46 protein-coding genes and 1 pseudogene (2 of these 47 cut by a window edge) are annotated in these 57,671 nt (G+C 73.5%); 24 read left to right on the top strand and 23 right to left on the bottom strand.

Annotated features, from left to right (window positions below; all coding sequences use genetic code 11):
- From AB0F77_RS13305 to AB0F77_RS13290, 4 genes are all read left to right on the top strand, one after another.
- A protein-coding gene (locus AB0F77_RS13305; RefSeq protein WP_361946259.1) for a right-handed parallel beta-helix repeat-containing protein crosses the window boundary here: on the top strand, window positions 1-3,047 show its 3' portion. The gene continues 538 nt to the left of window position 1, outside the view; the window shows 3,047 of its 3,585 coding nt (coding positions 539-3,585); its start codon lies beyond the left edge, outside the window; the stop codon is at window positions 3,045-3,047.
- 210 nt (window positions 3,048-3,257) lie between these two features.
- The gene (locus tag AB0F77_RS13300; RefSeq protein ID WP_361946256.1) at window positions 3,258-4,388 is read left to right on the top strand and encodes an ABC transporter ATP-binding protein; all 1,131 of its coding nucleotides are present in this window, start codon (window positions 3,258-3,260) and stop codon (window positions 4,386-4,388) included.
- Window positions 4,385-5,047, top strand: coding sequence for an ABC transporter permease subunit (locus tag AB0F77_RS13295; protein WP_361946253.1), 663 nt, complete (start codon window positions 4,385-4,387; stop codon window positions 5,045-5,047). The genes AB0F77_RS13300 and AB0F77_RS13295 overlap by 4 nt, the downstream gene beginning before the upstream one ends.
- Window positions 5,044-5,715, top strand: coding sequence for an ABC transporter permease (locus tag AB0F77_RS13290; RefSeq protein WP_361946250.1), 672 nt, complete (start codon window positions 5,044-5,046; stop codon window positions 5,713-5,715). The genes AB0F77_RS13295 and AB0F77_RS13290 overlap by 4 nt, the downstream gene beginning before the upstream one ends.
- 3 nt (window positions 5,716-5,718) lie before the next feature.
- Here AB0F77_RS13290 and AB0F77_RS13285 read toward each other — a convergent pair whose 3' ends face one another.
- The 4 genes from AB0F77_RS13285 to AB0F77_RS13270 are packed head-to-tail and all read right to left on the bottom strand — an operon-like array spanning window position 5,719 to window position 9,807.
- The gene (locus AB0F77_RS13285) at window positions 5,719-6,318 is read right to left on the bottom strand and encodes an ATP/GTP-binding protein (RefSeq protein ID WP_361946247.1); all 600 of its coding nucleotides are present in this window, start codon (window positions 6,316-6,318) and stop codon (window positions 5,719-5,721) included.
- Window positions 6,315-6,728 (bottom strand): DUF742 domain-containing protein, encoded by a 414-nt coding sequence (locus AB0F77_RS13280; RefSeq protein WP_361946244.1) that lies wholly within the window; start codon window positions 6,726-6,728, stop codon window positions 6,315-6,317. Before AB0F77_RS13280 ends, AB0F77_RS13285 begins: the two co-directional genes overlap by 4 nt.
- A 38-nt stretch (window positions 6,729-6,766) precedes the next feature.
- On the bottom strand, window positions 6,767-7,243 hold the full coding sequence (locus AB0F77_RS13275; RefSeq protein ID WP_361946241.1) for a roadblock/LC7 domain-containing protein: 477 nt from the start codon (window positions 7,241-7,243) through the stop codon (window positions 6,767-6,769).
- Window positions 7,240-9,807: an ATP-binding protein gene (locus AB0F77_RS13270; protein WP_361946238.1), complete on the bottom strand. Its 2,568-nt coding sequence runs from the start codon at window positions 9,805-9,807 to the stop codon at window positions 7,240-7,242. The genes AB0F77_RS13275 and AB0F77_RS13270 overlap by 4 nt, the downstream gene beginning before the upstream one ends.
- Window positions 9,808-10,121: 314 nt before the next feature.
- Between AB0F77_RS13270 and AB0F77_RS13265 the strand changes: the two genes are divergently transcribed.
- Window positions 10,122-11,084 carry an ABC transporter substrate-binding protein gene (locus tag AB0F77_RS13265; RefSeq protein WP_361946235.1) on the top strand — a complete coding sequence of 321 codons (963 nt, stop codon included), beginning with the start codon at window positions 10,122-10,124 and terminating at the stop codon, window positions 11,082-11,084.
- 89 nt (window positions 11,085-11,173) lie between these two features.
- Here the strand turns inward: AB0F77_RS13265 and AB0F77_RS13260 are convergent, their stop codons facing one another.
- Genes AB0F77_RS13260 through AB0F77_RS13250 form a run of 3 tightly spaced genes read right to left on the bottom strand, consistent with a single transcriptional unit; the run spans window position 11,174 to window position 12,784 of the window.
- Window positions 11,174-11,629 (bottom strand): TerB family tellurite resistance protein, encoded by a 456-nt coding sequence (locus AB0F77_RS13260; protein WP_361946232.1) that lies wholly within the window; start codon window positions 11,627-11,629, stop codon window positions 11,174-11,176.
- A gap of 49 nt (window positions 11,630-11,678) precedes the next feature.
- Window positions 11,679-12,122: a DUF6114 domain-containing protein gene (locus AB0F77_RS13255; RefSeq protein ID WP_361946229.1), complete on the bottom strand. Its 444-nt coding sequence runs from the start codon at window positions 12,120-12,122 to the stop codon at window positions 11,679-11,681.
- Entirely contained in the window at window positions 12,122-12,784 is a 663-nt protein-coding gene (locus AB0F77_RS13250) for a DUF6230 family protein (protein WP_361946226.1), read from the bottom strand. Before AB0F77_RS13250 ends, AB0F77_RS13255 begins: the two co-directional genes overlap by 1 nt.
- Window positions 12,785-13,134: 350 nt before the next feature.
- Between AB0F77_RS13250 and AB0F77_RS13245 the strand changes: the two genes are divergently transcribed.
- The gene (locus AB0F77_RS13245) at window positions 13,135-13,785 is read left to right on the top strand and encodes a Tat pathway signal sequence domain protein (RefSeq protein WP_361946223.1); all 651 of its coding nucleotides are present in this window, start codon (window positions 13,135-13,137) and stop codon (window positions 13,783-13,785) included.
- A 19-nt stretch (window positions 13,786-13,804) separates the two neighbouring features.
- Here the strand turns inward: AB0F77_RS13245 and AB0F77_RS13240 are convergent, their stop codons facing one another.
- Window positions 13,805-14,731 carry a lytic polysaccharide monooxygenase gene (locus AB0F77_RS13240; protein ID WP_361946220.1) on the bottom strand — a complete coding sequence of 309 codons (927 nt, stop codon included), beginning with the start codon at window positions 14,729-14,731 and terminating at the stop codon, window positions 13,805-13,807.
- Window positions 14,732-15,155: 424 nt separating this feature from the next.
- Here AB0F77_RS13240 and AB0F77_RS13235 point away from each other — a divergent pair, with 424 nt between their 5' ends.
- The gene (locus AB0F77_RS13235; protein WP_361946217.1) at window positions 15,156-15,803 is read left to right on the top strand and encodes a ScbR family autoregulator-binding transcription factor; all 648 of its coding nucleotides are present in this window, start codon (window positions 15,156-15,158) and stop codon (window positions 15,801-15,803) included.
- A gap of 22 nt (window positions 15,804-15,825) precedes the next feature.
- Window positions 15,826-17,016: a damage-control phosphatase ARMT1 family protein gene (locus AB0F77_RS13230; protein WP_361946214.1), complete on the top strand. Its 1,191-nt coding sequence runs from the start codon at window positions 15,826-15,828 to the stop codon at window positions 17,014-17,016.
- On the opposite strand, the gene AB0F77_RS13225 is transcribed toward AB0F77_RS13230, so the two are convergent.
- Complete coding sequence (locus AB0F77_RS13225; RefSeq protein ID WP_361946211.1) at window positions 17,002-18,528, bottom strand: cytochrome P450; 1,527 nt, start codon at window positions 18,526-18,528, stop codon at window positions 17,002-17,004. The two genes, AB0F77_RS13230 and AB0F77_RS13225, sit on opposite strands and share 15 nt — an antisense overlap.
- 149 nt (window positions 18,529-18,677) lie before the next feature.
- On the opposite strand from AB0F77_RS13225, the gene cyc2 reads away from it, so the two are divergent.
- From cyc2 to AB0F77_RS13210, 3 genes are all read left to right on the top strand, one after another.
- Window positions 18,678-20,897, top strand: a complete 2,220-nt coding sequence (gene cyc2, locus AB0F77_RS13220; RefSeq protein WP_361946208.1) for a germacradienol/geosmin synthase Cyc2 — start codon at window positions 18,678-18,680, stop codon at window positions 20,895-20,897.
- 139 nt (window positions 20,898-21,036) lie between these two features.
- Window positions 21,037-22,164, top strand: coding sequence for an aminopeptidase P family protein (locus AB0F77_RS13215; protein WP_361946205.1), 1,128 nt, complete (start codon window positions 21,037-21,039; stop codon window positions 22,162-22,164).
- Window positions 22,165-22,219: 55 nt separating this feature from the next.
- Window positions 22,220-23,146 carry an aminoglycoside phosphotransferase family protein gene (locus AB0F77_RS13210; RefSeq protein WP_361946203.1) on the top strand — a complete coding sequence of 309 codons (927 nt, stop codon included), beginning with the start codon at window positions 22,220-22,222 and terminating at the stop codon, window positions 23,144-23,146.
- Between the two features lie 134 nt (window positions 23,147-23,280).
- On the opposite strand, the gene treZ is transcribed toward AB0F77_RS13210, so the two are convergent.
- Entirely contained in the window at window positions 23,281-25,026 is a 1,746-nt protein-coding gene (gene treZ / locus AB0F77_RS13205) for a malto-oligosyltrehalose trehalohydrolase (RefSeq protein WP_361946200.1), read from the bottom strand.
- Window positions 25,027-25,199: 173 nt separating this feature from the next.
- Between treZ and AB0F77_RS13200 the strand changes: the two genes are divergently transcribed.
- From AB0F77_RS13200 to AB0F77_RS13190, 3 genes are all read left to right on the top strand, one after another.
- Window positions 25,200-25,751 carry a DUF1707 and FHA domain-containing protein gene (locus tag AB0F77_RS13200; RefSeq protein WP_361946197.1) on the top strand — a complete coding sequence of 184 codons (552 nt, stop codon included), beginning with the start codon at window positions 25,200-25,202 and terminating at the stop codon, window positions 25,749-25,751.
- A gap of 112 nt (window positions 25,752-25,863) precedes the next feature.
- Complete coding sequence (locus tag AB0F77_RS13195; protein ID WP_361946194.1) at window positions 25,864-27,228, top strand: M14 family zinc carboxypeptidase; 1,365 nt, start codon at window positions 25,864-25,866, stop codon at window positions 27,226-27,228.
- The gene (locus AB0F77_RS13190; RefSeq protein ID WP_361946191.1) at window positions 27,225-27,641 is read left to right on the top strand and encodes an SSI family serine proteinase inhibitor; all 417 of its coding nucleotides are present in this window, start codon (window positions 27,225-27,227) and stop codon (window positions 27,639-27,641) included. Before AB0F77_RS13195 ends, AB0F77_RS13190 begins: the two co-directional genes overlap by 4 nt.
- Before the next feature lie 21 nt (window positions 27,642-27,662).
- On the opposite strand, the gene AB0F77_RS13185 is transcribed toward AB0F77_RS13190, so the two are convergent.
- The 3 genes from AB0F77_RS13185 to glgX all read right to left on the bottom strand — a co-directional run bounded on the left by AB0F77_RS13185 (window position 27,663) and on the right by glgX (window position 34,076).
- Window positions 27,663-28,913: a M14 family zinc carboxypeptidase gene (locus tag AB0F77_RS13185; RefSeq protein WP_361946188.1), complete on the bottom strand. Its 1,251-nt coding sequence runs from the start codon at window positions 28,911-28,913 to the stop codon at window positions 27,663-27,665.
- A 410-nt stretch (window positions 28,914-29,323) separates the two neighbouring features.
- Window positions 29,324-31,816 (bottom strand): malto-oligosyltrehalose synthase, encoded by a 2,493-nt coding sequence (gene treY / locus AB0F77_RS13180; protein WP_361946186.1) that lies wholly within the window; start codon window positions 31,814-31,816, stop codon window positions 29,324-29,326.
- A gap of 151 nt (window positions 31,817-31,967) precedes the next feature.
- Window positions 31,968-34,076 (bottom strand): glycogen debranching protein GlgX, encoded by a 2,109-nt coding sequence (glgX, locus tag AB0F77_RS13175; protein ID WP_361946184.1) that lies wholly within the window; start codon window positions 34,074-34,076, stop codon window positions 31,968-31,970.
- 362 nt (window positions 34,077-34,438) lie between these two features.
- Between glgX and AB0F77_RS13170 the strand changes: the two genes are divergently transcribed.
- Window positions 34,439-35,677, top strand: a complete 1,239-nt coding sequence (locus AB0F77_RS13170; RefSeq protein WP_361946181.1) for an SAV2148 family HEPN domain-containing protein — start codon at window positions 34,439-34,441, stop codon at window positions 35,675-35,677.
- A gap of 100 nt (window positions 35,678-35,777) precedes the next feature.
- Complete coding sequence (locus AB0F77_RS13165; RefSeq protein WP_361946178.1) at window positions 35,778-36,500, top strand: 3'-5' exonuclease; 723 nt, start codon at window positions 35,778-35,780, stop codon at window positions 36,498-36,500.
- Window positions 36,501-36,528: 28 nt separating this feature from the next.
- On the opposite strand, the gene AB0F77_RS13160 is transcribed toward AB0F77_RS13165, so the two are convergent.
- Complete coding sequence (locus AB0F77_RS13160; protein ID WP_361946175.1) at window positions 36,529-37,383, bottom strand: aminoglycoside phosphotransferase family protein; 855 nt, start codon at window positions 37,381-37,383, stop codon at window positions 36,529-36,531.
- A 219-nt stretch (window positions 37,384-37,602) separates the two neighbouring features.
- On the opposite strand from AB0F77_RS13160, the gene AB0F77_RS13155 reads away from it, so the two are divergent.
- From AB0F77_RS13155 to AB0F77_RS13140, 4 genes and pseudogenes are all read left to right on the top strand, one after another.
- Window positions 37,603-38,469 carry a sugar ABC transporter permease gene (locus tag AB0F77_RS13155; RefSeq protein WP_361946501.1) on the top strand — a complete coding sequence of 289 codons (867 nt, stop codon included), beginning with the start codon at window positions 37,603-37,605 and terminating at the stop codon, window positions 38,467-38,469.
- Window positions 38,466-39,299, top strand: a complete 834-nt coding sequence (locus AB0F77_RS13150) for a carbohydrate ABC transporter permease (RefSeq protein WP_361946172.1) — start codon at window positions 38,466-38,468, stop codon at window positions 39,297-39,299. Before AB0F77_RS13155 ends, AB0F77_RS13150 begins: the two co-directional genes overlap by 4 nt.
- Complete coding sequence (locus AB0F77_RS13145) at window positions 39,299-40,645, top strand: extracellular solute-binding protein (protein WP_361946169.1); 1,347 nt, start codon at window positions 39,299-39,301, stop codon at window positions 40,643-40,645. Before AB0F77_RS13150 ends, AB0F77_RS13145 begins: the two co-directional genes overlap by 1 nt.
- 22 nt (window positions 40,646-40,667) lie before the next feature.
- Window positions 40,668-41,982: pseudogene (locus AB0F77_RS13140) on the top strand (macrolide family glycosyltransferase).
- 149 nt (window positions 41,983-42,131) lie between these two features.
- Here AB0F77_RS13140 and AB0F77_RS13135 read toward each other — a convergent pair.
- A complete protein-coding gene (locus tag AB0F77_RS13135) occupies window positions 42,132-44,378 on the bottom strand; it encodes an MMPL family transporter (RefSeq protein ID WP_361946166.1) in 2,247 nt (748 codons plus the stop codon).
- 449 nt (window positions 44,379-44,827) lie between these two features.
- Here AB0F77_RS13135 and AB0F77_RS13130 point away from each other — a divergent pair, with 449 nt between their 5' ends.
- Together AB0F77_RS13130 and AB0F77_RS13125 are read left to right on the top strand one after the other, a co-directional pair.
- A complete protein-coding gene (locus AB0F77_RS13130) occupies window positions 44,828-45,376 on the top strand; it encodes a DUF1697 domain-containing protein (RefSeq protein WP_361946163.1) in 549 nt (182 codons plus the stop codon).
- Window positions 45,377-45,419: 43 nt separating this feature from the next.
- Complete coding sequence (locus tag AB0F77_RS13125; protein ID WP_361946160.1) at window positions 45,420-46,439, top strand: 2-dehydropantoate 2-reductase N-terminal domain-containing protein; 1,020 nt, start codon at window positions 45,420-45,422, stop codon at window positions 46,437-46,439.
- Window positions 46,440-46,821: 382 nt separating this feature from the next.
- Here the strand turns inward: AB0F77_RS13125 and AB0F77_RS13120 are convergent, their stop codons facing one another.
- A complete protein-coding gene (locus AB0F77_RS13120; protein WP_361946157.1) occupies window positions 46,822-47,187 on the bottom strand; it encodes a DUF6415 family natural product biosynthesis protein in 366 nt (121 codons plus the stop codon).
- Window positions 47,188-47,311: 124 nt separating this feature from the next.
- Window positions 47,312-48,526 (bottom strand): helix-turn-helix domain-containing protein, encoded by a 1,215-nt coding sequence (locus tag AB0F77_RS13115; protein ID WP_361946154.1) that lies wholly within the window; start codon window positions 48,524-48,526, stop codon window positions 47,312-47,314.
- A gap of 187 nt (window positions 48,527-48,713) precedes the next feature.
- On the opposite strand from AB0F77_RS13115, the gene AB0F77_RS13110 reads away from it, so the two are divergent.
- Together AB0F77_RS13110 and AB0F77_RS13105 are read left to right on the top strand one after the other, a co-directional pair.
- Window positions 48,714-49,664, top strand: coding sequence for a sigma-70 family RNA polymerase sigma factor (locus AB0F77_RS13110; protein ID WP_361946151.1), 951 nt, complete (start codon window positions 48,714-48,716; stop codon window positions 49,662-49,664).
- A gap of 377 nt (window positions 49,665-50,041) precedes the next feature.
- A complete protein-coding gene (locus AB0F77_RS13105; protein WP_361946148.1) occupies window positions 50,042-50,356 on the top strand; it encodes a hypothetical protein in 315 nt (104 codons plus the stop codon).
- 290 nt (window positions 50,357-50,646) lie between these two features.
- Here AB0F77_RS13105 and AB0F77_RS13100 read toward each other — a convergent pair whose 3' ends face one another.
- From AB0F77_RS13100 to AB0F77_RS13075, 6 genes are all read right to left on the bottom strand, one after another.
- On the bottom strand, window positions 50,647-53,133 hold the full coding sequence (locus AB0F77_RS13100; RefSeq protein WP_361946145.1) for a GTPase-associated protein 1-related protein: 2,487 nt from the start codon (window positions 53,131-53,133) through the stop codon (window positions 50,647-50,649).
- A 132-nt stretch (window positions 53,134-53,265) separates the two neighbouring features.
- The gene (locus tag AB0F77_RS13095) at window positions 53,266-54,003 is read right to left on the bottom strand and encodes a sirohydrochlorin chelatase (RefSeq protein WP_361946142.1); all 738 of its coding nucleotides are present in this window, start codon (window positions 54,001-54,003) and stop codon (window positions 53,266-53,268) included.
- A gap of 5 nt (window positions 54,004-54,008) precedes the next feature.
- A complete protein-coding gene (locus AB0F77_RS13090) occupies window positions 54,009-54,926 on the bottom strand; it encodes an ABC transporter permease (RefSeq protein ID WP_361946139.1) in 918 nt (305 codons plus the stop codon).
- Complete coding sequence (locus AB0F77_RS13085) at window positions 54,913-55,692, bottom strand: ABC transporter ATP-binding protein (RefSeq protein WP_361946136.1); 780 nt, start codon at window positions 55,690-55,692, stop codon at window positions 54,913-54,915. Before AB0F77_RS13085 ends, AB0F77_RS13090 begins: the two co-directional genes overlap by 14 nt.
- Before the next feature lie 36 nt (window positions 55,693-55,728).
- A complete protein-coding gene (locus AB0F77_RS13080) occupies window positions 55,729-56,841 on the bottom strand; it encodes an aliphatic sulfonate ABC transporter substrate-binding protein (RefSeq protein ID WP_361946133.1) in 1,113 nt (370 codons plus the stop codon).
- A gap of 235 nt (window positions 56,842-57,076) precedes the next feature.
- Window positions 57,077-57,671, bottom strand: partial view of a GTP-binding protein gene (locus tag AB0F77_RS13075; RefSeq protein ID WP_361946130.1) — the 3' portion only. Its footprint extends 734 nt past the window's final position; 595 of the gene's 1,329 nt are visible here — the last part of the coding sequence; its start codon lies off the right edge, out of view — the gene reads right to left on this strand; it ends in the stop codon at window positions 57,077-57,079.

The following is a 57,671-nucleotide window of genomic DNA, read 5'->3' as shown; positions in this document are numbered from 1 at the left end:
ACACCGCGGCCGACGGCGCCCACCGCATACCCGGCCGGTTGCGCTCCCCGCTGGCGCTGCGGCTGTCGCGCCACGGACGCAAACTGTCCGTCCTGCTCTGGCTGCTGTGCTGCTACGGCTACCTCCGCCTCGGCGACACCCACCCGGGCCCCGGCCCGCACTGGGCCTACGTCGGCGCGGGCATCGCCGCCCCCGCCGTCGTCCTGCCCCTGCTGGCCGCCCTCGACCGGCTGTCGGGCCGGCGCTGCGAACTGCGCGTCGACGCGGGCGCCCTGCGGCTGCGCGTCGGGGCGGACGAACGCGTCCTGCCCCGGGCCGTGACGGGCGACCTGGAGATCGAGTCCGGGGCGCAGGCCCCCGGCGACCGGCAGCCCCGCTGGACACTGCGCGCCCGCCCGAGCGCCGACGGCGCCCCCGCCCCGGCCCCGCTGCACGGCGGTCTGCGCACCGCCGACGACGGACGGCTCGACATCGTGCCCGTGCTCGCCGGAACCCCCGGCGAACCCCACGGCCTCTCCCTCCACCCCGCACAACTCGCCTACGCGCTCGGCTCCTCGGGCTACTCCGTCACGGGACCGGCCGGCGGCGAGGAGGCCGTACGCCGCTGGAGCGCGCCCGCCCTGGCCGGCGCAGCACCGCCCGCCGATCCGCCCGTACCCGCGGCGTCCGCCGGTGAACTGCGCGTCCTGCGGGTCTCGCGCACCGCGACCCGCGGCCACCGCAGCATCGCCGCCGCCCTCGGCGCCCACGGCGGCGACCGGCCGCTGCGCGTCCTGGTCGAGCCCGGCCGCTACCCCGAACCCCTGTCCCTCAAGGGCGACGTGGAGATCCGCGCCGTCCAGGGCCCCGGCAGCGTGCTCGTCGAACCACCCGGCGCGACCAAGGTGAGCACCACCGGCAGCGCCGTGCTCACCGGGCTGATCGTCGTCGGCCGGGGCCCGGCGGCCCTCGACGTCACCGGCGGCTCGCTCACCCTGCGCGACTGCCGGGTGGAGGGACGCGGCACCGCGAGCGCGCTGACCGCCGCGCCCGGCACGGAGATCACCGTCGAGGGAGGCGAACTCGCGGGCGGCGCCCTCGTGCTGCGCGGCGCCCGCGCCGTCGTACGCGGCACCCGCCTCACCGACGCCACCGAGGACGCCCTGCTCGTGACCGACGGCGCGCACGCCGAGGTCACCGGCTGTCTCTTCACCGGCACCCGCGGCGCCGCCGTCCACGTCACCGGCGGCGGCAGCCGCGCCGCCGTGACCGACTGCGCCTTCACCGGCGCGACGGGACACGGCGTCCTCACCGAACGGCACGCCGAGACCGAGATCCGCGACTGCCGCTTCCACGACCTCTCCGGCACCGCCCTCGGCTTCGCCGAACAGGGCCGCGGCACCGTGGAGCGGGCCCGGGTCGACGGCGCCGACGCGGGCGCCCTCGTCACCACCGGCGCCGAACCCGCCTTCAGCGACTGCGCGTTCGACAACTGCCGGGCCGTCGGCCTGCGGGTGGTCGACCAGGCGGGCGCCCGGCTGACCGACTGCACCTTCCGGCGGGCCTCCAACGCCGCCCTGCACGTCGACCGGAAGGGCCGCCTGCGCGCCGACGGCTGCCGCGTCGACGGCGCCCGCCAGGGCGTCGTGGTCGAGAACGGCCACGCCGTCCTCACCCGGGTCGAGGCCCGCGCGCTGTCCGGCGCGGTGGTGCGGCTGTGCCAGGACGGCACCGTCGAGGTGACCGGACTGCGCGCCGAGGACTGCAAGTACGGGCTGCACGGCTCCGGCACCGGCTCCTCCGGCGAACTCGCCGACGCCGACCTGAGCCGCGTCTCCGACTGCGGGATCGCCCTCATCGGCTCCGCCCGCGTCACCGCGCACGACGTCCGGGTCGCCGACTGTGTCTCCGACGGCCTGTTCGTCCGGGACACCGCCTGTCTGACCGCCCTCCGCTGCACCGTCGAGCGCGCCGGCCGGCACGGCGCGCACGTCCTGGACAGCGGCGTCCTGACCGCCGAGGGGCTGACCGTGACCGACTCCGGATCGGACGGCGTACGCGCCGCGAACAGCAGCCAGTTCGAGCTGCGCGACACCTCCTGCACCGGCAGCGGCGGCGACGGCGTGCGCACCGACGAGGGCGCGAGCGGCCGGATCGTCGACAGCCGCATCACCGGCAGCCGGGGCGAGGGCGTCGCCGGGGACGGCACCGTACGGCAGACCGGCGTCACCACCCGGGACACGCCGGGCCCCGACCCCGCCGGGGAGGGGGACCCGCAGGCCGAACTCGACGCGCTCATCGGCCTGACCGGGGCCAAGCACCAGGTGCGCGTCCAGTCCGACCTGCTGCGCCTGGCCGGGCTGCGCCGCGCCGCCGGGCTGCCCGAACCGCCCGTCGGCCGCCACCTCGTGTTCTCCGGGCCGCCCGGCACCGGCAAGACCACCGTGGCCCGGCTCTACGGCCGTATCCTCGCCCGGCTCGGCGTGCTCGGCGACGGCCGCGTCGTCGAGGTGCACCGCAGCGACCTCGTCGGCCAGTACCTCGGCTCCACCGCGCTCAAGACCCGCGCCGCCTTCGACAGCGCCCGCGGCGGAGTCCTGTTCATCGACGAGGCGTACAGCCTGTCCCGGCGGTTCGGCGTGGGCCACGACTTCGGGCAGGAGGCCATCGACGAGCTGACCAAGCTGATGGAGGACCACCGCGACGACGTCGTGGTGATCGCCGCCGGCTACCCCGCCGAGATGGAGGAGTTCCTCACCGCCAACCCCGGCCTCGCGTCACGGTTCTCGCGGACGGTGACCTTCGCGCCGTACGGGCCGGAGGAACTGGTGCGGATCGTGTCCTACCTCGCCGGCCGGCACGGCTTCGAACTCGACCCGGGCGTCGAGCCGCTGCTGCTCGCCCGCTTCCAGGACGCGGACCGCTCCGGGACGCCCGCCAACGGGCGGGACGCGCGCACCGTGTTCGAGACGATGATCGAGCGGATGGCGGTCCGGCTGTCCGAGGTCCCGGAACCCACCCACCAGGAACTCCTGATGCTCCGCACCACCGACCTCCCACCGACCTGAGCGCCCGGCGCCGGCGCCCGTTACCCCCGAGTACGCGGTGGCTGCTTCCCGGCCCTCGTGCCGGGCGGCCGTCGTGACCAGGTCGGCGTCGGCGGCCCGCCAAAGTACTGCAACACTTGAGGTCTAGACTCTCCCCGCAACGGCCTGCGCAACGACGACCGTGGCCGAAACCAGGCAGTCACCTGCCGCACCCGAAGGGTATTCGGCGTTTTGATACGGATAGATTCAGTCACCAAGCGGTACCCGGACGGCACGGTGGCGGTCGACCGGCTGTCGCTGGAGATACCGGACCGCTCCATCACCGTCCTCGTCGGCCCCTCCGGCTGTGGCAAGACGACCACCCTCCGGATGATCAACCGCATGGTGGAGCCCAGCGAGGGCGCCATCCTGCTGGACGGCGTGGACGTCCAGGCGCAGCCCGTCAACACCCTGCGCCGCTCCATGGGGTACGTCATCCAGAACGCCGGTCTCTTCCAGCACCGCACGATCGTCGACAACATCGCGACGGTGCCCCGGCTGCTCGGCTGGAGCAAGGAGCGCGCCCGCGCCCGCGCCGCCGAGCTGATGCAGCGCGTGGGCCTCGACTCCTCGCTCGCCAAGCGCTACCCGTACCAGCTCTCCGGCGGCCAGCAGCAGCGCGTCGGTGTCGCACGGGCACTCGCCGCCGACCCGCCGGTGCTGCTCATGGACGAGCCGTTCTCCGCGGTCGACCCGGTCGTCCGCAAGGGCCTCCAGGACGAACTCCTGCGCATCCAGGAGGAGCTGGGCAAGACCATCGTCTTCGTCACGCACGACATCGACGAGGCCATCAAGCTCGGCACGATGGTCGCCGTGATGCGCACCGGCGGCAGGCTCGCCCAGTTCGCGCCGCCCGCCGAACTGCTCACCGCCCCCGCCGACGAGTTCGTCGAGGACTTCCTCGGCGCCGACCGCGGCATCCGCAGGCTGTCCTTCTTCCCGTCCGCCGGACTGGAACTCCAGACCGCGCCGGTCGTGGCCGTCGACGCCTCCGCCGACCAGCTCAAGGCGCGCGCCTCCGCCGACGTACCGCATCTGCTGGTCACCGACCTCGACGGCAGGCCGCTCGGCTGGAGCGCGCCCGGCGACCTCACCGCGGGCGCGATCGACACCACGCGACTCCTGCCGTTCGGGCGGCCGTTCGTGCACGGCACGGACTCGCTGCGGGCCGCGCTCGACGGCGCCGTGCTGTCGCCGACCGGCTGGGCCGTCGGGGTGGACGGCACCGGGCGGGTCGTCGGCGTCGTGTCGCAGGCGGTCGTCGCCGAGGCGATCCGGCACGCGCACGCCGGGAGCGCCGACGGCACGAAGGCCGCGCGATGATGCAGGCGAGCGGCTTCTTCGACATCCCGAGCGACCTCCAGCACAGCTATCCCGGCCTGATCGGGCTGCACCTGAGGGAGGCGCTGATCCCGGTCCTCGTCGGCCTGGTCGTCTCGCTGCCCGTGGCCCAGATGTGCGTGCGGTTCCGCTGGCTGTACCCGCCGGTGCTCGGCGTGACCACCATCCTGTACGCGATCCCCTCGCTGGCCTTCTTCGTGGTCCTCATCGACTACACCGGCCAGAGCGAGACCACCGTGATGATCCCGCTGGCCGTCTACAGCCTGGTGGTGCTCGTCCCGGCCATCGTGGACGGTGTGCGGTCGGTGCCGCCGGAGACCCTGGCCGCCGCCACCGCCATGGGCCTCGGACCCGTACGCCGCTACTTCCAGGTGCAGTTGCCGATCGCCGTACCCGCGATCATCGCCGGTCTGCGGGTCGCCACCGTGTCGAGCATCTCACTTGTGAGCGTCGGCATGCTGATCGGCAACCAGGGCGCGCTGGGCAACCTGCTCAACGACGCGAACATCTACCACCGGCCCGAGCTGGCCGTGAACTCCGTGGTGACGACCGCGCTGCTCGCGATCCTCGCCGACGTGGCCCTGGTCCTGCTGCGCCTCGCCCTGACCCCGTGGATGCCGAGGAAGGCCGCCGCCCGGTGAACGTACTGAACTTCGTCCACGCCTTCTTCAGCGACGGCGCCCACTGGCACGGCTACGACGGCATCCCCACCCGCTTCCTGGAGCACATCGGCTACTCGCTGGAGGCGCTCGCCCTCGCCGCCGCCATCGGGCTGCCCATCGGCGTGCTCACCGGCCACTACGGGCGCGGCGGCAACGTCCTCGCCCTGATCGCCACCGCCGGCCGGGCCCTGCCCACCTTCGGCCTGCTGGTGCTGATGGTCATCCTGATCGGCTTCGGCATGGTGACCGTGATGGTCCCGCTGGTCGTGCTCGCCGTCCCGCCGATCCTCGTCACCACCTACGAGGCGATCCGCTCCGTCGACCCGTCCCCGGTGGACGCGGCGCGCGGCATGGGGCTGCCCGAGTCGCGGGTGCTGTTCCAGGTCGAACTGCCCGTCGCGCTCCCGCTGATCCTCAGCGGGCTGCGCTCGGCGGCCATCCAGATCGTCTCCACGGCCACCATCGCCGCGTACATCGGCCTCGGCGGGCTCGGCCGGTACATCATCGACGGCCTCTACCAGCACAACTACGAGAAAGTGGTCGGCGGGGCCACGCTGGTCGCGGGGCTCGCGCTGACCACTCTCGCGCTGTTCTGGGCGGTGGGCCGCTGGACGGTGTCGCCGGGAGTGCGACGCGGCAACGGCTGACGTTCAGCCCTCGGTGCGGGCCAGCGCCAGCTCCAGTACGACGAGCAGCGCGTCCCGCACCGAGCCCCGCTCCCGGGCGTCGAACACCACCAGCGGCACGCCCTCGGTCACGTCGAGCGCCCAGCGGACCTCGTCCACGGAGTGCTCGACCTGTCCGTCGAAGGCGTTGATGGCCACCGCGAACGGGATGCCCTTGTGCTCGAAGTAGTCGACGGCCGCGTAGCAGTCGTCGAGCCGGCGGGTGTCGACGATGACGAGCCCGCCGACCGCGCCCTCCACGATGTCGTCCCACATGAACCCGAACCGCTCCTGTCCGGGCGTGCCGAACAGATAGAGCTTCAGCGTCGGGTCGATGGTGATGCAGCCGAAGTCCATGGCCACCGTGGTGGTGGTCTTGCGCGGCGTGTGCGTGAGGTCGTCCACCCCCGCGGCGACCTCGGTGATGGCGGCCTCGGTGGTCAGCGGCTCGATCTCGGAGATCGAGCCGACGGCGGTGGTCTTGCCCACGCCGAAGCCGCCCGCGACCACCATCTTCACCGGCAGCGGCGGCCGTACGGCGGTGTGCTCGGCCGCGCCGCGGAGCAGAGGCTGGGTCGGTGTCACGGAAGTACCCCTCGGGAGTCGGGGATGGCCCTCAGGCCATCGATAACCCTGCGCAGGACGGATGCGTCATGAGTGGCCTCGAAGTCCGGTACGTACACCGTCAGGTGCCCGGCGGCTCGCAGGTCCTCGGCCAGGACGCGGACCACGTTGAGATGCAGCCGCAGCCGGGCCGCGAGCTCCGCGAGCGACTGCGGGAGCCGGCAGCCGGCGACGATGTCGTGCTGCTCGAAGGAGAGCCCGTCGAGCGCGTCGAGCCCGGTGGCGGTGGCCACCACCTGGGTCTCGACGGGCATCGTCCGGCCCGACGCGGTGTCCGCCACCCGGCCGGCGGTGACCAGGAAGGGCCGCACGGCGGGGGCGGGGCCGACCGGGTCCGGATCGGGGCCCGGGGGCGGTGTGCCGTCCGCCATGGGTTCCTTCGTCTCCTCTCTCGGCCGGGTGGCGAAGGTCAGCGCGGCGCCGGGACGCCGACGTTGTTCTTCAGTTCGAGGACGAGCTGGGGGCTGAGGGCGGCGCCCGCACGGTTGGCGAACACCGTCATCTCGTAGGCGATGTTGCCCAGCTTGGCCTCCTTGTCGGCGACGACGCCGAGGACGGCGCCGCTGCCGATGGCGGAGACGATGACATGACCGCCCTCCAGGTCGATGATGACCTTGTTGAGGCTGCCCAGACCGTAGTTGCCGGAGGCTCCCGCGGCCAGGCTGGTGATGCCGGAGACGATGGCGGCCAGCCGCTCGGAGTGGGCGCGTTCGCGCAGCTCCGACACGGCGATGAGCAGCCCGTCGGACGACACGGCGATGGCGTCGACGACGCCCGCGGTCTCGGTGGCGAAGCGGTTCAGCAGCCAGGTGAAGTCGGCCGCGGCGGCCTGCAGGTCGGTCGGCGCGGTGCCGCCCGTCGGGGTGTCACCTGTCGACGTGCTCACTGCTCGGCTCCTTCCGGATGGTGGTTCTCGTCGTGCGGTCGGTGCGTGGGCGCCGAACCGGTCTCGGGGCGCGCGTAGCTTCCGGTGTCGCCTTCGCTGTCGCGGCGCGCGCGCTCCACGGCCGCCTCGAACTCGTCCAGCGCGTCCCGTTCGGCCTCGGCGTCCTTCGGCCGTACCGCCTGGGGTACGACCTGCTGGGCGCCGGAGGTCGTCCGGAGCGTGGCCCCGCGGACCCGGCGACGAAGCGGGCGGGAGGTGCCGTCGGCGTCACTGGCGACGGGCGGGGGAGTCCCGGTGCGGGCCCGGGGGATGAACGCGACATCCTCCCCGGCCTTCACCGAGGCATCGCCGGTCATGGTAAGCGCCGTCGGATCGGCGGGGGAGACCGGGCCACCCTTGGGCGCCGGTGCGTCCTCCGACGGCCGGCCCGCGGCCGCCGCCCGTTCGTCGTCGGCGTCGTGGCGCGGCCTCCTGCGGGGGAGCGGGCCGGTGTCCGTCCCGGGGTCGCTCGCCCAACTCGGGGCGGACGCCGGCCTCGGGCCCGAGTCGCCCTCCGGGACGCGGGCCGCGGTGGCCGCGACCGGGGCGGAGGCGCCCACCGGGCTCATCTCCAGCAGCAGGGTGCTCGGCAGGGACACCTCGGCCGTCACACCGCCGCCGGGCGTCCGGGTCAGCTCGACCCCGATGTCCCAGCGGCGGGCCAGGGTGCCCACCACGAACAGGCCCAGCACCTTGGTCGGCATCAGGTCGAGGCGCTCACGGCGGATCAGCCGGGCGTTCTCCTCGGCCAGGCGCTCCGCGCTCATCCCGAGGCCGTGGTCGGTGATCACCACATGGGCACCGTCGGCGCTGGTGCGCACGGTCACCTCGACGGGGCTGCCCTCCGGCGAGAACGACACCGCGTTCTCCAGGAGTTCGGCCACCATCAGGGTCAGGTCGCCGATGATGTCCGGCTCGACCATCGTCTCGGACGCGGCGTACAGCCGTACCCGCTGATAGCCCTCGATCTGGCCGAGCCCGGCCCGTACGACGTTGGTGAGCGCCGTCGGACCCGAGTCGAGCACCGTCTCGCGGATGCCGGCCAGCAGCATCAGGCTGTCGGCGTTGCGGCGCAGGCGCACGGCGATGTGGTCGATGGAGTACAGACGCTCCAGCAGCGCCGGGTCCGTCTCGCCGCGCTCCACCGCGTCGATCAGCGCGAGCTGACGGGTCGTCAGGTTGCTGACGCGGCGTCCGACGTTGCCGAACATCTCCGCGGTGTTGCGCCGGCTGAGCACCTGGCGTTCCAGGAGCGCCGCCGCGGTCGTCTGCACCTGGTTGAAGGCGTCGGCCAGGTCGCCGATCTCGTCGCGGGCGGTGACCGGCACGTCCCGCAGCCGGGGCGGGCCGTCGTCCTCGGCGTCGTCGTCGGCCACCCGGGCGAGCTCCCGGCCCGCGACGTCGGCGACCTCGTACGCGACGCCCGTGAGCGCCTGCACGGGGCGGATCACCGAGCGGCGGACCAGCACCACGAACGCCATCCACAGGGCGAAGCCGAGCAGCGCGCCGCTCAGCAGCAGCGCCGCGCGCCAGGTCGCCGAGGTGGAGGCGCTGTCGGCCCGGTCGGCGATCTGCCCGATCAGCGAGGTCGTGATCTTCAGGCGGGCGGCGGCCTGTTCGGGGTAGGCCGGGTACTGGGTCAGGGCGTTCCTGACCGCCGTGCGGATCTCCGACTGGCTGCCCGCCTCCAGGCTGCCGGTGTCGATCTGCATCTCGGCGTACGACTCGGCGATGGTGCGCTGCGCCGGCGTGTGCTCGATCCCGGCCAGCTGCTCCGCCTGCTGCTCCGAGGCGAACCGGCCGAAGCGGTTGGACTGGTGGGTGAACAGGTCGTACGAGCCGACCGCGTTGGTGAACTCGATCAGCGCGTTGGTGTCCCCGGTGGTCGCCGAGAAGACGCTGGTCTCGAAGGCGCCGTGGGCGGCGTCCGCGCGCAGCAGCGAGTCGAGCAGGTTACCGGTGAAGGTGGACGCGAGCGTCGAGTTGCGGTCGAGCCCGAGCCCGTCGATCAGCTCGTTGGCGGTGTTCGCGTACGCCGGGTCGATGTTGTCGGCCGGGAGGTACGCCTGCTCGACCGAGTCGCGCAGGCTGGACAGGCCCTCGACCTCGCGCAGCGCCTGCCCGGCGGTCTCCGGCAGCCGGTCCCCGAAGGTGTCGCGCACCGTGCGGACCTGGGCGTCGACCGCCTCCTGCGCCTTGCGGTAGTCGGTCGGGGAGGGCGTGCTGTCGCCCGCCTCGTAGCGCGCGGAGAGCAGGATGGCCTGCTGGTGCTCGGCCTCCACCCGGTCCACGAGCCGGGCGACCTGGGCGCTGTCACGCACGAGCTGGGCGGCGTCGCGCGCGCTGTTCGCCTGCCCGAGCAGATCGGTGATGAGATAGGCCAGCAGTACGGCGACCACGGTGAGCGGGACGCCGACGAGCAGGTTGAGTTTGCGCCGGAAGGGCCAGCGGTCGGCGAACCCCCGTATGCCGTCCCCCGTCGGCGGGACGGTCCGGGTGGGCGCGTCCACCTGGTTCGTGGACACCAGTGCCTCCTTCATGGGGGTGTCTCCACCCGAAGCTGCTGATGCGTGGCGACACCGAAGCGGGCCCCGTGCACCGCTGTGACGGATGTCAACGTCGGTGAGAGTACAGCCTCTTCGAACCCGTGCTCGGCTCCGCTTTCATCAAGAATCCGTTACAAACGCTCCGCGCCGGGTACACAACTCGGCTCCGATCGAAGCCAATCGGTGACCGGATTCCACTTGACTGGCCTGTAACCGGCTGGATTGGATCAGTGAAGAACTGTTCGCAACGTTGCGCAAAGTCCTCACTCAACCCTGAGCCCGGAACGGGAACCGTGACTTCCAACACCCACACCAGCAGGTCAATCCGGAGAACCCGAGGCGCGACGGCCGTTGCGCTCGCTGCGGCGACGGCGCTGCTGGCGGGCTGTTCCTCCGCCTCCGACAACAACAAGTCCGACCCGCTCGCCGGTGACAAGGCGAGCGGCGACACGGTCGTCGTCGGCTCCAACAACTTCGCCGAGAGCATCCTCGTCGCCGACATCTACGGCGAGGCCCTCAAGGCCAAGGGGATCAAGGTCTCCTACAAGCCGAACATCGGCAGCCGCGAGACGACCTACGGTCTGCTCAAGAACGGCACCATCTCGGTGCTGCCCGAGTACAACGGCGCGCTGCTCGCCTACCTCGACCCGAAGGCCACCCCGAAGACCGCCGAGGCGACCACGGCGGCCATCGAGGCCAAGCTCGACTCCAAGCTGACGCTGCTGGACCCGGCGCCCGCCCAGGACAAGGACTCGGTCACCCTCAACGCGGCCACCGCGAAGAAGTACAACCTGACCGACAAGTCCTCCATCGCGGACCTCAAGGACATCGCCAAGGACCTCGTCATCGGCGGCTCGCCGGAGTTCCAGACGCGTCAGCAGGGCCTGGTCGGCCTCAAGGACGTGTACGGCGTGGAGTTCAAGTCCTTCAAGGCGCTCGACGCGGGCGGCCCGCTCACCCAGGCGGCGCTGAAGAAGAACACCGTGCAGGCCGCGGACATCTTCACCACGGACCCGACCATCTCCCAGGAGAAGTTCGTCGTCCTCCAGGACACGGAGAACCTCTTCGGCTTCGCGAACGTGCAGCCGCTCGTCTACAAGAGCGGGCTCTCCAAGGAGGGTGTCGACGCGCTCAACGCGGTGTCGGCCAAGCTCGACACGCCGGCCCTGCTCGACCTGGACACCCAGGTGCAGTCGCAGAACAAGGACCCGCTGGACGTCGCCAAGGCGTGGCTGAAGACCGCCGGCCTCGGCTGAGCCGGGCGCCCGCCGCGGGGCGGGAACGACGAGGGTGCCCCCGGGAGGTCTCCGGGGGCACCCTCGTGTGTCGGCGGGGTGGGCCGGGATCAGAGGTCGAACTCGTGCGGCGGCAGGTCCAGCGTGAAGCACGCCTCGCGCACCACGGCCTGCTCCGTCTTGTCGAAGTCGCCGTCGGCGCCGCCGATGACGATGCCGATCTGGATCACCGCACGCGCCTCGGCCGGCTTCTTCTTCGCCTTGGCGATCTCCTGGAGCACGCTCACCTTGCCGAAGTCGAAGTCGGTGGTCAGCTTGTTCAGGTTCTCCTCGAAACGCCGGCGCAGATCGTCCGCCGGGAAGTTCTGGAGCACCTCGTTGGTGGCGATGAGCTGCGCCACGCGCTGCCGCTCGGCCGGGTCGATGGTCCCGTCGGCGGCGGCGACGAGCGCGCACATCGCCATGCTCGCGTCGCGGAAGGCACCGCTCTTGAGGTCGTTCTTCTTCGCCACGAGCTGGGTCTGCATCGTCGACGCGGACTCCTTGATGCGGTCCCACAGGGCCATGCGAACTCCTTGTGTGCACAGAGGATTGCTTCTACAACAACGTAGAAACTCATGGCGGGGCCGATAAGTTCCGCTGTTCCGCACCGTCCGGGACCGGGGCGCGCCGGGCGCGGCGGCCGGTCCGGGGTTCCTGGTCCGGCAGCCAGCCGAAGGCGAGGCAGCCGCCGGTCAGGCCGAGGAGCAGCCCGAGGAAGAAGCCGCCGAGGTTGGAGGTCACCCAGGTGCCCAGGGTCACCAGGACGCCGAGCACGGAGTAGAAGAGGCGCTGGGCCGGGTTGACGAGGATGAGCACACCGCACAGGACCATCACCGCGGGCAGCAGATAGCCCGCGAGACCCTGCATGCCGATGTGCATGACGACCTCGAGCGACGCCTTCTCGGTGAGCAGGATCTCCGCCCCGCCCAGGGTGAGCAGCAGTCCGCCCCAGAACGGACGGCGGCCCCGCCAGCGCCGGAAGCCGGCCCGGAGGCCGGCCGGGGAGGGGCCGGGCATCAGCAGCCCGAACCGCTGAAGCGGAGTCCCAGGCCGGGCAGCTTGAACACGCCTGCCGTGGTCGCGTAGTTGGTCTGCCGCAGGTCGGCGATGTGCACGGTGTCGGCCTGCTGGCTGAACACGCCGATCGGGCCCTTCACCCCGGCCTTGGTCAGGGTGCTGGCGTCGTTGCCGATCTCGATGCCGTCGAAGGTGGCGTCGCCCGTCAGCTCCGTGGAGTCGGTGGTGAGATCGGTGGCCTCCACTTTCTTGCCGCCGCCCCCGGCGGTGATGAGCAGGTTCGTCCCGCCGAGGTCGACGCTCTGGCACAGCTTCGTCAGGGTGGCGTTCCTGATCGCGGAGGTCACCACCAGTACCTGTCCGCCGGTGTCCCCGGCGTTGGGGCTGCCCTCCGCCATGGTGTCGAGGCCGCCGAACTGCTCGAACCCGGTGCCGTCGAGCTCGGTCGCGGTGACCGTGAACGGCATGCCGGAGATGGCGAACTGGACGCCCAGCGCGCCCTGGGCGGTGAGGACCGCGAGCGCGGCGACGGCGAGCACGGCCGGGACGGCCAGCACGGCCGCGCGGCGTGCTCGGACCCGGCCGAGGCGTCCGGCGTCCGGCGGTGTGTCCCCGGAAGCGCTTTCCGGTGTCGCGGTGTGATGCTCGGCGGAGGAGGCCATGTGTGCTCCCAGGGGGCAGGATTCACTGCGGGGCTGGTGCCGGCGGCGCGCCGTCCTGGCGGGGACCGCGACCGCCGTGTGCGGCGACCGCCGCGCACGTCCTCTCGCGCTCCCGGCGGGCGCAAGGGCTTTCGCGCGGATGGCGCGGCAGTGGCCACTTCGGAAGTTACCGGGGGTTACACCAAGGGGTCAAGAGACATGTGAAAAAGAGGTGAGACATGTGTGCCGGATGTGCTCTGACCTCCAACTCCCTTGATCTGCCTTGACCTTGACGACGATTCAGGTCTACAACACTCCTCGCACCGCTCCCGGCTGCCCCACCTCACCCCACTGAGAAAGAAGGCACCCGCATGCGTACGCGCTCCCCGCTCGCCCTCGCCGTCCTGGCCGCCGCCCTCTCGCTCACGGCGGCCCTGCCCGCCGCCGCGGCCGACATCCCCGTGCTCACCACCGGCGACGCCGGCACCCCGGTGGCGGCCGGCGACGCCCTCACCGCCCAGCTGGCCCCCGGAACCAACGCCACCTTCTTCTCCAGCGCGACCGGCACCAGCGGCGTGACGTGCACGACCTCGGCGTTCGGCACCACCGTCACGGACAACCCCACCGCGCCCGGCTCGGCCACCGAGACGCTCGACCGCCAGACGTTCGGCGGCTGCACCAGCAACGTCACGGGTGTCCTCGGCGTCAACTCCATCGCGCTCGACAACCTGCCGTACACCACGACCGTGAGCTCCGACGGCACGGTCGCCATCACCCCGGGCGGCGGGGCCACGACCGTGCAGAGCACCGTCCGACTCCGCACCCTCCTCGGCACCGTGACCTGTGTCTACCGGGCCCCGGGGCTGACCGGCCGGGTCGACGGCGCCGACAGCGGCATCGTCTTCACCGGCCAGCAGTTCACCAAGAGCTCGGGCTCCTCGCTGTGCTTCTCCAGCGCCTGGTTCTCGGCCAGGTACGCCCCCGTCACCGGCGCGGACGGCGCTCCGGTGCACGTCAACTGAGGTTTGCACGCCCCCGCGTTCAGCGTCCGCGCAGCCGCAGGGCGAGGGCGGCGCCCCCGGTGAGCACCAGCACCGCGGCGGCGCCGCCCGCGAGCAGCGGCGCGGACGGGCCCGACCCGGCGTTCGTGTCGGCGGCCACCGGCGCCGGATCGGCGCCGGTGGCCGCGGCGCGCGGCGCGGCGGACGAGGGCGCGGTGACGGCCGCCGCCGCGCCCTTCGACGCGGTCGCGGTCGGGGCGGTCGGGCTCGGTGTGCGGGACGGTGTGGTGGACGGCTTCGCCGGCTCCTCGCGCGGGGCGGAGGACTTCGTGGCCGGGAAGACCACGTCGGAGCACGAGTAGTAGGTGTCGGGCGTGCTGGTGTTCTGCCAGATCGTGTAGAGGACGTGGTGCCCGGTCCGGTCCGCCGGCAGCGTCGCGCCGATGTGGTACGCCCCGCCGGTGAGCGCCGGGTCGGTGGCCGTGGCGAACGGCCGCTCGGGCAGGTCGGACCAGGTGAGCGGCTTGGTGGGGTCGTAACCCTGCTTGGTCATGTACAGCTTGAAGGTGCCGGTGTGCGCGATCGTCGAGGCGTAGGTCAGCGTCATCCGGCCGCCCGGGGTCAGCCGGGTCGTGGGCCAGTCCGTGCGGGCGAGATCGATCCCCTTGTACGCGGGCAGGCCCCCGCTGCACAGCCGGCCGTCCGGGATCGTCTGCCGGTCCCGGCCGCCGACGCCCGCCACCCGCAGGTTGTCCCAGGCCGTGAAGGGCCCGCCGTTCGCCGCGATCGCCGCCCGGCAGGCGGCGGTCGCCGCGCTGCCGCCGTCGGGGGAGCAGGCGTAGACCCGGCTCACCGGATCGGTGGGGGCGCCGTGCGCCAGGGCGGGTCCCGCCGTCCAGAGGGACAGCAGGGCGGCGGCCGCGACGGCGGCCCCCAGGGCCCTGGGGCGGGTGGTGATCCGAGTCATCCGGGACGTCTCCTCGGCCGGCGCGGTACGGGTGTGCGCCGTGCAGTACGCGAGGCGGGCCCGTCGTGTTCAACTGCCCGCCGGTGGATGCACGATGCACCGACCGGCCCGTCCGTTTGCCGACCTGCCGAGGTCCCATTGAGAACGGACCGCACGGCTCGTAGGGTGGCGATCACCGGTGCGGCGACGGGGTGGAGCGCCGGTGCCTCCGGATGAGGAAGAGAGCCGAGGGAGAGCCGTGGATCGACATCGTCCGCTTACCGAATTCCGGGAGCGATCACGGCCGTCGGCACGCGAGGGTCACTCGGCGGTCATCAGCTCCGCACACCGCAGCCATGCTGCCGCAGGGTGAGCTATCGTGTGCAGGGGGTAAAAAACAAACGGCACGTCCCGTTCGTTTCCGGCCGCAAGGAGTGTCCAGTCGATGGCGAGGCAGTTACGCGCCGAGCAGACCAGAGCAACGATCATCACCGCCGCCGCCGACCTGATCGACCGGCAGGGCTACGAATCCACCAGCCTGAGCGAGATCGTCGAACACGCCCGGGTCACCAAGGGCGCCCTCTACTTCCACTTCGCGGCCAAGGAGGACCTGGCCCACGCCATCATGGAACTCCAGGCCCACGCCGCACGGCAGTTGGTGAGCGACGTGGACAGCCGCGGCTGCTCCTCCCTGGAAGCGCTGATGCGCACCACGTTCGGGATCGCCCGGCTCGCCGTCGAGGGCCCCATCCCCCGCGCCGGCCTCCGCCTGGCCACCGCCGACGTCGTCGTACGGCCGCCCCTGCGCCACCCGTTCACCGAGTGGCTGGAGCTCGCCACCCGCCGACTCCTGGGCGCCGTCAAGGAGTCGGACGTGCACCCGGACACCGACGTCGAGGCCGCCGCCCACTCCCTGGTCTGCTTCTTCGTCGGCACCCGCATAGCCGGCCGGTCCCTGGAGCCCGCCTCCCGGCTGCCCCGCCGGATCACCGAGATGTGGTACCTGACGATCCGCGGCCTGGTCCCGGTTCCCCGCCGGGCCCGCTATCTGACGCTCGCCACCCAGCTGGAGCGGGAGATCAGAACCGTCTGATCCGCGAGGTACGGTGACGCGCATGCCCGACACGCCCACCGCCCCCGTGATCCACGCCGACGCGCCGGGCTCGTTCCCGCACGGCGTGCTGGCCGAACGGCACCCCGCGATCATCGGACAGGTGCGGGACGCCTTTCCCTACGGCCCCGAACAGCACCGCGCGCTCGACGCGCTGCGCGAGAGCTGTCTGCACGGTGTCCTCGAACCCCTGCCCGCCCACGCGCCCGACCGTGAACGGTGGCGCCACTGGGGCATGGACGAGTACACCGGCCGCTCCTGGTTCGACGTGCCCTGGCTGTGGGCGGAGAGCTACTTCTACCGCCGGCTCCTCGACGCCGTCGGCTGGTTCGGGCCCGGACCCTGGCAGGGCATCGACCCCTTCCGCCCGTCCAAGCTCGCCGAACTCGACGCCGCCGAGACCGACGAGGAACTCGCCGCCCTCGACGCCCTGGAGGACCGCCCGGCCGACGAACGGGCGCGCGCCCTGCTGCACGGCTCGCTCTGGGGCAACCGCGCCGACCTCGGCTTCCGGCTCTCCGACGCGGACGCCGAGACCCGCGCGGCGGTCACCGCGCTGGTCGCCGACGACAGCGCGACCCTGTGGTCCCTGCTCCCGCCGTCCGGCACCGGCACGCTCTGCCTGGTCGCGGACAACGCCGGCCGCGAACTCGTCCCCGACCTGCTGCTGATCGCGCACCTCCTCGCCGAGGGCCGCGTCGGACGGGCGGTGCTGCACGTCAAGACGTACCCGTACTACGTCTCCGACGCGACGAACGCCGACGTGGTCGACGCCGTGCGCCGGCTCGTCCGGGCACCGGGCGCGGCCGCCTCGTCCGGGCGGCTGCTGTGGGCGGCCCTGGCCGACGGCCGGCTCACCGTGCGCGCCCACTCGTTCTCCTGTGCCCCGCTGCCCTACGCCGACATGCCCGACGACCTGCGCGCCGAGTTCGCCGCCGCGACCCTGACCGTCTTCAAGGGCGACCTCAACTACCGGCGTCTGGTGGGCGACCGGACCTGGCCGCCGACCACCCCCTTCCAGGACGCCACCGCGTACTTCCCGGGACCGGTCGCCGCCCTGCGCACCCTGAAGTCCGACGTCGTCACCGGACTCGCCCCGGCCACCGAGGCGGCCCTGACCGCCGCAGAGGGAGAGCGCTGGCGTGTCGCCGGCACCCACGCGCTCATCCAGGTACGGGAGTCAGAGCAGCCGTAGCGGAAGCGACTCCACCCCGTTGACGGCGTTCGACGCGGACCGCACGGGCGGGCCGGCGAGCGCCGGAGCGGGCAGCAGCCGTGCCCACTCCGTGTAGAGCGCCGTCAGCTGGAGCCGTGCGAAGCGGGCGCCGAGGCAGGCGTGCGGGCCGCCGCCGAAGGACACCTGCGGATTGGGGGTGCGCGCGAGGTCGGGCCGCCCGGGAGCGGTGAAGACCCGCTCGTCGCGGTTGGCCGAGGCGAGGAAGACGACGACCTTGTCGCCCGCGCGGATGCGTTGCCCGGCGAGTTCCGTGTCCTCGGCCGCGGTGCGCCGGCGGGTCAGCACCGGCGGGTGCAGCCGCAGCAGTTCGTCGACGGCCGCGGCCGTCGGCACCCGCCCCTCGCTCAACCGTCCGTATTCCCCGGGGTGTTCGGCCAGCACCAGCAGTCCGCCTGGGGCCGCGGCGCGCACCGTGTCGCAGCCCGCCACGGTGAACAGGACGAAGAGCATCTCCAGCTCCGCGCCGGTGAGTTCGGCGTCGTACGCCAGCGTGGTCAGCACGTCGTCCGCGGGGTAACGCCGTTTGTAGGCGGCCAACTGACGCGCGTACGCGCACAGATCCTCCAGGGCGGCAACGGACCACGGCTCAACCGGCCAGGCCGCCGCCTCCCGCCCGGTTCCCGTCTCCCGGTCGGCCGCGGCCTGCCGCCCGGTTCCCGTCTCCCGGTCGGCCGCCGTCTCGGGCCGGGCCGCGGTCTTCCGCGCGACCGCCGTGTCCGGCCGGGAGGCTGTCTCCCGCCAGGCCGTCGTCTCCCGCCCGGCCGCTCTGTCCGGCCGGACCGCCGTCTCCCGCGCCGCCGCGGTCTCCCGCCCGCCCGCGGTCTCCCGCGTGACTGCCGTGTCCGGCCCGCCCGCCGTCTCCCGCCCGGTCGCGGCCTGCCGCGCGGGCGGCACGCTTCCGCCCGGGCCGCCCGCCGAGCGTCTCACCCGGTGCAGCCAGCGGCGGTCGCCCGGGGGGACGCCCAGGAGGTCGGCCAGGTTGAGCAGGGCGAACTCGTCGGTGACCGCGGTCACCGCGTCCACCGTGCCGTCCCCGTCGCGCGCCGTCACCAGGGCGCCCGCGCACAGCGCGCGGGCCCGCTCCCGCACCGCCCGCGCGAACCGGTCCACCCGCTCCGGCGTGAGCGCGCGGCCCGCCGACCGCCGCAGTCTGCCGTGCCCCGGCGGGTCCTGACCGGCCATCAGGCGCCGCAGGAACGGCAGGTCCGCCGGGTCCGGGTCACCGATCCGCGTCCCGCCCGCGGACGAGGAGTACGTCACGGTGTCCGCCAGCACCCGCACCACGTCCGCGTGCCGGGTCACCGCCCAGAACCCCGGCCCCGCCGCCCTGCCCGGCGCCCCCGGTTCCTCCTGCCGGGCCACCGGGTGGCGGTCGCGCAGGACGCGGTAGTCGTCGTACGGCACACCGGCCGCGTACCGGCACGGATCGAAGACGTCGGGAACCACCTCGGGCGGCAGCACGGAGGACATGGGCACCACCGTGGCCCGCGGCCGGGACCCGGGCAAGGGCGAGAGCGTGGCGGGACGCCGCCGCAGGCCGAAAGGCGCCGTGTCACGCGATGGTGTGATCATGTGCCGCCCCGCGGATGCCCCGCGGAACGCCTGGGCAGGACCCGGCCATGACGCAGCCGTTCCGCCTCCCGCACTTCTATCTGCCGTATCCCGCGCGGCTGAACCCGCACCTCGACGAGGCGCGCACCCACTCGACCGCCTGGGCCCGCGCCATGGGCATGCTGGAGGGCTCCGGGGTCTGGGACCCGGCCGACCTGGAGGCGCACGACTACGGGCTGCTGTGCGCCCACACCCACCCCGACTGCGACGGCCCCGCCCTCTCGCTGATCACCGACTGGTACGTGTGGGTCTTCTTCTTCGACGACCACTTCCTGGAGAAGTACAAACGCACCCAGGACCGGGCCGCGGGCAAGGCCCACCTCGACCGGCTCCCGCTGTTCATGCCCCGCGACCCGGCCGCGCCCGTCCCCGAACCCGGCAACCCCGTCGAGGCGGGCCTCGCCGACCTGTGGGCGCGCACCGTCCCGGCGATGTCCACGAACTGGCGTGATCGTTTCGCCGTCGCCACAGAGCACCTGCTCCACGAGTCCCTGTGGGAGCTGTCCAACATCAACGAGGGGCGCGTCGCCAACCCCGTCGAGTACATCGAGATGCGCCGCAAGGTCGGCGGCGCCCCCTGGTCGGCGGGGCTCGTGGAGTACGCGACGGCGGAGGTCCCCGCCCGGGTCGCCGCGAGCAGACCGCTGCGGGTGCTGAAGGAGACCTTCTCCGACGCCGTCCACCTGCGCAACGACCTGTTCTCCTACCAGCGGGAGGTGGAGGACGAGGGCGAGAACAGCAACGGCGTGCTCGTCCTGGAGACCTTCTTCGGCTGCACCACGCAGGAGGCCGCCGACACCGTCAACGAGGTGCTCACCTCGCGCCTGCACCAGTTCGAGCACACCGCGCTGACCGAGGTGCCCGCGCTCGCCCTGGACCAGGGACTCACCCCCGCCGAGACCGCCGCGGTGGCCTCCTACACCAAGGGCCTCCAGGACTGGCAGGCCGGCGGCCACGAATGGCACCTGCGCTCCAGCCGGTACATGAACGAGGGCGCCGTCCCCGCCGCGCCCTGGCACGGCCCGAGCGGGGCCGGGGCCTCCGCCGCCGACGTGGGCGCGCTGCTGGCCGACGCCGGCGCGCGACGGCTGCGCCCGCACACCCACGTGCCCTTCGAGAAGGCGGGACCGCTCCCGCTGCCCGCGTTCCACCTGCCCTTCCCGCTGCGCCTGAACCCCGGCCTGGCCGGCGCGCGGGCCCGGCTGCCGCAGTGGGCGCACCGCACGGGGCTGCTGCGGGAGGGCGTCTGGGACGAGGACCGGCTGGCCGCGGGCGACCCCGCGCTGTGCGCCGCCGGGCTGGACCCGCACGCCGCCGCCGACGCCCTCGACCTCGGCGCGCACTGGCTCACCTGGGGGCTGTACGCCGACGACTACTACCCGCTGGTGTTCGGGCACCGGCGCGACCTGGCCGGCGCGCGGCTGGCCACGGCCCGCCTGTCGGCGTGCATGCCCCTCGCGGGGGAGACGGCGCCCGCCCCGGCCAACGCCCTGGAACACGGGCTGCTCGACCTGTGGGGCCGCACGGCGGCGCGGCTGGGCCCCGGCGAACGGCTCGGTCTGCGGCGGGCCGTCGAGACGATGACCGGGAGCTGGCTGTGGGAGCTGGCCAACCGGATCCACCACCGCGTCCCCGACCCGGTCGACTACCTGGAGATGCGGCGGGCGACCTTCGGCGCCGACCTCACGCTCACACTGTGCCGCGCGGGGCGGGCACCGGCGCTCCGGCCGGAGGTGTACGACACCGGACCCGTGCGCTCGCTGGAGAACGCGGCCGTCGACTACGCCGGTCTGCTCAACGACGTGTTCTCCTACGAGAAGGAGATCGAGTACGAGGGCGACCTCCACAACGCCGTCCTCGTCGTACGGAACTTCTTCGGCGTCGGACGCGCGGCGGCCCTCGGTGTCGTGCACGACCTGATGAACCGTCGACTGGAGCAGTTCCAGCACGTGGTGGACCGTGAACTCCCGTTCGTGTGCGAGGACTTCGGGCTGTCCGCGGAGGAACGCGCGGCCCTGGACGCCCATGTGGACGGCCTGCGCGACTGGCTCTCCGGCATCCTGCACTGGCACCGGGAGGTCGACCGCTACAAGACCCCCCACCTCAGCCGCCGCACCCACGCCTTCCTCCCGACCCGGGCACCGGCCGTCGCGCTCCCGGTGCCCCGACCGCCGGTGCCGGGGCGCGTGCGGGCGGGGCGGCACCGACCGACCGGAGGGCGCCTCTGACGGTTCGGCCGGGACCGAACCGTTGGGTTGCCCGATCCCCGGGGGCGTGGCGGGCAAACCGGCTCGCGTCGGGTCCGCCGGGCGGGCAGGATGCTGACCACAGCCCACTCACCGCCCGCACGCGTCCTGGGAGGCCCGGATGACCGGCACCGCGCCCGCGCCCTTCACCGCCGACGACTACCGGGCCCGCATGGACCGCGCCGCGCACGCCGCCGCCGACGCCGGTCTCGCGGGCCTCCTCGTCGCCCCCGGACCCGACCTGGTGTGGCTCACCGGCTACGCGCCCCCCGCCGACACCGAGCGCCTCACCCTCCTCGTCCTCGTCCCCGGCCGCGACCCCGTCCTCGTCGTGCCCACCCTGGAGGCACCGGACGCCGGGAAGGCCGCGGGCGCCCCCGCCCTGACCCTGCGCGACTGGACCGACGGCAAGGACCCCTACGCCCTCACCGGCACCCTCCTCACCGCCGACGGCTCCTTCGGCATCAGCGACAACACCTGGGCCCTGCACCTGCTCCGCCTCCGGCGGACCCTGCCCGGCACCTCCTACACCGCCCTCACCGACGCCCTGCCCATGCTGCGCGCCGTGAAGGACGGCGCGGAACTCGAGCTGCTGGCCGCCGCGGGCGCCGCCGCCGACGCCGCCTTCGAGGAGATCCGCACCCTGCCCTTCGCCGGACGGCGCGAGACCGACGTCGGCCGCGACCTCGCCGACCTGCTGCGCCGCTTCGGCCACTCCCGGGTCGACTTCACCATCGTCGGCTCGGGACCCAACGGCGCCGATCCGCACCACGAGGTCGGCGACCGCGTCATCCGTGACGGCGACATGGTCGTCCTCGACTTCGGCGGCCTCAAGGACGGCTACGGCTCCGACACCACCCGCACCGTGCACGTCGGCGAACCCACCGACGAGGAACGCCGGGTCCACGACGTCGTGCGCGCCGCCCAGGAGGCCGGCTTCCGCGCCGTGCGCCCCGGCGCCGCCTGCCAGGACGTCGACCGCGCCGCCCGCGCCGTGATCACCGACGCCGGGTACGGCGAGTACTTCGTCCACCGCACCGGCCACGGCATCGGCGTCACCACGCACGAACCGCCCTACATGATCGAGGGCGAGGAGCGGCCCCTCGTGCCCGGCATGTGCTTCTCCGTGGAGCCCGGCGTCTATCTGCCCGGCCGGTTCGGGGTGCGCATCGAGGACATCGTCACCGTCACCGAGGACGGCGGCCGGCGCCTCAACAACACCACCCGCGAGCTCGTCATAGTGGACTGACCGCGCCCCAGGAGACACCACCGAGACGCAACCCCGAACGGCTGTGGCACCACCCATGACCCAGGCACCGACCCCCACCGCGGACACCGTCCGCAGGCTCGTCCGCACGCTGTTCAAGGACGGCGCGGACGGCATCGCGGCCCCCGACGCGCGCCCCGTCGCCGAGGGCGGCACCACCTGGTGGGTCGGCACCCGCCATGTGCTGCGCCTCGCCCCCGACCGCGACGCCACCGCCCGGGACCGCCGCGAACTGCGCCTGCGCGACCTCGTCCGCCCGCACCTGCCCGTCACCGTCCCCACCAGCGTGGCGCACGGCGAATGGGCGCCCGGACTGGCGTACACGCTCGACACCCGGGTGCCCGGCGGCACCGCGGAGGAGCACGACGTGTCGGCCGTCGGCGAGGCCGACCTCGCCGGCCTGCTCACGGGACTGCGCGAGGTGCCCCCGCGCCAGGCCGAGGCGCTCGGTGTGCCCCGTACCGTGCCCCGCTCCCTGGAGGCGCTGCGCCGCATGGCCGTGCACGCCGCCGAACACCTCGGCGCCGCCGACGAGTTCGACCCCGCCCGGCTGCGCCAGCTGACCGCGGCCGGGGCCGCCCAGCTCGCCGCCCAGCCCGGCACCGCCGTCCTGGTCCACCACGGCCTCACCGGCGAGCACCTGGTCGTCAGCGCGGACGGGCGGGTGCGCGGCGTCCTCGACTGGGCCGACGCGGCGGTCGCGGACCCCGCCGAGGACATCGCCGGACTCGCCCTCGCGGTCGGCTCTGGCGCGGCCGTACGGGCCGCCACGCTCGCCGGCTACGGCGCCCGCACCTGTCTGCGCGGACTCTGGCTGGCCCGCTGCGACACCGTGGTCCGGCTGGCGGACCGCCTCGACGGGCGCGGCACCGCGCCGCTCCCGCCGCTGCGGACCCGGCTGCGGCACGCCTGGGAGTCCATCCTGCTGGAACGCACCACGGAACTCAGGGACGACGAACCCTAGACCCCGGCCCTGGACCCCGGCCCCGGACCCCGGCCCCGGACCCCGGCCCCGGCCCCGGACCCCGGCCCCGGCCCCGGACCCGGCCCCGGACCCCGGCCCCGATGGCCGGGGACCGACGGCCGGGGACCGACGCGTCACTCCTGTGTCAGCACCACGCACGACTCGGCCGGCACGTGCAACAGACCGTCCGGCGTGGGAGGTTCGACCGGCTCCCACGCGGCCAGCACCTTGGCGCGGCGCGGTCCGAGCGGCACCGACGCGGACTCCTTGCCGAGGTTCACCACCACCCGCACGTCCCCGCGCCGGAACGCGATCCAGCGGCCCCGCGCGTCGTACGCCACCCGCGTGTCCGAGAGGTCGGGGTCGGTCAGGTCGGCCTGTTCCCGGCGCAGGGCGATCAGCCGCCGGTACCAGGCCAGCACCCGCGCGTGGGGCTCACGCTCCGGCTCGGACCAGTCGAGGCACGAACGGTCCCGCGTCGCCGGGTCCTGCGGGTCCGGCACGTCCTCCTCCGCCCAGCCGTGCGCCGCGAACTCCCGCCGCCTGCCCCGCCGTACGGCCTCCGCGAGGTCCGGGTCCGTGTGGTCGGTGAAGAACTGCCAGGGCGTGCCCGCCGCCCACTCCTCGCCCATGAACAGCATCGGCGTGAACGGCGCCGTCAGCACCAGCGCCGCCCCGCAGGCGAGCAGACCGGGGGAGAGGGCGGCCGACAGCCGGTTGCCCTGCGCCCGGTTGCCGACCTGGTCGTGGGTCTGGGCGTAGCCGAGCAGCCGGTGCGCGGCCACCTCCGCGCGGTTCAGCGCCCGCCCGTGCCCGCGGCCCCGGAAGCCCGAGTAGGTGCCGTCGTGGAAGAAGCCCCCGGTGAGCGTCTTGGCGAGCGCCGCGAACGGATCGCGCGCGAAGTCGGCGTAGTAGCCCTGCGACTCACCGGTCAGCGCGGTGTGCAGCGCGTGGTGGAAGTCGTCGTTCCACTGCGCGTGCAGCCCCAGCCCGTGCTCCGCGCGCGGGGTGATCAGCCGTGGGTCGTTGAGGTCCGACTCCCCGATCAGGAACAGCGGCCGGCCCAGCTCCTCGGCGAGCGCGTCCACCCCCTGCGACAGCTCCTCCAGGAAGTGGCGGGCGCGCGTGTCGCGCAGCGCGTGCACCGCGTCGAGCCGCAGCCCGTCGATCCGGTAGTCCCGCAGCCAGGCCAGCGCGCTGCCCAGGAGGTAGGCGCGCACCTCGTCCGAGCCGGGCGCGTCCAGGTTGACCGCCGCGCCCCAGGGCGTGTGGTGCGTCTCCGTGAAGTACGGTCCGAACTTCGGCAGGTGATTGCCCGACGGACCCAGGTGGTTGTGCACGACGTCCAGCACCACGCCGAGACCGAGTTCGTGCGCCCGGTCGACGAACCGCTTCAGCGCCTCGGGCCCGCCGTACGGCTCGTGCACCGCCCACAGCGACACCCCCTCGTACCCCCAGCCGTGCGTGCCGGGGAAGGGACACAGCGGCATCAACTCCACGTGTGTGACACCGAGTCCGGCCAGGTGCTCCAGCCGCCCGGCCGCCGCGTCCAGCGTGCCCTCGGGGGTGTACGTCCCCACGTGCAGCTCGTACAGCACCGCACCCGGCAGGCCGCGCCCCGGCCACGTCGACCGCCACGCGTACCGGTCGTGGTCCACGACGGCGCTCGGCCCGTCGGGGCCGTCCGGCTGGCGGCGCGAGCGCGGATCGGGCAGCACCGGGCCGTCGTCCGGTGCGAAGCCGTACCGCGCCCCGTCGGCCGCCTCCGCCTCGCCGGACCACCAGCCCGCACGCTCCGGATCGCGCGCCAACGCGTGCGCGGCGCCCTCGCAATGGAGCGTCACCCTGTCTGCCTGCGGTGCCCACACCTCGAACTGCACGGACGGTTCCCCTTCGTCTGTCACCGTGAGGTAGCGGTTCCATCGTGCCGTGTGCGGAGATCGACACGCGTGCGAATCGTCCCTTCACCGGCCGGTGTCGCCGTGTGTACGCGTACGGGAACCGTTTCCGCGTTTCCTGGACACCCGGGGTTCACTGACCGACAATCACCAATGTGACGTCGTCGTTCGAGTTCCCCACCTCCCCCGCGCGGCTGTCCGACGCGGAGCGCGACAAGGCCCTGCGGGTCCTCCGGGACGGCGTCGTCATGGGCCGGCTCTCGCACGACACGTTCGTGCGCCGCATGGAGCTCGCCCTCGTCGCCCGCCGCGTCGACGAACTCGCCGCGCTCACCGCCGACCTGCCCCGCGAGAACCGCTTCTCGCGCGCCCTGTTCTCCGGCATCGAGGCGATATCCGGCTTCCCGCTGCGGATGCGCCGGGCCTGGGAGGCCGAGCGGCTGCCCAAGCTGCTGCTGCCCCACCCCTCCGGCGGCCACCCGCTGCGCATCGGCCGCGACCCCGCGAGCGGACTGCGCCTCAACCACGAGACGGTCTCCCGGGTGCACGCCGAACTCTCCCACCAGGGCGGCTTCTGGGTCCTCAGGGACCTCGGCTCCACCAACGGCACGACCGTCAACGGCCGCCGGGTGATCGGCGCGGCCGTCGTCCGCGAGGGCGACCAGGTCGGCTTCGGCCGGGTCTCCTTCCGGCTCTCCGCGGGCTGACCCCGCCCCCGCCCACTGGCCGAAAACCTGTCCCCGGCCGTGGTGTTGACGTACCCCCCGAGTCGTGACTGACTGTGCGTACGTCCCGTACGCCGGGTGACCGTGCCGCTCCGTGGAGGTGTGTGCCCTGCCGCTCCTCCGCTATCCGACCGTGGACGAGCTGGGTGCCCACGCGGCCGCGCTCGCCCGCCGCCGGCCCCGCGACGCGCGGCTGCGCCGGGTCGGGACCTCCCGCGCGGGCACGCCCCTGTGGCTGCTTTCCATCGGTCACGGCAGCAGGGCCGTCCTCGTCGTCGCCGGACCCCACGCCAACGAACCCGTGGGCGGGGCCACCGTCCTCGGCCTCGCCGCCCGGCTGCTCGCCGACGCCCGGCTCACCGACGGCGCCGACACCACCTGGCACCTGCTGCTGTGCCTCGACCCCGACGGCGCGCGCCGCAACGAGGGCTGGCTCGCCGGGCCGTACACCCTCGGCCACTACTTCCGGAACTTCTTCCGGCCCGGCTTCCTGGAACAGCCCGAGTGGCTGCCCGACGGCGCGGGCGCGGCCGCGCTGCCCGAGACCCGCGCGCTGCTCGCCCTCCAGGACGAACTGCGGCCCTTCCTCCAGTGCTCGCTGCACGGCGTCGACGTCGGCGGCGGCTTCGTCGAACTCACCCGCGACCTGCCCGGCCTCGCCGAACACGTCCGGCGCACCGCCGCCCGCCTCGGCGTCCCGCGCGAACTCGGCGCGTACGACACCCTGCACTGGCCCGTCATCGGCCCCGCCGTCTACCGCGTCCCGCCGCCCCGCCGCGGCGACCTGACCGCCGCGCTCACCGAGGCCGCGGTCGAGTCGACCTGGTTCCATCCGCAACGGCACGGCACCGTCACCGCGATCGTCGAGGCACCCATGTGGGGCGTCGCCGCCGTCGAGGACGGCTCGCCCGCCGCCGACCGGGACGCCGCCCTGCGCTCCCTCAGCGGGGCGCTGCGCCACGACATACGGCTCCTGGACGGCCTCCTCGCCCGCGTCCGGCCCCGGCTGGCCGACGCGCCCGGCGCTGCCGCCCTGCTCGCCCCCGTCGACGACCACCTGCTGGTGTGCCCCGGCATCGCCGACGCGTGGGACCCCGACGTCGACGACGGCCGGGGGCGCCCGCTGCCCGCGCTCAGTACCGCCCACCTGGCCGCGCTGCGCATCGCCGCGCGGCGGCTCGCGCTGCGCACGGCGGGACTGCTGCACCGGCTCGTGCGCGGCGCCGGGCACGACCCGGCCGGCGCGCTGCCCGACCTGGACCGGCTCATCGACACCTGGTGCGCGGACTACCGGGACGGGTGCGCCGCGCGCTGGATACCCGTCGCACGCCAGGCCGAGTACCAGACGCGTGTGGTGCTCGCGGTGTTCGAGCTGGCGCGCGGTCATGTGTACGGGCGGTCCCGTTCGGGTGAGCCGGGGTGGGGCGGCGGGTCCGCCGTGCCGATGCACCGGGAATGACGAACACCACCACGACGACGGCCGTACGGCGCCTGCTGCTCGCGACGGCCGCGCTCCTCGCCCTCGGGCCCGCGCAGACCGCACACGCGGCGCCGGACGCACAGGTACGGGCAGACCGGCTCCACCTGACGGTCACCCGGGGCGGCGACCGCTCCTTCGACACCGTGCTGCTGTGCGACCCGCCGCGGGGCCACGCGCACGCCGCGGCGGCCTGCGCCGACCTGGCGGCGGCCGGCGGCGACTTCACCCGCGTCCCACCCCGCGCGGACGTCATGTGCCCCATGATCTACGCCCCGGTGACGGCGCGGGCCCAGGGCCGCTGGGACGGCCGCCGGGTCGACCGGCGGGAGACCTACGCCAACACCTGTGAACTCCACGCCCGCACCGGGTCGGTGTTCACGTCCGCCGGCTGACGGCACCCCCGCGCGCGCCGGTCACAGGGTGTGGTCGCGGGCGTGGAGGGCCGCCGAGAGGACGGTGCGGGACTGGTGTTCCGTCTGGTGTTCCAGGGGGACCCAGCGGGCGCGGAAGCGGATCGCGAAGGCGTCGCACCAGGACGCCACGAGGCGTTCGAGCCGGGGCGCGGCGCTGTCCCCGGTCTGCCGCAGCACCCGCAGCAGCATCGCCGCCGCCCGCAGCGGCAGCCGCCGCCCGAACGCGTCCACGCTGCCGACGTACGCCATCGTCGTGTCGGCGGGCGGGGTGTCCACCCAGTCGTCGGCCAGTCCCGGGATCAGCTCCAGCGCCCAGCGCGCGGCCCGCAACAGCGGCCCGTCGAAGCCGTCCAGCCGGGGCAGCGCGTCGTCGAGCACCCGCTCCACCTCCAGCGCGTCCCGCCGCAGGCGCACGGCCAGCCGGCGCAGGGCCGCCTCCGGGGCGGGATGCGGCGCCGGGTCGTCCACCAGGTCGCTGGCCCACATCGGCACCTCCACCACCGCCGTCAGCCCGCCGTAGCGGTGCGCGTGGTACCAGGTGCTGCGCCGGGCGTCGTCCGGCAGGCTCGGATAAGCCACCCCCGAGTCGGGGCCGGGCATCACGTGCACCCCGGGCCCCGAGGCGGGCCAGCCGGCCGCGTCCGAGGCGCCCGTCTCCACCGGGATGTGCAGTTCGGCGGCGGACTTGGCGAAGGGCTCGGCGAGCCCCGGCACGTCCTTCGTCAGCTGCACCCAGCTGCCGCCCAGATCGGTGCCGTGCAGGGAGACCTGGAGGTAGGGGCGCAGCTCGTCGATGACCCCGGTGAGGGCGCGCGTCTCGGGCGGCAGCCGGTCGGGAGGCAGGACGGCGGGGGACCACTCGGGCTGGTCGGGCCCTGCGGGGCGGTAGAAGCCGCGGTGGTAGTCGAGCAGGCTGCGCGGTGCCGGGGTGACGTGCAGGCTCGCCCCGTCCGGGTCCGCGCACAGCAGGAAGTGCCAGGAGGTGCCGGCGCGTAACTCCCGCTCGTGCACGACGCGTTGCGCGAGCTGGAGGAGCGTGGACCCGCCCGCGGGCTCATTGGCGTGGGCGCCCGCCACCACCAGGACGGCGTGCCGTGCGTGGCCGACCGACAGCAGGTGCAGGGGTCTTCCCTGGCGGGAGACGCCCACCTCGCGCAGGGCGCACAGTCCGGGTCGGTGAGCTGCCAACGACCGGGCGCATGCCACTAATTCGGGAACACTGGGGTAACGCAGCTCCGGCAGAAGACTCACCCCCGACTTGTCCGCCCGGCCCCGCTTCCCCAAGTCCCGCACGACACAGGTGAACTGTCAAGCACGGCCCGGTGAAGGCTCGCCCACCGCCCGTACGGGTGTGTCCCAGGGGACCGACGTGGCGTTCCCGCCACCGCCCCCGCCCCGCCGCACCACGGCCTCCGGCCGCCGGCCACCGAGTATCAGGCACCGCCCCCGGCCCGCTTGCCACCGCCCCCGGCCCGCTTGCGGCCGCCTCCGGGTCGTTTGCCGTTGTCCCCGGCTCCCTCGTCGTCTCCGGCCCGTTCGCCCTCGTCCCCGGCCCGTCCGGCGTCGTCCTCGGCTCCCTCGCCGCCCTCCCCGGCCTGTTCGCCGTCGTCTCCGGCGCGCTTGCCGCAGGCTTCGGCCCGTTCGCCGCCGCCTCCGGCCCGTCAGGTGTCGTGCCCGGCTTCCTCGCCGTCGCCTCCGGTCCGCTCGTCGGCGTTCCCCGCCCGTTCGTTGTCGTCCCCGACCTGTTCGAGGAGTGCCACCGGTAGCGGTCCGAGGAGGTCCGTCACTCGGACCCGGCCCGTGAACCGCCGCTCCGGTGCCAGCACGTCCGCCCATCGGCCCGGTGGCAGCGCCAGTTCGGTGTCGCCCCAGCCGCCCGCCGCCGCCAGCCGCAGCGACAGCCGGGTCACGGCGGTGACGACCTCGCCGGAGCGCGCGAACGCCAGGCAGTGCGCGGCGGCGGGCCCGTGCGCGACGAGCGGCGCGTACGTCGCGGTGTCCCCGAAGGCGTCCGGCCGCCGTGCCCGCAGCCGCAGCGCCGCCGCCGTCACCGCCGCCTTCTCCCCGAGGCCCCGCAGGTCGCCCGGGTCGCCGGGTTCCCCCGACCCGCCGGGCGCCGCGGAGGGGAACTTCACCGGCCGCCGGTTGTCCGGGTCGACCAGCGCCCGGTACTCGTCCTCCGTCCCCTGGTACAGGTCCGGCACCCCGGGCATCGTCAGATGGACCAGCGCCGCCCCCAGCACGTTCGCCCGGACCGGGGCGGCCAGGGAGTCCCGGAAGGCCGTCACACGCCCGCCGAGCGGCCCGCACGGACCCGCCGCGACGAACGCCGCCACCGCCTCCTCGTACGCCGGTTCCTGCTCGGTCCAGCTCGTGTAGAGGCCCGCCTCCCGCACGTGCTTCAGCAGCGCCTCCCGCACCCGCGACGCCTCCGCGGGTCCGAGCCCGAACACCGTCTGCCAGGCCGCCCACGCCAGTTGCGCGTCGGGCACCCCCTCACCGTCGTGGGTGACCTCCGTCAGCACGTCCGCCCAGCGGTCCGGGCACTCGGTGAGCACGGCCAGCGCGGCGCGCACGTCGGCGCTGCGCTTGGTGTCGTGCGTCGTCACCACGGTGCCGGTCAGCGGCCAGTCGCGCTGCACCCGCGCGCAGTACGCGTGGAAGTCCTCCGGGGACACGGCGGGGCGGCCGGGGTCGCCGCCGACCTCGGTCGCCGACAGCAGCGGCACGTACCGGTAGAACGCCGTGTCCTCCACGGACTTGGCCCGCAGCGCGGACGAGGTCTGCGCGAACCGCGCGCGGAACTCCGCCACGTCCCCGGTGTCCGTCGCGTCCCCCGTGGCGCCCGTGGCCCCCGTGTCGTCGACCAGCAGCCGCCGTACGACGTCCACCGCCCCGCCCTCCTCGGGCACGACGAACGCGCGCCGGGCCTCGGCCGCGGCCTCCTCGGTGACCACGGACGCGGCGTCGGCGGCGCCGTACGGCCGGTACACGCGCAGCCGCACCAGCAGCTCCTCCAGCGCGGTGCGCAGCGCCCAGGGCGCGCGGTCGCGCAGCGCCAGGTCGGCGGAGCCCGCGCACAGCCGGTCCGCGACCCGGGTCAGCCGGCTCGTCTCGGCGGCCAGCTCGTGCGTGAGCACCTTGTACGCCGCCCTGCGCACCGTGGCCTCCCAGTCGCCGCCCCGGTCCGTCTGCGGGGCGGCGAACCTGCGGTACTGGCCGAGGAGTTCCCCCGCGCCCGCGGGATCGGCGAACAGGCCGTCCACCCGGCGCAGGGCGTCGTAGCCGGTCGTGCCGGCGACGGGCCAGGAGGCCGGCAGCCGCTCCCCGTCGGCGAGGATCTTCTCCACGACCGTCCAGCGCCCGCCGGTCGCCTCGTGCAGCCGGCGCAGATAGCCGCCGGGGTCGGCGAGGCCGTCGGGGTGGTCGACGCGCAGCCCGTCGACCACGCCCTCGTGCAGCAGCTGGAGGATCTTGGCGTGTGTGGCCCCGAACACCTCGGGGTCCTCCACCCGCACCCCGATCAGCTCCGAGATGCTGAAGAACCGCCGGTAGTTCAGCTCCGTACGGGCGAGGCGCCACCACACCGGGCGGTACCACTGCGCGTCCAGGAGCCGTGGCAGCGGCAGGCCCGCCGTGCCCTCGCGCAGCGGGAGGACGTGCTCGTGGTACCGCAGCACGTCGCCGTCGGGCACCAGGTGCTCCGTCTGCGAGCCGACCGGCCCGCCGAGCACCGGCAGCAGGAGCTTCCCGCCGCCCGCCTCCCAGTCGATGTCGAACCAGCGCGCGTACGGCGAACCGGGACCCTCCCGCAGGACCTCCCGGAGGGCGCGGTTGTGGCGCGGGGCCATCGCCATGTGGTTGGGCACGATGTCCACCACCAGGCCGAGCCCGTGCTCCCGCGCGGTGGCCGAGAGCGCGCGCAGCCCGTCCTCGCCGCCCAGCTCCTCGCGCACCCGCGCGGGGTCGACGACGTCGTAGCCGTGCGTGGAGCCCGGTACGGCCTCCAGGACGGGCGACAGGTGCAGGTGCGAGACGCCCAGCGACGCCAGGTACGGCACGGCCGCGGCGGCGGCCGCGAACGGGAACGCGGGCTGCAGCTGGAGCCGGTAGGTGGCCGTGGGGACCGCCGGGTCGGGGCGCTCAGATGTCATGCAGACCTACGTACCCACCCGGCCGGGATTCGTGTCACCGGGGACCCCGCCCACGTCCGTGCTCCCGGCACCTCGCCCGCCGCCCTCACCCGTCCGGAGCACGGAGACGGCCCCCCACACGCGTGGAGGGCCGTACCGTCCGCAGCGCGCCCTAGGCAGGGCGCTGGAGCACGGTCAGGCTGCGGTCCGGCAGGGGCAGCCGGTCCCCGGCCTCCACCTTCGGGCCCGTGCCGGGCGGCACCCCGTCGGTGCGGGCCGTGTCGACCACGACCTGCCACTGCCGGCCGTGGTCGACCGGCACCACGAACTCCAGGGGGCCGGGCGAGGCGTTGAACATCAGCAGGAAGGAGTCGTCGGCGATGCGCTCCCCGCGCGTGCCCGGCTCGGAGATCGCGTTGCCGTTGAGGAACACCGTCAGCGCCGACGCCCGCGCCGAGTCCCAGTCCCGCTGGGTCATCTCCGCGCCCTCGGGAGTGAACCACGCGATGTCGGACAGGTCGTCGTGGGTGCCCTCCACCGGGCGGCCGTGGAAGAAGCGCCGCCTGCGGAAGACCGGGTGGTCCTTGCGCAGCCACACCATCGCCCGGGTGAAGTCGAGCAGGTCGGCGGCGCCGTCCTCCCAGTCCACCCAGGACACCGCGTTGTCCTGGCAGTAGGCGTTGTTGTTGCCGCCCTGAGTGCGGGCGACCTCGTCGCCGTGGCTGATCATCGGCACGCCCTGGGAGAGCATCAGCGTCGCGACGAAGTTGCGCATCTGCCGGGCGCGCAGCTCCCGCACCGCCGGGTCGTCGCTCTCGCCCTCCGCACCGCAGTTCCAGGACCGGTTGTGGCCCTCGCCGTCCCGGTTGTCCTCGCCGTTGGCCTCGTTGTGCTTGTCGTTGTACGACACCAGGTCGCGCAGGGTGAAGCCGTCGTGGCAGGTCACGAAGTTGATGGAGGCCAGCGGCCGGCGTCCGTCGTCCTGGTAGAGGTCGGAGGAGCCGGTCAGCCGGGAGGCGAACTCCGCCAGCGCGCGCGGCTCGCCCCGCCACAGGTCCCGCACGGTGTCGCGGTACTTGCCGTTCCACTCGGTCCACAGGGGCGGGAAGTTGCCCACCTGGTAGCCGCCCTCGCCGACGTCCCACGGCTCGGCGATCAGCTTGACCTGGGAGACCACCGGGTCCTGCTGCACCAGGTCGAAGAACGACGACAGCCGGTCGACCTCGTGGAACTGCCGGGCCAGGGTCGCCGCGAGGTCGAAGCGGAAGCCGTCGACGTGCATCTCGGTCACCCAGTAGCGCAGCGAGTCCATGACCAGCTGGAGCACGTGCGGGGACCGCATGAGCAGCGAGTTCCCGGTGCCGGTGGTGTCCGTGTAGTAGCGGGGGTCGTCGGCCAGGCGGTAGTACGACGGGTTGTCCAGGCCCCGGAAGGACAGGGTGGGGCCGAGGTGGTTGCCCTCGGCGGTGTGGTTGTAGACGACGTCGAGGATGACCTCGATGCCCGCCTCGTGCAGGGCGCGGACCGCCGACTTGAACTCCAGGACCTGCTGGCCGCGGTCGCCCCAGGAGGCGTACGCGTTGTGCGGGGCGAAGAAGCCGATGGTGTTGTAGCCCCAGTAGTTGTTCAGTCCCATGTCGACCAGGCGGTGGTCGTTGACGAACTGGTGCACCGGCATCAGTTCCAGGGCCGTGACGCCGAGTCCGGTGAGGTGGTCGATGACGGCCGGGTGGGCGAGCGCCGCGTAGGTGCCGCGCAGTTCGTCCGGGAGGTCCGGGTGGCGCATGGTCAGGCCCTTCACATGGGCCTCGTAGATCACGGTGTGGTGGTACTCGGTGCGCGGGCGGCGGTCGTCGCCCCAGTCGAAGTACGGGTTGATGACGACCGACGCCATGGTGTGCGGCGCCGAGTCGAGGTCGTTGCGCCGCTCGGGGGAGTCGAAGTGGTAGCCGTAGACCTCCTCGCCCCAGCGCACCGACCCGCTGACCGCCTTCGCGTAGGGGTCGAGGAGCAGTTTCGCGGAGTTGCAGCGCAGCCCGCGCCCGGGGTCGTACGGGCCGTGCGCCCGGAACCCGTAACGCTGGCCGGGCATGACGCCGGGCACGTACGCGTGCCGGACGAACGCGTCGCTCTCGCGCAGTTCCACCGCCGTCTCCGAGCCGTCGTCGTGCAGCAGACACAGCTCTACTCGGTCCGCGGCCTCCGTGAACACCGCGAAGTTGGTCCCGGCGCCGTCGTACGTGGCGCCGAGCGGATACGCCTCTCCAGGCCAGACCTGCATGGACACGACTCTTCCAGGTGTGCGGTGCCCTCGGGGGTCCCTTCCCTCCGAGTCGCCCCGAAAGAACCGGAACCCTTCTGACTTGGGTCCCTCCTACCCAGGGGGGCGCGGATCCAGTGGGGCGGGGTGAAGACACGGGGGACCCGGCTCACCCGACGGTGTGGGTGAATCGCGCCGCCCGAAGGGGACGGCCCGCGGTGAATCGGCTCACGTCACCGCTGCCCCTTGATCGGAACGGGCGTGAAGAAGGCGGAAGTTGGGAAACGACCCTGTCCATCCGGCTGCACCGCCGACCGGTACCGGAGTACCCTTCCTTGATCGTTGGGGCAGGCAGTGCTCGGGGGAGCGGAAGGCGGTGCAGGGTGGGCTCGGGAGGGCTGGAGCTGCCCCCTGGTGACGAGGGTCACGAGGGGAACTCCACGGACGTCCCGCCCGGCGCGGTGTCCCTGGCGAGACCGATGGACGCGGGCGCCATCGGACCCGAACTGGACTGGGACGCCGACGCCTGGCACGAGGTGCGCACCCGCGCCCAGCGGGCCGGCCGGGCCTACATCTGGCTGAACCTCGTCGAACAGCGCCTGCGCGCCGTCGTGGCGGCCGTCCTGCGGCCCGTCTACGAGCCCGTGCACGGCGACGACTGGGTGGTCGCCGCGGCCGGCCCCGCCGGACAGGAGTGGGTCCAGCGCGCGGTCGCCGTGCGCGAGGTGAGCCGCCGCAAGGGCTACCTCCTCGACCCGGCCGACGACAACGTGATCAGTTTCCTCACGCTGCCGCAGCTGCGGGAGCTGATGGTCCAGCACTGGCCGTGCTTCGAGCCGTACTTCGACGACCGCAGGGACGTCGAGCTGGCCCTGGACGAGCTGGAGGTCACCCGCAACGTCGTCTCCCGCAACCGGGCCCTGTCCGAGGCCGTCCTCAACCAGGCCGAACGGGCCTCCGCGCGCCTCCTGGAGATGCTCGGCTCCGGCAGCGACGTGCCCTCCTCCCGGCGGCTGCCCGTGGACGCCGTGGAGGACCTGGTCGGCGACCGGTACGCGGACGTCGTCGCCGTCCACCCCGACCGGGTGCGTCTGATGCGCCAGTTCCCCGCCGAGGACATCTTCGGCGGCGCCCGCCGACTGGACGCCATCGGCATCGGCCTCAACCTGCTCGTGCAGAACTTCTCGGGCCGCCGCCTGGTCCGGCTGGCCGAGGCCGGCTGCCGGGTGCGGCTGCTGTTCCTCAACCCGGCCTCCAGCGCGGTCAAGCGGCGCGAGCGCGAACTCGGGATGAAACGGGGCGAACTCGGCCGGTCGGTGGAGATGAACATCCTGCACATGCGCCGTGTCCGCGCCCGGCTGCGCGACCCGGACGCCTTCGAGATCCAGGTCTACGACGAGACACCGCGCTTCACGGCCTACCTGGTGGACGGCGACGGCGCGGACGGGGTCGCCGTCGTGCAGTCCTATCTGCGGCGCGCGCGGGGCATGGAGTCGCCGGTGCTGGTGCTGCGCAACGGCAACCGGACCCTCAAGGCGGACGACGTGGTGGAACCCGGTCTCTTCCCGACCTACCGCGAGGAGTTCGAGCTGGCCTGGGCCGATTCGCGGCCCGTGTCCTGAACCGTCCCGGGGCGCAAGCGGAACGCGGCCGTCGGATTGTCAGTGGCGCGTGCGAAGGTGGAGACCACTGGGGGAACGCACCACCGAGAAGGGGGCCGCCATGGGTTGGCACCAGGAGCTGCTGATCGGCTTCGACCTGGAGACGACCGGGACCGATCCGCGCGAGGCGCGCGTCGTCACGGGTGCCGTGATCGAGGTCAGGGACGGCCGGTGTCTGGGCAGCCGGGAGTGGCTGGCCGATCCGGGCGTGGAGATCCCGGCGGACGCGGTGGCGGTGCACGGCATCAGCAACGAACGCGCGGTCGCCGAGGGCCGCCCCGCCCACGAGGTCGTGGACGCCATCGCCGACGTCCTGACGACCTATTGGAAGGCGGGTGTCCCGGTCGTCGCCTACAACGCGGCCTTCGACCTCAGCCTGCTCTCCGCCGAACTGCGGCGGCACGCGCTGCCGTCCCTCGCCGACCGGCTCGGCGGCCTCGCGCCGGCCCCGGTCGTCGACCCGTACACCATCGACCGCTGGGTCGACCGCTACCGCCGGGGCAAGCGCAACCTCGAAGCGGTCTGCGCCGAGTACGGCGTGCGGCTCGACTCCGCCCACGACGCCGCGGCCGACGCCCTCGCCGCCGCGCGGCTCGCCTCCGCGATAGCCGACCGCCACCCCAAGATCGCGGCCCTCGGCCCGGCGGAACTGCACCGCCGCCAGATCGAGTGGTACGCGCGGTGGGCGGCGGACTTCCAGGACTTCCTGCGCCGCAAGGGCGACGCGGACGCGGTGGTCGACGCCACCTGGCCGCTGAGGGAACCGACGGACCAACGGGTCTGACCCGGACCGGCGCCGCCGGCCCGCGCGTTCAGAACGCGTACCACCGCACGGTCTCGTCCCCGTCCCGCAGGGATCGCACCCGGCGTTCGAACTCCGCGAGCGCCCCAGGACTGCTCGGGGCGTGCTGGGCCACCCAGGCGCAGCTCGCGGTCTCGCGGGCGCCGCGCAGCACCGAACAGCCCTCCCACTCGCGCACGTCCCAGCCGTAGGCCGCGGTGAAGGCGTCGTAGGCCCCGGTGGGCAGGCCGTAGCGGTCGTGGGACAGGGCCATGACCACCAGGTCGTGCTCGCGCAGATCGGCGGAGAAGGTCTCCAGGTCCATGAGGACCGGCCCGTCGGGACCCACCAGCACGTTGCGCGGCAGCGCGTCGCCGTGGATCGGGCCCGGCGTCAGACGCGGGGTCAGCGCCGCCGCCGCGGCGGCGAAACCGTCCCGCCGCTCGCGCAGGTACGCCGCGTCGGCCGGGGCGATCGTGTCGCCCGCGAGCCGCAGCCAGCGCTCCACACCGCCCAGCAGTTCGCGCGGCGGAAGCCCGAAGGAAGGAGCGGGCAGCGCGTGGACGAGCCGCAGCAGTTCGGCGAGGTCCCGGGGTTCGGCGGGGCGCACCGCGTCGGGCAGCCGGTGCCACACCGTCACCGGACAGCCCTCCACGAGCAGCGGTTCCGGCTCGGCCGCGCGCACCGCGGGCACCTCCGCCTCCGCCAGCCATCCGGCGATCGCCAGCTCGCGGCGCGCCCGGTCCAGGAGTTCGGCGTCCCGGCCCACCTTGACGACCAGGTCCCCGGCGGCGAACACCGCGTTCTCGCCCAGGGCGAGCAGCCGCGCGCCGTCCGGCAGCACCCCCGCCGCGGCCAGTACGTCCCGCGCCCGTGCCTCGTCCATCGTCCGCCTCCGTGATGTGACCCGATGCCGGCCCAGTCTCGCATTCACACAGGTCGGCCCCTGTGCGCGGTCCCTTGACGGGGCGCTCGACCACGACGAACATGAACACGCCAACCACGCCGCAAAGGGGCTGATTCGGTGACATCGGCAACCGAAACGAGCCGTGCGGGGCCACAAGCGCCGAGCGCCACCCGACGGCGGCTCGGCACCGGCCCGGGCATCGGGTACGGCGCCTGGTTCCTGGTCCTGCCCGCCCTGCTGCCGATCCTCGTCCTCAGCGTCGGACCGCTGCTCTACGGGATGCTGCTGGCCTTCACCGACGCCCAGTCCGGCCGCACCGCCGCCACCCGCTGGATCGGCACCCTCAACTTCCGCGACCTGCTCCACGACACCCTGTTCTGGGAGTCCTTCCGCATCGGCCTCGTGTGGGCCGCCTCCGTGACCGCCGCGCAGTTCCTCCTCGCCCTCGGCCTCGCCCTCCTGCTCGACCAGGACCTGCGGCTGCGCCCGCTCGCCCGCGCCCTCGCGATCGTCCCCTGGGCCATGCCCGAGGTCGTCGGCGGCGTCATGTGGCGGCTCGTCTACAACCCGGACGCGGGTGTCCTCAACGAGACCCTGCGCGGCCTCGGCCTCGGCGACGGCCGCGACTGGCTCAGCGGACTCGGCACCGCCCTGCCCGCCGTGATCGCCGTCGGCGTGTGGGCCGGACTGCCCCAGACCACCGTCGCCCTCCTCGCCGGACTCCAGAACACCCCGCGCGAACTCCACGAGGCCGCCGCGGTCGACGGCGCGGGCGCCTGGCGCCGCTTCCGCGCGGTCACCTGGCCCGCCCTGCGCCCGATCGCCCTCGCCGTCTGCGCGCTCAACCTCATCTGGAACGTCAACTCCTTCGCCCTGGTGTACGTGCTCACGGGCGGCGGGCCCGGCGGCCGCACCCGGCTACCGATGCTGTTCGCCTACGAGGAGGCGTTCCGCTACGGCCAGTTCGGCTACGCGGCGGCCATGGGCTGTGTGCTCGTCGCGGTGATCTCGGTCCTGCTCGCCGTGTTCCTGGCGGGCCGGCTGCGAGGAGGCGGGAGCACATGAGGACCCGTCCGGCGGCACGCCTCGGCCAGTACGCGGCGCTGCTCGCCTACCTCGTCTTCCTCGCCTTCCCGTTCCTGTGGCTGGTGTCCACCGCCTTCAAGTCCCCGCGCGAGCTGGGCAGCGCCCACCCCACCTGGATCCCCCGGCACCCGACCCTCGACAACTTCCGGCAGGCGTTCGACGAGCAGCCCCTGCCGCAGGCCGCGCTCAACTCCCTGCTGGCGGCGGCCGGGGCCGCGCTGATCGCCGTACTGCTCGCGACCCCGCTGGCGTACACCGTGGCGCGGCGGCGCTCGGCGCTGTCCCGCGCCGTCACCGGCTGGGTGGTGGTCGGCCAGGCGTTCCCGTTCGTGCTGCTGATCATCCCGCTGTTCCTGGTCCTGAAGACCCTCCGGCTCATCGACTCCGTGCCCGGACTGGTCATGGTGTACGTCGTGTGGGCGCTCCCGTTCGCGCTGTGGATGCTCGTCGGCTACGTCCGCGCGCTCCCCGTCGAACTGGAGGAGGCGGCGGCCGTCGACGGCGCCGGACGGCTGCGGACCCTGGTGTCGGTGACCGCGCCGCTGCTCGCGCCCGGCATCGTCGCCACGGCGCTGTTCGCGTTCGTCACCGCGTGGAACGAGTTCTTCTTCGCGCTGGTCCTGCTCAAGACCCCGGAGAAACAGACCCTGCCCGTGGTCCTCACCCACTTCATCGGCGCGGAGGGCGTCGCCGACCTCGGCCCGCTGGCCGCCGCTGCGTTCCTCGCGACACTGCCCTCGCTGGTGGTGTTCGCGATCGTCCAGCGGCGCATCACGGGCGGCATGCTCGCCGGGGCGGTGCGAGGCTGATGCGGCCCACGACACCCGGCCGCCCCGGTCCCTCCGGCCGCCGTCCCGGTCCCCGCGTCCTCGGTGTCCGCCCCGCCCTGCCGGCCCTGTTCGCCGTGCTCCTGCTGCTCCTCGCGGGCTGCTCGGCGGACGGGGGCGGCACCGGAGGCCGGATCACCCTGCGCTTCCAGTCGCTGGCCTGGCAGCAGGAGTCGGTGGCCGTCAACAAGGAGCTGGTGGCCGAGTGGAACGCGGCCCACCCGGACGTCAGGGTCCAGTACGTGCAGGGCAGTTGGGACAGCGTCCACGACCAGCTGCTCACCGCCTTCGAGGGCGGCGAGGCCCCGGACGTCGTCCACGACGCCTCCGACGACCTCGCCGACTTCGCCTACGGCGGCCGGCTCGCCGACCTGACCGGGCTGCTCTCCCCGCGCCTGAGGGCGTCGATCCCGGAGCGCACCTGGGACACGGCGAGGTTCGGCGACGGGCTCTACGGCGTGCCGTTCCTCCAGGAGCCGCGCGTCCTGATCGCGAACAGCGGGCTGCTGCGCGCCTCGGGCGTGCGCACACCGACCCCCGAACACCCCTGGAGCTGGGCCGAGTTCAGACAGGTCACCGCCCGGCTGAGCGGCGCGGGGCGGTACGGCGTGGCCTGGCCGCTCAAGGAACCCGTCTCCGCGACGCTCAACCTCTCGCTGTCGACGGGCGGGCGGCTGTTCCACCGGGGCCCGGACGGCAGGGTCACCGTGCGCTTCGAGGCGGGCGACCAGGTGGTGCCGCGCACCGTCCACGACCAGGTCGCCGTCGACCGCAGCGCCCCCGGCTCGACCCTGGGCAGCGGCGGCTCGGACACCCTGCCGGGCTTCTTCGCCGGCCGGTACGCCATGGTCCCGCTCGGCTTCTCCTACCGGCAGCAGATCGTGCAGCAGGCACCGGAGGGCTTCGCGTGGCAGGTGCTGCCCGCCCCCGCGGGCGTCGACGGCCTCGCCCAGGGCGTCAGCCCGCAGACCCTGTCCATCGCCGAGGACAGTCCCCACAAGAAGGAGGCCGCCGCCTTCCTGGACTTCCTGCTGCGCCCGCGGAACATGGTCCGCCTGGCCCTCGGCGACTGGATGCTGCCCACCGGGACGGAGGCGCTGAAGGACCCGGCGCTGCACACCACGCGGTACGGCTGGGCCACCGGCACGGCCCTCGCCTCCCGGCTGCGCCCGGCCCCGGCGCAGACCGTGCGCGGTTATCCCGAGTGGAAGGACAAGGTCGCCACGCCGGCCTTCCAGGAGTACTACAGCGGGGCGATCGGCCTCGGTGAACTGCGGCGACGCCTGGAACGGGACGGCAACCTGGTCCTGGCCCGGTACCAGCGCTGACCCGGCTGGGCACCCGCCGTAAATACGATTGCACGAGACGTATCGTCTCGCCTAGGGTCGTCGCCATGACCACTCCCGCCCACATCGCCATGTTCTCCATCGCCGCCCACGGCCATGTGAACCCCGGTCTCGAGGTGATCCGCGAGCTCGTGGCGCGGGGACACCGGGTCACGTACGCGATCCCGCCGGCCCTCCTGGAGAAGGTGGCCGCGACCGGGGCGACCCCCGTGCCGTACACCTCGGTGCTGCCGTCGCCCGACGCCGACCCCTCTGACTGGGGGAGCACGCTCCTCGACAACGTCGAACCCTTCCTGGACGACGCGATCCACGCGCTGCCCCAGCTGATCGCCGCGTACGAGGGCGAGCCGGGTGACGGGGGTGGCGCGGACGGCCGGGACGGTTCGAACGGCCGGGACGGTCGGGCGGGCGGCGTCGGTGTGCCCGACCTCGTGCTGCACGACATCACCTCCTACCCCGCCCGGGTCCTCGCCCACCGCTGGGGTGTGCCCGCGATCTCGCTCTCCCCGAACCTCGTCGCCTGGGACGGCTACGAGGAGGAGGTCGCCGAACCCATGTGGGCCGAGCCCCGCCGCACCGAGCGCGGCCGGGCCTACTACGCCCGCTTCACGGCGTGGCTCGCCGAGAACGGGATCACCCAGCACCCCGACCCGTTCGTCGGCCGCCCCGCCCGGTCCCTCGTGCTCATCCCGAAGGCGCTCCAGCCACACGCGGACCGGGTCGACGAGCGGGTGCACACCTTCGTCGGCGCCTGCCAGGGGGAGCGCGCGGGTGAGGGCGACTGGCGGCGGCCGGAAGGCGCCGAGAAGGTCGTCCTGGTGTCGCTCGGCTCGGCGTTCACCAAACAGCCCGCGTTCTACCGGGAGTGCGTCGCGGCCTTCGCCGGCCTGCCCGGCTGGCACCTGGTCCTCCAGGTCGGCGGGCACGTCGCCCCGGCCGAGCTGGGGGACGTACCGGCGAACGTCGAAGTGCGGTCCTGGGTACCGCAGTTGGCCGTGCTGCGGCAGGCCGACCTGTTCGTCACGCACGCCGGGGCGGGCGGCAGCCAGGAGGGACTGGCCACGGCGACGCCGATGATCGCCGTACCCCAGGCCGTGGACCAGTTCGGCAACGCCGAGATGCTGCGGGCCCTGGGGGTCGCCCGGTGCCTTTCCACCGAGGAGGCCACCGCCGACGCCCTGCGCACCGCCGCCCTCGCCCTCGTCGACGACCCCGAGGTGGCCCACCGCCTGGCGGAGGTCCGGGCCGGCATGGCCGAGGAGGGCGGCACCCGGCGGGCGGCCGACCTGATCGAGGAGGAACTCCGCACCCGGGCATGACGGCCGGCCCGCCGGCCCTGAGCACCGCCCGCCCGGAGCACCACCCACCCCTGGCACCATCCGCCCGGAGCGCACCGCGGGTGTCGCCGCGCGCGGCCGAGGGCCCGTCGGTCTCCCCGTGACCGGCGGGCCCTCGCACGTGGGGCGGGTCAGACCCGCAGCCGCTCCCCGTCCTCGCGCACCGGCGGGGCCGGCGGCTGCGGGGACTCGTCGTGGGTGAGGTCGGGCAGGCGGCGCAGCCACTTCGGCAGGTACCAGTTGCGCTCGCCCAGCAGCGCCATCACCGCCGGGAGCAGCACACCCCGGATGATCGTCGCGTCGATGAGCACCGCCGCCGCGAGTCCCACGCCCATCTGCTTCATGGACTGCATGGACAGCGTTCCGAAGATCGCGAACACGGCGACCATGATGACCGCGGCACTGGTGACGACGCCCGCCGTGGTCACCACACCGTGCTGGATCGCGTCCCGCGTCGTCCGTCCCCGCATCCGCGCCTCACGGATCCGCGACACCACGAACACGTGGTAGTCCATGGACAGCCCGAACAGGATCACGAAGAGGAACAGCGGCAGCCAGGTCACGATCGCGCCGACGCCCTCCGCGCCCACCAGCGACGCGCCCCAGCCGTGCTGGAAGACGGCGACGAGGATGCCGTAGGCGGCGCCCACCGACAGCAGGTTGAGCACGATCGACGTGATCGCGACCGTCAGCGAGCGGAACGACAGCAGCATCAGCAGGAACGCGAACACCACGACGAAGGCGAACACCGGTGCCACGGACCCGACGAGCTGCTCGTTGAAGTCGTGCGAGCCCGCGACCTGCCCGGTGATCGGCGCCTGGACGCCCTCGACCTTGCCGAGCGTGGCCGGCCGCACCTCGTCGCGCAGCTTCTCCAGGCTCTGCGCCGCCCGGTCCATGTCCGACCCGCCGACGAGCGGCACGGAGACGAGTGCGACGTTCTGCGCGTCGTGCAGCTTGATGTCGACCGGGCCGCGCGAGGCCCCCGACTCGACGGCCCGCTGCTTGAAGTCGGCCAGCGCCTGACGCACCTCGGGCGCGTTGACGTCCTTCGCCCGGACCACGACCTCGGCCGGTTCGGAACCGCCCGGGAACGCGTCGTTGAGCCGGTTGTACGTCTGCACGATCGGCAGCTTGTCGCCGAACTCCTGGTCCAGTGTGAGCTGCGAGGTCTTCATGCCGAGCGCGGGCGAGGCGACGGCGAGCAGCGCGCCCACCGCGACGGCCACCGAGAGCACCGGCCGGGCGAGCACACCGCGCAGCACGGCCGTCCAGAAGCGGCTCTCCGAGGGACCGCCGGTGCGGACCCGGCGCCGCAGGAACGGGATCCGCCCCTTCTCGACCCGCTCACCCAGCAGCGACAGCAGCGCCGGCAGCACCGTCACGGAGCCGACCATGGCGACCGCGACGACCATCAGCGAGGCCAGCCCCATCGCCTCGAACTCGGCGAGCCCCGTGAACAGCATGCCCGCCATCGCCACGCACACCGTGACACCGGAGACGACGATCGCCCGGCCGCTGGTCGCGGCGGCGATCCGAAGGGCCGTCCGCGGGTCCCGGCCCGCCTGCCGCTCCTCGCGCTCACGGCGCAGGTAGAACAGGCAGTAGTCGACGCCGACGGCCATGCCGACCAGCAGCATCACGGAGTTGGCGGTGTCGCTCATGGGCTGGAGGTGGCTGACGACGCCCATGAGCCCCATCGTCGCCACGATCGCGGTGATCGCGAGCGCCACCGGCAGCAGCGCGGCCACCAGCGCGCCGAAGGCGATCAGCAGGATGCCCAGCGCGACCGGCACTGCGGAGAGCTCGGCCTTCTGGAAGTCGTTCCCGAAGGCGTCCTGGTACTGCTTGTTCATGCTGGCGCCGCCGATCTCCTCGATCCGCAGCGACCCGTGCTCCTTCTGCACCCCGGCGACCGCGTCCAGCACCGGCTGGACCCGGTCGGCCGCGGTGTCCGCGTCCCCGCGCATGTCGAACCGGACGAGCGCGCTGCGGCCGTCCTTCGAGATGGTCCGGGTGTCGTACGGCGACAGGACGTCGGTGACCCGGCCGGTGCCGTCGACCGCCTTCACGACGTCGGCGACCGCCGCCCGGAACTCCGGGTCCGTGGCCTTCGCCCCGGCGTCCTTCGTCTGGATCAGCACGGTCTCGCCGGCCGGCTCCTTGATGCCCGCGTCGTCGATGATCCGTGCCGCGGTGTGCGTCTCGCCCTTGAGCTGGTCGCTCTCGTCCACGTCGACCCGGCCCGCCGCCGAGCCGAGCCCCATCGCGACGACGACGAACAGCACCCATATGCCGACCGCCGCCCAGCGGTGCCGGGCGCTCCAGATCCCGGCGCGGGCGGCCACCCCCCGTACCCGCGCGTCTGCGTTCCCCATGACGGGCTTGCCCCCTCCGTGCGGTGACGGACCCCGGCCGCCACTCCTGCGCTGCGTTCGCTTCGACGCTAGGGGGCGCGGCTTCCCGACTCCTCGTGCTGCCCGGTGAAGTACGGGGCCGCTCTCTCACCGCTGGGGAGGACGTCGGCCCCTTACACGTATCCGGGCTTCCCCCGGGAGGCCCGTCAGGGTGTCCGTTGCGTCGGCAGACAGCCGCTTTGTGATAACACAACGTTGTTGAACAAGTCACAGCAGCGCGTGGCCGTGTTGCTCAGGGCCGCCGGATCGGCCAGAGTTTCGCCCGGCCCGGACCACGGGCCGCGGACGGCCGTCGTGCCCGCCCCCACGGGGCACGACGGCGGTTCCGCAGTTGTGCCGTTGTGCCGATCCGCCGTTCTGCTGCTCCGTCGTCCCGCCGTTCCGCCGTTCCGCCGTTCTAGGGTGGCCGCATGACGACGACGTACGCGGCGCTGCTGCGCGGCATCAACGTGGGCGGCCGGGCCAGGGTTCCGATGGCCGACCTGCGCGCCCTCATGGACGGCCTCGGGTACGACGGCGTGCGCACCCATCTCCAGAGCGGCCAGGCCGTGTTCACCACTGCGCGGGGCGACGAGGACTCGTTGGCCGCCGAGTTGGCCGGCGCGATCGAGGAGCGGTTCGGCTTCCCGGTCGACGTCCTCGTGCGCGACCACGCCTATCTCCGCGCGATCGTCGACGACTGTCCGTTCCCGGCCGCCGAACTGGAGCCGAAACAGCTCCACGTCACGTACTTCTCCGCACCGGTCGACGAGGAGCGCTTCGCCACCGTCGACCGGGCCGCCCACCTCCCCGAGGAGTTCCGCCTCGGCGACCGGGCGCTCTACCTCTACGCCCCCGACGGCCTCGGCCGCTCCAAGCTCGCCGAACGCCTCTCCGGCGCCCGTGTCACCAAGGGCCTCGTCGCCACCAGCCGCAACTGGAACACCGTGCTCAAACTGGCCGAGCTGACCGCCGGGTGACCTGCGCCGCCCCCGCGCACCCGGGTGTGCGAGGCTCTGGTGCATGCGCTACATCATCATCGGGGCGGGGGCGATCGGCGGGACCGTCGGCGGACGGCTCCTCCAGGCCGGGCACGAGGTCGTCCTGGTCGCGCGGGGCAAGCAGTACGCGGCGCTGACCGAGGGCGGCCTGCGACTGCGGGTGCCCGAGGGCGATCTGACGTTCGGGCCACCCGTCGTCGACGGCCCGCGGGCGCTCGGCACGCTGCGCGCCGACGACGTCCTCCTGCTCGCCGTGAAGACCCAGGACGCCGAGGCGGCCCTGGACGCCTGGGGTCCCGCGCCGGTCGAGGGCGGCGGCACCGCCGCCGAGCGCCTGCCGCTGCTGTGCGCGCAGAACGGCGTCGAGAGCCAGCGCCTCGCCCTGCGCCGCTTCCGGCACGTGTACGGCGTCTGCGTGTGGCTGCCCTCGACGTTCGTGGAACCCGGCGTCGTCTCCGCCGCGGGTTCCCCGCTCACCGGCATCCTCCACCTCGGCCGCCACCCCCACGGCACCGACGACACCCTGCGGCGCATCGCCGCCGACCTGGAGACCGCCCGCTTCGCGGCGCCCGTCGTCGCGGACGTCTCCCGCTGGCAGTACGCCAAGCTGCTCTCCAACCTCGCCAACGCCCTGGAGGCCGTCGCCGGACCGGTGGACGGCGACGCGGCACGGGCGCTGTACGCGCGGGTGCGGGCCGAGGGCGAGGCCGTGTTCGACGCCGCCGGGATCGCGTACGCGAGCACCGAGGAGGAGGCCGCCGCACGCGGCTCCCGGATCACCCTGGTGCCGCTGGACGACGTCCCGCGCGGCGGCGGTTCCTCCTGGCAGTCCCTCGTCCGGGGCACCGGCACCATCGAGGCCGACTACCTCAACGGCGAGGTCGTCCTGCTCGGCCGGCTCCACGGCGTACCCACCCCCCTCAACGAACTCCTCCAACACCTCGCCAACACCTTCGCCCACACCCGCCGTCCGCCGGGCTCGATGCCGATGACCGACCTGGTCGCACTGGCGGACGAGGCGGTGGCGTTGTCCGGGGGGTAGTCCGGGAGTTGGGGTCGGGTCAGTCGATCTCGGCGTCGAAATCGGGAACGGGCTCCCCCTTCCAGCGGGCGAGCCACACCCGCATCATGAGCCTCCGTGACACGGGGTCCGTCGGATCGAACACGTGCTGTCTGTGGACGAAGATCTCAAACCCGGGCCCGCTGCCCCCGTCCTCCCATCCCAGGACCAGGACGTCGCCGATCTCGGTGATTCCTTGGTCGCATGCCTGACACCACCGATGGACGTGCGGCTTACGCACCGTGTTTCCCTCGTACGACCAGGACCCGCAGCACGACCCGATACGCCACGGGGCCAGGCCCCAGAAGCGCTGGGTCATCGGGGTCGGTGATCACCTTGTCGCAGCCCCTGCATACGTCGATCGTCACGACAGCACCTCGTAGTAGCGCGCCAGCAGTTGGAGCGAGCGCGCCAACCGGCGGGCGTGGACGACCCGTTGAAGCAGCTCGGGACCGGGGTCGACGTCCAGCCGCTTGCGGGCGCCGTCGACGGTCACCAACGCCCCGTACCCGAGGATGGAGTCCTCCCCGAAGCGCTCTGCCAGGCGTTGTACCTCGGACATGAGCACGCCCAAGTGGGCGGGGATTTGGAGCATGAGCTGATCAAGCTCAGCCGCAGACGGCGGCAGTGCTTCGGGGCCGTCGTCGGGACGGACCAGGTGCCGGGCGGCCCGGCGTATGGTCAGTAGATCGACAGTGGCAACGGACGGCGGACGGTGAGTACCTTGCACGCGTCGACTCCTTGCAGTCGGCCAAGCCCCGGGGCCGGTCGCGCGGTTGCCGGGGCACTGTCCGACTTATGCAATCGAGGCGCCACACGCGGTGACAGGGACGCGGCGTCCTACTTTCCCGACGCTATTCGGCGACGCCCAAGAACTCTGCCAACGCCCGTAGCCCGGCAGGACGGTTGGGGAGCGACCACAGATCGCGCACGATCGCCACGGCCAACGTGTGATGCCGCATCCACGTCGGCGCGACCCTGCGCAGGGATTCCAACGTCTTCACGGCCCCGGGCGCATCCCCGAGGTCGGTGTGCGCGCGGGCCACGTCCAGCAGCAGCCACGTGCGCCACGACGGCGGCGTGTCGTTGCTCAGGCGCATGCCTTTCGCCAGGCCGAGGGCATCCTCCGGGTGCCCGTACTGGACGGCCAGGCGGACGCGCTCGATACGGACCGACGACGGGCTGAACACGCTCACCATGCGGTTGTCGCCGCCGTCGGGCAGCTTGGAGACCCGCCCGGCCTCCGTCTCGGCCACCGCCATCATCTCGGCCGCGCGTCCGTAGTCGCCGCTCCGGGCAGCCGACGTGGCGGCGCTCATGGTGAGTCCTCCCCACACCTTCAGCCCGGCGGCAGTGCCTGTGTGACCCGCCTGCTTCATGCGGTCGGCGGCCCGGACCGCTATGTGGAGTGCGTCCTTCAGACGCCCCTGACGCTGGTACGTCCACGCCAGCGAGTTGACGATCATGGGTACGAGCAGCGGATCGGAAGACCGCTCGGCCGCGTCGATCGCGCGCTCCAAGCTCATCAGGGCGAGGTCGGTCTTGCCCATGCGGACAGCGACGTGCCCGGCGAGCTGAAGCACCTTGCCGAGGGCCGCGTACCCGCCCTGCCGGTCGTCGTCGCTGCCGTGTGCCGAGGCGGACCGCGCGTCCGCGATCAGGTCGGGGAGCGCCTTCATGACGGCGTCGAACTCGGCCGTGTGGTAGTGGGTCCATCCTTCGGCGATCTGCCCCCGCAGGTGATCAAGGGAGAACCCGGGATCCACCGGAGCCGGCGACGGCCCCCACAACACCGGCATGACGGCCCGGCGGACGGCCACGAAGCGGGGGCCGTCCGTCTCACCGGACGAAGCGGCCGGGGGGTCTCCGAGCAGCGTGGTGAGTTCGACTCCGAGGGCGTTGGCGAGCGCGTGGAGCGTGGGCAGACGGGCGGAGTGCTTACGCCGCTGTTCGAGCTGACGGATCACATCGACGGACACGTCGGACCGATCGGCCAGTTCCTCCTGGGTGAGGTCGGCCAGGCGCCGGAGCCTTCGGAGGGTCTTGCCGAGGTGTTCGTTGCTCGCCACGCTGCCACGGTACCGCCCGCGAGTTTGCTTGCTCAGCCGTCGCCGAGGTGATCATTTCCCAGGTCGGCACGCGGGGAAGGCTCGGGAGACGGGTCTCCGGTCGGAACCGGGGCGGGACGTCCGGCCGGAACCGGCCCATGGTCAGATGTCCTGAGCGAGACCCCGACGAGGAAGGGAAGTCGACGCGGTGGACGGGAGTGTGGGTGGGGCGGCCGAGTTGTTGGCGGTGCGGTTCGAGGTGGACCGGCCGCATCTGACGGCCGTGGCACGGCGGTTGCTCGGCTCGGCGGGGGAGGCCGACGACGCGGTGCAGGACGCCTGGCTGCGCGCCCGCCGGGCCGACCTGACCGGCGTGGAGAACCTCACCGGCTGGCTCACCACCGTCGTGACCCGCGTCTGCCTCAACCAGCTCCGCACTCGCCGCGCCCGCCGCGAGGAGCCCCTGGAGGCCGCGCCCGAGCGCGCGGAACCGGACACGGGCGGCGACCCGGCGCGGGAGGCGCTGCTCGCGGACGAGGTCGGTGTGGCCCTGCTGGTCGTCCTGGACACGCTGTCCCCGGCCGAGCGGGTCGCCTTCGTGCTGCACGACATGTTCGCCGTCCCCTTCGAGGACATCGCCCCGCTCGTCGAGAAGACCCCGGCCGCCACCCGGCAGTTGGCCAGCCGGGCCCGGCGCCGCGTCCGGGGGCGCGCACCCGGGGACGCGGAGACACCGGGCCCCGGGGCCTCGGGGACGCCAGGGCGTGATCCCGGACGGGCGCGCAAGGCCGTCGAGGCGTTCCTCGCCGCCACCCGCGGCGGGAACCTGGAGGCCCTGGTCGCGCTGCTCGACCCGGACGTGGTGCTGCGCGCCGACGCGCTGGTGATCCCCACACCGGAGGCGGTCACCGTGCGCGGCGCCGAGCGGGTCGCCCGGGGTGCCATGGCCGCCGTGGCACGGGCGCAGTTCACCGGACTCGCCCTGCTGGACGGTGAGTTCGGCCTGGTCATGGCGCCGTTCGGCCGGCTGCGGCTGGTCCTCGCCTTCACCGTCGAGGACGGGCTGATCACCGGGATCGACGTCGTCGCCGAGCCCGCGCGGCTCGCCGCGGTCGAGATCGCCGCGGTCGAGATCGGCGTGGTCGAGGAGGGCCGCTGAGGGGCGGACCCCTCCTGTGTCCGGCGGTGACCGAAATTCGCCCCCTGACGGTGGGTCACCGGCAGTCCCGTGTGACATCGGCGGCGCCATCGACGCTGTACAGAAAGCCGTTACCGATCAGGTGACGGCCCTTCGGTCGGCCGCGGTCCGGTAGCACAGGGGAGTACCGGACCGTGGCCTTCTGCCGTACTTGACGGCCTTCCGGGGCGAACCCGAGTGAACACCGCGACAAGCCCCGCCGGTTGTCCCTAGGGTGAGGCCCGCCGTACACCAGGGCGGGAGAGGCGGGTGCGCGGCTCCCGTGCGCATGGCCGCGAAAGCGCTGCCCGGGGAACACGAACACGCCAATGTGCCGGGATCAGGAGCGAGGACAGGGCATGAGCACGTACAACTTCCACGGCGACGTCGACGGGCTCGGCGACCACGGCCCCGTCGAGAGGGACCACCGCGCGGACCCGGTGGTCGTGCTGCGGCTCGCGGAACAACTCGTCGACCGGGTACGTGAGGAGGCACCCGCGCTCATCGGCTACGCCGAGATCATCCGCGACGAGCTGACCCAGGCCGCTCCCGACGGACGCGGCGCCAACCTGGGCCGCATCCGGTCCTCCCTGGAGATGATCTGCGTGAACGTCCTGGCCGGCACCGGCTCCCTGGCGCTGGTACGGCGGCTGAACACCCTACTGCGCCTGTGAACAACCGGGCCCCGCCGCGCGGGGCCCGACACGACGACGTGGCCCCGGGCCCGCTCGGCCGGTCCGGTCGCCCGGCCCTGCCGGCGGGCCGGGGCGCTTGGTCCGGTCGGCCGGTTCGGCAACCTGGTCCGGCGACCTGGTCCGGCGACTTGGTTCAGCGCGTGGCGCCGTCGAGTGACGCGGTCGAGTGACGTGGTCGCCCGAATCCGTCGCCCCGCCCACTCACACGGTCCGCCCACCCGCTCCGCCCACCCGCTCCGCTCACCCGGTCAAGTCTCGCCCCCGGTCGGTCACTTGGTCCTTGGACGGCCCGTGAAGCGGCCCGTGAGTCGGCCGAGGGCGCTCGGGCGGTTCCAGGTGCGGAACGCGTCCAGCTTGCCGCGGCCCGCCCGTTCCAACTCCTTCTCGACCACGGCCGTGTCCCCGGCGGACAGCCCCCGCACGACCGGCCGCAGCACCTTCGTCAGCAGCGTCTGCCGGGTCGTGTCCCAGACGGGATGCGTGCCCGGATAGGCGCTCCAGTCGCAGAAACAGGCGGCGACGTACGCCGGGCGGTCGCGCAGCAGTTCGGCGACCCCGTCGGCGCGGGCCGCACGTTCGTAGGCCCCCAGCAGTCCCGGATCGCCGCGCCGGGCGAGGGCGTACAGCTCGCTCTCGGGGGCCGGCGCCGCCAGCAGACGGTCGGCGAGCGCGTCGAAGGCCCGTTCCAGGACCGGCGTCGGGACGGGCCCCGGGGCTTCGTCCCGCAGCGTCAGCACCCGGCCCACCCAGTCCTCGCCCCCGGCACCGCTGCCCAACTGCCCCGCGTACTCCAGCAGGACGAGCGACGCACGGTCCGCGGGGCGCAGCTCGGCGGTGAACGAGCGCAGCAGGTCCGTCGCGAGGGCCGGTACGTCGGGGTCGTCGGCCGGTGCGGCGAGGGCGGCGCCGAGCAGCAGATCGCGCGTGCCCGCCACCCGGTGGGCGTCCGAGCCGAGTTGGTTCAGCAGGGCGCCCGCCTCCCGGCCGGTGGGCGGGCGGTCCGGCCACACCAGGCGGAACGCGGTGCGCAGGACGGCGGGTTCGGCGTGCGGGGAGACACCGGCGGTGCGGAGCATGGCGTGGAACCGGTCGAGACGGTCCGCCCGGCCCCCGTCCTCGTCCCCGTCCACGACCTCCCCACCGCCCGGGTCCGCGCCCGCGCCGACGCACATCCGCAGGTGCGGGAACGCGGTCTCCGCCTCGACGGGCAGCCCCGCACCCGCCAACCGCCGTGCGACCGACGGCGGATCGGTGGCGGCGTGGGTGTCCAGGGCGCCGAAGAGGGCGATGCGCAGGGCCGGATGGTCGCGTACGGCGTCCAGGAGCGCCGGGGGACAGAGAGGGCCGCCCGTCCCGGGCACGGGGCGCACGGCGCCGTCGGCGGGCGGGGCGCCGTCCACCGCGTCGGCCGGCCCCGGTGTCCCGTCGGTGTCCACCATCGCGCGGGCCAGGCGGGCCGCGAACTCCGGGAGTTCGTCCTGGCAGTCCACGTCCAGCAGATCGGCGACGCGCAGCAGGGCCAGCGGGCGGCCGGTCGCGGGCACGGTGGTGTCGGCGATGCCGGCCCGCAGGTCGTAGGCGAGGTCCCGGGCGAGTTCGGCGCGGGCCGCGGCGGTCAGCGTCCCGGGCCGCACCGAGGGCACCGGGCCCCGTCCGAGCACCGCCGAGGCCAGTACGCGTGCGGCGAGCGGAGCGGACACGGCGGTCGGCACCCGCCCGTCGATGCGCTCCGACAGCGCGGCGAGGGCGGGGGCCTCGTCGTACGGGGACTCGCCCGGGACGCCGTCGGCCGGTCGCCCGTTGCTCAACTCCTCGACGAGCCGCCGAAGTCGGTCCTCCGGGAGCGTCGAGGCGTGCTCGGTCGCCCAACCGGCCGCCGCCGCACGGGAGTCGGAGCGCAGCGCGACGCCCTCGGCGAGGGCGAGGGCCGCGAGGGCCCCCGGATCGGCCGCCGCGTCGAACAGGTCGGGACGTCCCGCGCACCAGACGCGGGCGCACAGATCGGCCCAGGCGTCGGTGACCGGTCCGGCGGCGGGGCCGGCGGTGCAGTCGTGGACGCGGAACCGGGGGTCGTGCCCGGCCGGTTCGGACGACGGCAGCGCCCCGACGATCTGCTGCGGCGCCCGGAGGGGGTGGCGGGTGTACGTCGTGAAGGTCAGCCGGTGCGCCTGCTCGCGGGGCAGCACCGCGCAGGCCAGGGCGATCCACTGGGCGACGTCCGAGCTGTCCCGCTCCACCACGACGAGGCGCGGGGCGCCGTCCGGTTTGGCCACGAGGGCGCGCAGGTCGGCGAAGAACGGCGCCAGCCGCTCCGTGCGGGACCGGGCGAACACCACCAGGGCCTCCCGGCGCAGCAGCCCGGACGGCTCGAACCGGTCGACGGGCGCGGGGCGCCGGTCCTCCGGCGGGGTGTCGGCCCAGCGCGGCGACTCCCACGCGGTGATCGGCAACGCCCCGTCCGGCAGCCGCGCCCCGTCCGGCAGATGAACGGCGTGGGCGTGAAATCTCCCCCACCGCCCGCCGTACACGCTGCGACTCAACAGCCGCCCGCCACCGGGGAGTCCACTGAAGGAGAGGGCCTTCGGAAACCCCTCGGCCCGCGCGGCGTCCGCCCGGCCGGGACCGTCCCGCCCGTCCCGCGGCGGCTCGTACACGACGAGCCCCTCCGCCGCCCGCACCACGTCCTCGGGCACCTCTACGTCGACCGCGACGAACCCGGCCTCCCCGGAGGAGTAAAACAACTGCGCGAGGCCCACGCACCCACCTTCCCCGACCACGGCAGGCAGCCGAGAACCACCACCGCACCGCACACAAGAACTCCGAGCCCGAGGCAGCGTACCGACCGAACCCACCCCACCCCGCATCGGGAGGGAACCCGGGGCGGGTTCTCAGGCGCCCAGGGCCGTCAACGTGGTGGCCGCGGATTCGTCGTAGCGGGTCAGGAGGAGGTGGGCCATTTCGGGGGAAGGGCCCAGGACGTCGGCGAGGACGTCGGCGTGGGTCGCGCCGTGGGCGATGCGGTCGGGGAGGCGGCCGGGGGCCAGGACGTAGGGGGCCACCGCCACGCGTTCGCAGCCGAGGGCGCGCAGTTCGCGTACCGCGTCCTCCGTGCGGGGCGGCGACGCGGAGGCGAACGCCGGCAGCACCGCGTGCCAGCCCGTGTGCCACCACTCCCGTGCGAGGCGGGCGATCACCGCGCGCGCCTCCGGGTCGGTGGAGCCCGCCGAGGCCAGCACCACCCCGGTGGAGGGCTTGTCGGCGGGGCTCAACCCCGCCTCGTACAGGCGCCGTTCCAGCGCGGTGAGGAGCAGCGGGGACGGGCCGAGGACCTCGGCCTGCCGGATCCGCAGCCGGGCCGGGGCCGCCCGCAGCACCGCCGGGATGTCTGCCTTCGCGTGGAACGCGCGCGTCAGCAGCAGCGGCAGGGCGACGACGTCCCGTACGCCCTCCGCCGCCAGCGACTCCAGGACCCCGTGCACCGACGGGACGTTGAAGTCGAGGAACCCGGTCTCCACCCGCAGCCCCGGCCGCAGCGACCGTACCCGCCGCACCAGGGCGTGCACGGTCGCGGCGTGCCGCGGATCGCGGCTGCCGTGGGCGACGAGGAGGAGGACCGGAGCGCTCATGGCCGTCAGCTCTTGACCAGCAGCCCGCGGCTGCGCAGCACCCACCGCTCCAGCGGGCTGAAGATCAGCAGGTCGATCGCGATGCCGACGAACAGGATGAGCAGGATGGCCTCGAACACCATCGCCATGTCACTGGCGTTGCGCCCGTTCTCCAGCAACTGGCCGAGGCCCACGCCGAGATCGGGGAACGACGCGATGATCTCCGCCGCCATCAGCGAACGCCACGAGAACGCCCAGCCCTGCTTGAGCCCGGCCACGTACCCCGGCAGCGCGGCCGGCAGCGTGATGTGCCAGGTGCCCCGCACCCCGGTCGCGCCCATCGTGCGCCCCGCCCGCAGGAACAGCGGCGGCACCTGGTCGACGCCGGACACCAGCCCGTTGGCGATCGAGGGCACCGCGCCCAGCAGGATCACCGCGTACATCATCGAGTTGTTCAGACCGAGCCAGATCACCGCCGGCGGCACCCACGCCACCGACGGCAGCGACTGGAGCCCGGACAGGATCGGGTGCACGGCCGCGCGCACGAACCGCACCCGCGCCACGAGCAGCCCCAGCGGCGTGCCGATGACCAGCGCGAACAGGAAGCCCAGCAGACCGCGCGAGACACTGGTCCAGATGTAGCCGAGCAGCGTGCCCTGGAGCCACGCGTCCCGCACGGTGTCCCACACCGCGGTCGGCGAGGGCAGCTTGCTCGGGTCGGTGACGACGTCGAACGAGATCAGCCCCTGCCACACCACGAGGACCACGGCGACGGCGACGACCGGCGGCAGGATCTTGTTGACGAGGGTCTGCCGGAACGGAGTGCGGCCCGTGGCCGAGGACTCCAGCGCGTCGAGCCCCGCCTCGATGCCGGCCAGGCCGGAGGCGTCCGCCGGTGCCGGCTCCGTCCCGGTCCCGGCCGTGTTGGTCTCAGTGCTGGCCATGACGGCGGATCTCCCCACGCAGTACTTCGGTGATCTCGACGGACAGTTCGGCCACCGGCGCGTCCTCGATGCGGCGCGGCTGCGGGATGCCCACCGTCCACTCGCGCGCGATCCGGCCCGGCCGCGACGACAGCAGCACCACCCGCTGGGCGAGCCGCACGGCCTCGCGCACGTTGTGCGTGACGAACAGGACGGACAGCCCCGTCTCCTGCCAGATCCGGGTCAGTTCGTCGTGCAGCACGTCCCGGGTGATGGCGTCGAGCGCGGCGAACGGCTCGTCCATCAGCAGCAGACCGCTCTCCTGCGCCAGCGCCCGCGCGAGCGCCACCCGCTGGCGCATGCCACCCGACAGTTCGTGCACCCGCTTGCCGTACGCGCCCTTGAGCCGCACGAGTTCGAGCAGTTCCTCGGCCTTGTCGCGCCGCTCGTTCTTGGGAACCCCCCGCAGCCGCAGGGCGAGTTCGATGTTCTTGCCCGCGGTCAGCCACGGGAACAGGGCGTGCTCCTGGAACATCAGGGCGGGCCGGCCGTCCGTGGTGATGGAGCCGGCGCTGGGGTCGTCCAGGCCCGCCACCAGGTTCAGCAGCGTGGACTTGCCGCAGCCCGAGGCTCCCAGGAGGGTGACGAACTCGCCCGGCGCGACATCGAGGCTGATGTCGTCCAGGACGAGCTGCTGCCCGCCGGGTCCGGCGAAGGACTTCGAGACGTGCTCGAGCCGTGCCGCGTGCTCGACCGACTCCGCGGCCTTGGCGAGGGTCGTGGCCATGGTCGTCACCTCCTGGGAACTCGTCGGGTCGTGGGGTCAGCTGGTGCCGAGGCCGGCGGCGTCCACGGGGGCTTCACCCGCAGCCTTGAGGACCTTGTTGAGGAGCGTCAGGTCGTAGATGCCGGCGAGGTCGGGCTTGGCCAGCAGACCGGCCTTGACGGCGTGGTCCGCCTCGGCGTTCAGCGTGGACGCCAGCGGGTCGTCGGTGATCTGGATGGACTTCCACGCCGGGTCGAGGATGTCGGCGGGCAGTTCCTTGCCCGAGTCGACGCCGAGCTGCTTGTTCGCCGCCGCCTTGGCCTCGTCCGGGTTGGCCTTGATCCACTTGTTGGTCTCGACCGACGCCTTCAGCACGGCCTCGACGGCCGCCGGGTGCTCCTTGAGGAACTTCTGCGACACGATGATGTTCGTGATCACGAACTTGTCGCCGGGCCACAGCGTGGACTCGTCGAGGATCGCCTTGCCCCCCTCGGAGACCAGCTTGGACGCGGTCGGCTCGGGCACCCAGGCGCCGTCGATGGAGCCGGCCTTGAACGCGTCCGGGGTCACCTTGTTGTCGCTGCGGACGACCGTGACGTCGCCCTTGCCGCTCTGCGGGTCGACCTTCCAGCCCTGCTCGGCGATCCAGTTGAGCAGCGCCACGTCCTGCGTGTTGCCCAGCTGGGGCGTGGCGATCCTCTTGCCCTTGACGTCCTTCAGGGACTTGATCCGGTCCGGGTTCACGACCAGCTTCACGCCGCCGGACGTCGAACCGCCGATGATCTTCAGGCTCTTGCCGTTCGACTTGGTGTACCCGTTGATCGCCGGGGAGGGGCCGATCCAGCCGATGTCGATGGAACCGGCGTTGAGCGCCTCGATCTCGGACGGGCCCGCGTTGAAGGTGGCGTACTCGGCCTTGGTGGCGCCGAGTTCCTTCTGGAAGATGCCCTGGCCCCGGCCCACCAGCGCGGTGGCGTGGGTCAGGTTGCCGAAGTAGCCGATCCGGACGGAGTCGAGGCCGTCGATCTTCTTCGACCCGGCCGCCACCTTCTGGTTGGCTGAGTCGTCCTTGGAGTCGGAGCCGTAGCCGCAGGCGGCCAGCGTCAGCAGGGGGAGTGCGGCGGCCACGGCGAGGCCGCGGCGAAGAAGCGTGGAGCGGATGGCACGCACGGGAGGTGTTCCTCTCGTAGGCCCGGCGGTCACGGTCTCTCAGGTCGTGGCCGGGGGGTCGGCAGAAGGTCTTCGTCGCAGCCGGGACGTCGGGTGGGGGGACAGGGCGCGCGAGCAGTGCGCGTACGTCAGCACGCACATCGCGCCACTCCGCCCTGCCCGCTGCCGAGGGCGCCGCTGCCGACCCGGCCGCCCTCCTTGGCGAACGTCGAGTAGACGTCGGTGGAGTTCATGCTCAGAAGTCCCATCCGTCGTCCTCGGCCGGGTCCTTGACGGGCTCCGGGGAGGCGAACGACTCGCCGACCATGCCCGCGGTGAGCGTGGTGCCGTCGGCCGGGTCGATCAGGATGAACGAACCGGTGCGGCGCGAGTCGGCGTAGGCGTCGGCCGGCAGGGGCTCCGCGGTGCGGATCTTCACCCGGCCGATGTCGTTGGCGACGAGCTGTCCCGGGTGCGGGTGTAGGGACAGGTCGTCGAGCGTGAGGCGGGAGGGGATGTCCCTGACGATCGCCTTGACCGTGCGGGTGCCGTGCTTGAGCAGCACCCGGTGGCCCACGGTCAGCGGCTGGTCGGCGACGTGGCAGACGGTCGCCTCGACGTCCTGCGTGGTCGCGGGCGCGTCCTCGGTGGGCACGATCAGATCGCCGCGCGAGACGTCGACGTCGTCCGTGAGCAGCACCGTCACCGACTGGGTCGTCCAGGCCGCACGGACCGGCTCGCCGAGCAGGTCGATGCCCGCGATGGTCGTCGTGCGGCCGGACGGGAGAATCGTCACTTCTTCGCCGACGCGGAAGGTGCCGGCCGCGATCTGGCCCGCGTAGCCGCGGTAG

The organism is Streptomyces sp. NPDC026672 (assembly GCF_040638185.1).
GTDB lineage: Bacteria > Actinomycetota > Actinomycetes > Streptomycetales > Streptomycetaceae > Streptomyces.
Note: the sequence above shows the minus strand (reverse complement) of the source record. Positions and strands in the feature narration are given on the sequence as shown.

Excerpts from the sequence above, each read along its gene's own strand:
- AB0F77_RS13295 (WP_361946253.1), top strand. The coding sequence starts at position 4,385 with ATGATGCAGGCGAGCGGCTTCTTCGACATCCCGAGCGACCTCCAGCAC.
- AB0F77_RS13280 (WP_361946244.1), bottom strand. The coding sequence starts at position 6,728 with ATGGCGGACGGCACACCGCCCCCGGGCCCCGATCCGGACCCGGTCGGC.
- AB0F77_RS13260 (WP_361946232.1), bottom strand. The coding sequence starts at position 11,629 with ATGGCCCTGTGGGACCGCATCAAGGAGTCCGCGTCGACGATGCAGACC.
- AB0F77_RS13255 (WP_361946229.1), bottom strand. The coding sequence starts at position 12,122 with ATGCCCGGCCCCTCCCCGGCCGGCCTCCGGGCCGGCTTCCGGCGCTGG.
- AB0F77_RS13250 (WP_361946226.1), bottom strand. The coding sequence starts at position 12,784 with ATGGCCTCCTCCGCCGAGCATCACACCGCGACACCGGAAAGCGCTTCC.
- AB0F77_RS13245 (WP_361946223.1), top strand. The coding sequence starts at position 13,135 with ATGCGTACGCGCTCCCCGCTCGCCCTCGCCGTCCTGGCCGCCGCCCTC.
- AB0F77_RS13240 (WP_361946220.1), bottom strand. The coding sequence starts at position 14,731 with ATGACTCGGATCACCACCCGCCCCAGGGCCCTGGGGGCCGCCGTCGCG.
- AB0F77_RS13235 (WP_361946217.1), top strand. The coding sequence starts at position 15,156 with ATGGCGAGGCAGTTACGCGCCGAGCAGACCAGAGCAACGATCATCACC.
- AB0F77_RS13230 (WP_361946214.1), top strand. The coding sequence starts at position 15,826 with ATGCCCGACACGCCCACCGCCCCCGTGATCCACGCCGACGCGCCGGGC.
- AB0F77_RS13225 (WP_361946211.1), bottom strand. The coding sequence starts at position 18,528 with ATGTCCTCCGTGCTGCCGCCCGAGGTGGTTCCCGACGTCTTCGATCCG.
- cyc2 (WP_361946208.1), top strand. The coding sequence starts at position 18,678 with ATGACGCAGCCGTTCCGCCTCCCGCACTTCTATCTGCCGTATCCCGCG.
- AB0F77_RS13215 (WP_361946205.1), top strand. The coding sequence starts at position 21,037 with ATGACCGGCACCGCGCCCGCGCCCTTCACCGCCGACGACTACCGGGCC.
- AB0F77_RS13210 (WP_361946203.1), top strand. The coding sequence starts at position 22,220 with ATGACCCAGGCACCGACCCCCACCGCGGACACCGTCCGCAGGCTCGTC.
- AB0F77_RS13190 (WP_361946191.1), top strand. The coding sequence starts at position 27,225 with ATGACGAACACCACCACGACGACGGCCGTACGGCGCCTGCTGCTCGCG.
- treY (WP_361946186.1), bottom strand. The coding sequence starts at position 31,816 with ATGACATCTGAGCGCCCCGACCCGGCGGTCCCCACGGCCACCTACCGG.
- glgX (WP_361946184.1), bottom strand. The coding sequence starts at position 34,076 with ATGCAGGTCTGGCCTGGAGAGGCGTATCCGCTCGGCGCCACGTACGAC.
- AB0F77_RS13165 (WP_361946178.1), top strand. The coding sequence starts at position 35,778 with ATGGGTTGGCACCAGGAGCTGCTGATCGGCTTCGACCTGGAGACGACC.
- AB0F77_RS13160 (WP_361946175.1), bottom strand. The coding sequence starts at position 37,383 with ATGGACGAGGCACGGGCGCGGGACGTACTGGCCGCGGCGGGGGTGCTG.
- AB0F77_RS13150 (WP_361946172.1), top strand. The coding sequence starts at position 38,466 with ATGAGGACCCGTCCGGCGGCACGCCTCGGCCAGTACGCGGCGCTGCTC.
- AB0F77_RS13145 (WP_361946169.1), top strand. The coding sequence starts at position 39,299 with ATGCGGCCCACGACACCCGGCCGCCCCGGTCCCTCCGGCCGCCGTCCC.
- AB0F77_RS13135 (WP_361946166.1), bottom strand. The coding sequence starts at position 44,378 with ATGGGGAACGCAGACGCGCGGGTACGGGGGGTGGCCGCCCGCGCCGGG.
- AB0F77_RS13130 (WP_361946163.1), top strand. The coding sequence starts at position 44,828 with ATGACGACGACGTACGCGGCGCTGCTGCGCGGCATCAACGTGGGCGGC.
- AB0F77_RS13125 (WP_361946160.1), top strand. The coding sequence starts at position 45,420 with ATGCGCTACATCATCATCGGGGCGGGGGCGATCGGCGGGACCGTCGGC.
- AB0F77_RS13105 (WP_361946148.1), top strand. The coding sequence starts at position 50,042 with ATGAGCACGTACAACTTCCACGGCGACGTCGACGGGCTCGGCGACCAC.
- AB0F77_RS13095 (WP_361946142.1), bottom strand. The coding sequence starts at position 54,003 with ATGAGCGCTCCGGTCCTCCTCCTCGTCGCCCACGGCAGCCGCGATCCG.
- AB0F77_RS13090 (WP_361946139.1), bottom strand. The coding sequence starts at position 54,926 with ATGGCCAGCACTGAGACCAACACGGCCGGGACCGGGACGGAGCCGGCA.
- AB0F77_RS13085 (WP_361946136.1), bottom strand. The coding sequence starts at position 55,692 with ATGGCCACGACCCTCGCCAAGGCCGCGGAGTCGGTCGAGCACGCGGCA.